The sequence below is a fragment of the Streptomyces sp. NPDC050743 genome (genome assembly GCF_044456925.1).
Taxonomy (GTDB): domain Bacteria; phylum Actinomycetota; class Actinomycetes; order Streptomycetales; family Streptomycetaceae; genus Streptomyces.
Genome location: NZ_JBITGJ010000071.1, coordinates 1 through 43,740, shown reverse-complemented (window position 1 = coordinate 43,740; position 43,740 = coordinate 1). Strand labels below are relative to the sequence as shown.

37 protein-coding genes and 4 pseudogenes are annotated in these 43,740 nt (G+C 68.1%); 19 read left to right on the top strand and 22 right to left on the bottom strand.

The genetic code is table 11. The annotated features are described in order from the left end of the window. Positions 1-387 precede the first annotated feature (387 nt). The 5 genes from ACIBJF_RS39455 to ACIBJF_RS39435 form a co-directional block, all read right to left on the bottom strand. Positions 388-1,497 carry an alpha-hydroxy-acid oxidizing protein gene (locus ACIBJF_RS39455; RefSeq protein WP_399181327.1) on the bottom strand — a complete coding sequence of 370 codons (1,110 nt, stop codon included), beginning with the start codon at positions 1,495-1,497 and terminating at the stop codon, positions 388-390. A gap of 121 nt (positions 1,498-1,618) precedes the next feature. Next, positions 1,619-2,446 carry a class II aldolase/adducin family protein gene (locus ACIBJF_RS39450; protein WP_399181322.1) on the bottom strand — a complete coding sequence of 276 codons (828 nt, stop codon included), beginning with the start codon at positions 2,444-2,446 and terminating at the stop codon, positions 1,619-1,621. Positions 2,447-2,516: 70 nt separating this feature from the next. Then, a complete protein-coding gene (locus tag ACIBJF_RS39445; RefSeq protein ID WP_399181320.1) occupies positions 2,517-3,395 on the bottom strand; it encodes an alpha/beta fold hydrolase in 879 nt (292 codons plus the stop codon). Beyond that, a complete protein-coding gene (locus ACIBJF_RS39440) occupies positions 3,392-3,994 on the bottom strand; it encodes a TetR/AcrR family transcriptional regulator (protein ID WP_399181318.1) in 603 nt (200 codons plus the stop codon). Before ACIBJF_RS39440 ends, ACIBJF_RS39445 begins: the two co-directional genes overlap by 4 nt. A gap of 537 nt (positions 3,995-4,531) precedes the next feature. Beyond that, positions 4,532-5,362, bottom strand: a complete 831-nt coding sequence (locus ACIBJF_RS39435; protein WP_399181317.1) for an enoyl-CoA hydratase/isomerase family protein — start codon at positions 5,360-5,362, stop codon at positions 4,532-4,534. A gap of 459 nt (positions 5,363-5,821) precedes the next feature. On the opposite strand from ACIBJF_RS39435, the gene ACIBJF_RS39430 reads away from it, so the two are divergent. The 5 genes from ACIBJF_RS39430 to ACIBJF_RS39410 all read left to right on the top strand — a co-directional run bounded on the left by ACIBJF_RS39430 (position 5,822) and on the right by ACIBJF_RS39410 (position 9,919). Then, a complete protein-coding gene (locus tag ACIBJF_RS39430) occupies positions 5,822-6,574 on the top strand; it encodes a maleylpyruvate isomerase family mycothiol-dependent enzyme (RefSeq protein WP_399181315.1) in 753 nt (250 codons plus the stop codon). Positions 6,575-6,874: 300 nt separating this feature from the next. Then, positions 6,875-7,951: an alpha/beta fold hydrolase gene (locus ACIBJF_RS39425; protein WP_399181313.1), complete on the top strand. Its 1,077-nt coding sequence runs from the start codon at positions 6,875-6,877 to the stop codon at positions 7,949-7,951. Between the two features lie 244 nt (positions 7,952-8,195). Next, a complete protein-coding gene (tatA, locus tag ACIBJF_RS39420) occupies positions 8,196-8,447 on the top strand; it encodes a Sec-independent protein translocase subunit TatA (RefSeq protein ID WP_158926876.1) in 252 nt (83 codons plus the stop codon). Between the two features lie 115 nt (positions 8,448-8,562). Further along, positions 8,563-9,492 (top strand): twin-arginine translocase subunit TatC, encoded by a 930-nt coding sequence (tatC, locus tag ACIBJF_RS39415; RefSeq protein ID WP_399181310.1) that lies wholly within the window; start codon positions 8,563-8,565, stop codon positions 9,490-9,492. Between the two features lie 4 nt (positions 9,493-9,496). Then, on the top strand, positions 9,497-9,919 hold the full coding sequence (locus ACIBJF_RS39410; RefSeq protein WP_399181326.1) for a sec-independent translocase: 423 nt from the start codon (positions 9,497-9,499) through the stop codon (positions 9,917-9,919). A gap of 77 nt (positions 9,920-9,996) precedes the next feature. Here the strand turns inward: ACIBJF_RS39410 and ACIBJF_RS39405 are convergent. Continuing rightward, a pseudogene (locus tag ACIBJF_RS39405) lies at positions 9,997-10,071 on the bottom strand (MarR family transcriptional regulator); the annotation flags it as partial. A gap of 11 nt (positions 10,072-10,082) precedes the next feature. Between ACIBJF_RS39405 and ACIBJF_RS39400 the strand changes: the two are divergent. Together ACIBJF_RS39400 and ACIBJF_RS39395 are read left to right on the top strand one after the other, a co-directional pair. Next, positions 10,083-10,757: pseudogene (locus tag ACIBJF_RS39400) on the top strand (enoyl-CoA hydratase/isomerase family protein); the annotation flags it as partial. A gap of 521 nt (positions 10,758-11,278) precedes the next feature. Continuing rightward, a complete protein-coding gene (locus ACIBJF_RS39395; RefSeq protein WP_399181309.1) occupies positions 11,279-12,343 on the top strand; it encodes an LLM class flavin-dependent oxidoreductase in 1,065 nt (354 codons plus the stop codon). A 384-nt stretch (positions 12,344-12,727) separates the two neighbouring features. Here ACIBJF_RS39395 and ACIBJF_RS39390 read toward each other — a convergent pair whose 3' ends face one another. Further along, a complete protein-coding gene (locus ACIBJF_RS39390; protein WP_399181307.1) occupies positions 12,728-13,036 on the bottom strand; it encodes a putative quinol monooxygenase in 309 nt (102 codons plus the stop codon). Positions 13,037-13,517: 481 nt separating this feature from the next. On the opposite strand from ACIBJF_RS39390, the gene ACIBJF_RS39385 reads away from it, so the two are divergent. After that, positions 13,518-14,474, top strand: coding sequence for a 2-hydroxyacid dehydrogenase (locus ACIBJF_RS39385; RefSeq protein ID WP_399181306.1), 957 nt, complete (start codon positions 13,518-13,520; stop codon positions 14,472-14,474). A 333-nt stretch (positions 14,475-14,807) separates the two neighbouring features. Here the strand turns inward: ACIBJF_RS39385 and ACIBJF_RS39380 are convergent, their stop codons facing one another. Then, entirely contained in the window at positions 14,808-15,899 is a 1,092-nt protein-coding gene (locus ACIBJF_RS39380) for an integrase core domain-containing protein (RefSeq protein WP_399181304.1), read from the bottom strand. 255 nt (positions 15,900-16,154) lie between these two features. Next, positions 16,155-17,096, bottom strand: a complete 942-nt coding sequence (locus ACIBJF_RS39375) for a cupin domain-containing protein (protein ID WP_399181302.1) — start codon at positions 17,094-17,096, stop codon at positions 16,155-16,157. 110 nt (positions 17,097-17,206) lie between these two features. Between ACIBJF_RS39375 and ACIBJF_RS39370 the strand changes: the two genes are divergently transcribed. The 3 genes and pseudogenes from ACIBJF_RS39370 to ACIBJF_RS39360 all read left to right on the top strand — a co-directional run. After that, entirely contained in the window at positions 17,207-18,049 is an 843-nt protein-coding gene (locus ACIBJF_RS39370) for an NmrA family NAD(P)-binding protein (RefSeq protein ID WP_399181301.1), read from the top strand. Positions 18,050-18,127: 78 nt separating this feature from the next. Then, positions 18,128-18,550, top strand: coding sequence for a VOC family protein (locus ACIBJF_RS39365; protein ID WP_351606378.1), 423 nt, complete (start codon positions 18,128-18,130; stop codon positions 18,548-18,550). Positions 18,551-18,917: 367 nt separating this feature from the next. Further along, positions 18,918-19,384: pseudogene (locus ACIBJF_RS39360) on the top strand (NAD(P)-dependent oxidoreductase); the annotation flags it as partial. A 137-nt stretch (positions 19,385-19,521) separates the two neighbouring features. Here the strand turns inward: ACIBJF_RS39360 and ACIBJF_RS39355 are convergent. The 4 genes from ACIBJF_RS39355 to ACIBJF_RS39340 form a co-directional block, all read right to left on the bottom strand. Then, the gene (locus tag ACIBJF_RS39355; protein ID WP_399181299.1) at positions 19,522-19,830 is read right to left on the bottom strand and encodes a putative quinol monooxygenase; all 309 of its coding nucleotides are present in this window, start codon (positions 19,828-19,830) and stop codon (positions 19,522-19,524) included. A 178-nt stretch (positions 19,831-20,008) separates the two neighbouring features. Next, entirely contained in the window at positions 20,009-20,704 is a 696-nt protein-coding gene (locus ACIBJF_RS39350; protein WP_399181297.1) for an SDR family oxidoreductase, read from the bottom strand. A gap of 151 nt (positions 20,705-20,855) precedes the next feature. Next, positions 20,856-22,124, bottom strand: a complete 1,269-nt coding sequence (locus ACIBJF_RS39345; protein ID WP_399181296.1) for an MFS transporter — start codon at positions 22,122-22,124, stop codon at positions 20,856-20,858. Positions 22,125-22,219: 95 nt separating this feature from the next. Then, positions 22,220-22,849: an isochorismatase family cysteine hydrolase gene (locus ACIBJF_RS39340; RefSeq protein WP_399181294.1), complete on the bottom strand. Its 630-nt coding sequence runs from the start codon at positions 22,847-22,849 to the stop codon at positions 22,220-22,222. 166 nt (positions 22,850-23,015) lie between these two features. Between ACIBJF_RS39340 and ACIBJF_RS39335 the strand changes: the two genes are divergently transcribed. Both ACIBJF_RS39335 and ACIBJF_RS39330 read left to right on the top strand, forming a co-directional pair. Further along, positions 23,016-23,606: a TetR/AcrR family transcriptional regulator gene (locus tag ACIBJF_RS39335; RefSeq protein ID WP_399181292.1), complete on the top strand. Its 591-nt coding sequence runs from the start codon at positions 23,016-23,018 to the stop codon at positions 23,604-23,606. Positions 23,607-23,970: 364 nt separating this feature from the next. After that, positions 23,971-24,429 (top strand): helix-turn-helix domain-containing protein, encoded by a 459-nt coding sequence (locus ACIBJF_RS39330; protein ID WP_351606392.1) that lies wholly within the window; start codon positions 23,971-23,973, stop codon positions 24,427-24,429. Between the two features lie 363 nt (positions 24,430-24,792). On the opposite strand, the gene ACIBJF_RS39325 is transcribed toward ACIBJF_RS39330, so the two are convergent. Genes ACIBJF_RS39325 through ACIBJF_RS39315 form a run of 3 tightly spaced genes read right to left on the bottom strand, consistent with a single transcriptional unit; the run spans position 24,793 to position 27,662 of the window. Then, positions 24,793-25,689: a bile acid:sodium symporter family protein gene (locus tag ACIBJF_RS39325; protein ID WP_399181291.1), complete on the bottom strand. Its 897-nt coding sequence runs from the start codon at positions 25,687-25,689 to the stop codon at positions 24,793-24,795. 15 nt (positions 25,690-25,704) lie between these two features. After that, a complete protein-coding gene (locus tag ACIBJF_RS39320) occupies positions 25,705-26,469 on the bottom strand; it encodes an enoyl-CoA hydratase/isomerase family protein (protein ID WP_351606400.1) in 765 nt (254 codons plus the stop codon). Next, a complete protein-coding gene (locus tag ACIBJF_RS39315; RefSeq protein WP_399181289.1) occupies positions 26,466-27,662 on the bottom strand; it encodes a CaiB/BaiF CoA transferase family protein in 1,197 nt (398 codons plus the stop codon). Before ACIBJF_RS39315 ends, ACIBJF_RS39320 begins: the two co-directional genes overlap by 4 nt. 100 nt (positions 27,663-27,762) lie before the next feature. Between ACIBJF_RS39315 and ACIBJF_RS39310 the strand changes: the two genes are divergently transcribed. Continuing rightward, positions 27,763-28,584, top strand: a complete 822-nt coding sequence (locus ACIBJF_RS39310; RefSeq protein WP_399181287.1) for an IclR family transcriptional regulator — start codon at positions 27,763-27,765, stop codon at positions 28,582-28,584. A gap of 346 nt (positions 28,585-28,930) precedes the next feature. Here the strand turns inward: ACIBJF_RS39310 and ACIBJF_RS39305 are convergent, their stop codons facing one another. Both ACIBJF_RS39305 and ACIBJF_RS39300 read right to left on the bottom strand, forming a co-directional pair. After that, the gene (locus tag ACIBJF_RS39305) at positions 28,931-31,024 is read right to left on the bottom strand and encodes a SpoIIE family protein phosphatase (protein ID WP_399181285.1); all 2,094 of its coding nucleotides are present in this window, start codon (positions 31,022-31,024) and stop codon (positions 28,931-28,933) included. 555 nt (positions 31,025-31,579) lie between these two features. Further along, positions 31,580-32,739: pseudogene (locus ACIBJF_RS39300) on the bottom strand (alpha-hydroxy-acid oxidizing protein). A gap of 111 nt (positions 32,740-32,850) precedes the next feature. Here ACIBJF_RS39300 and ACIBJF_RS39295 point away from each other — a divergent pair. Both ACIBJF_RS39295 and ACIBJF_RS39290 read left to right on the top strand, forming a co-directional pair. Further along, entirely contained in the window at positions 32,851-33,885 is a 1,035-nt protein-coding gene (locus ACIBJF_RS39295) for an Lrp/AsnC family transcriptional regulator (protein WP_399181324.1), read from the top strand. A 398-nt stretch (positions 33,886-34,283) separates the two neighbouring features. Then, positions 34,284-36,014: a YhgE/Pip domain-containing protein gene (locus ACIBJF_RS39290; protein ID WP_399181284.1), complete on the top strand. Its 1,731-nt coding sequence runs from the start codon at positions 34,284-34,286 to the stop codon at positions 36,012-36,014. Positions 36,015-36,075: 61 nt separating this feature from the next. Here ACIBJF_RS39290 and ACIBJF_RS39285 read toward each other — a convergent pair whose 3' ends face one another. From ACIBJF_RS39285 to ACIBJF_RS39270, 4 genes are all read right to left on the bottom strand, one after another. After that, on the bottom strand, positions 36,076-36,732 hold the full coding sequence (locus ACIBJF_RS39285) for a LuxR C-terminal-related transcriptional regulator (protein WP_399181282.1): 657 nt from the start codon (positions 36,730-36,732) through the stop codon (positions 36,076-36,078). A 32-nt stretch (positions 36,733-36,764) separates the two neighbouring features. Further along, positions 36,765-37,565 (bottom strand): alpha/beta fold hydrolase, encoded by an 801-nt coding sequence (locus tag ACIBJF_RS39280; protein WP_399181280.1) that lies wholly within the window; start codon positions 37,563-37,565, stop codon positions 36,765-36,767. A gap of 181 nt (positions 37,566-37,746) precedes the next feature. Further along, complete coding sequence (locus tag ACIBJF_RS39275) at positions 37,747-38,892, bottom strand: aromatic acid exporter family protein (protein WP_399181278.1); 1,146 nt, start codon at positions 38,890-38,892, stop codon at positions 37,747-37,749. Between the two features lie 129 nt (positions 38,893-39,021). Continuing rightward, the gene (locus tag ACIBJF_RS39270) at positions 39,022-40,710 is read right to left on the bottom strand and encodes an alpha-keto acid decarboxylase family protein (protein WP_399181276.1); all 1,689 of its coding nucleotides are present in this window, start codon (positions 40,708-40,710) and stop codon (positions 39,022-39,024) included. 297 nt (positions 40,711-41,007) lie between these two features. On the opposite strand from ACIBJF_RS39270, the gene ACIBJF_RS39265 reads away from it, so the two are divergent. The 3 genes from ACIBJF_RS39265 to ACIBJF_RS39255 all read left to right on the top strand — a co-directional run. Further along, positions 41,008-42,201: a PucR family transcriptional regulator gene (locus tag ACIBJF_RS39265; protein WP_399181274.1), complete on the top strand. Its 1,194-nt coding sequence runs from the start codon at positions 41,008-41,010 to the stop codon at positions 42,199-42,201. A gap of 552 nt (positions 42,202-42,753) precedes the next feature. Next, positions 42,754-43,041: a transposase family protein gene (locus ACIBJF_RS39260; protein ID WP_399181272.1), complete on the top strand. Its 288-nt coding sequence runs from the start codon at positions 42,754-42,756 to the stop codon at positions 43,039-43,041. 156 nt (positions 43,042-43,197) lie between these two features. Continuing rightward, positions 43,198-43,740, top strand: a 543-nt coding sequence (locus ACIBJF_RS39255; protein WP_399181270.1) for an ISAs1 family transposase, incomplete at its 3' end; no start/stop codon positions are given.

Genomic DNA, 43,740 nt, shown 5'->3' with positions numbered 1-43,740 from the left:
CCTGCGCTGACGGGCTCACGAGCGCTTTCGACGTGATGACATCGTGACTCTCAAGTCGCAGTTCAGCGTAGGTGACAGGATTGTCGGCACCCACAAGCACCGCAGGTGTTTTCCGTCCTCGAAGCGGTTCCCCCAGCCTGACGCACTGGACAGCACGGCCGCCCCGGCGAGCCGGCTGCCCAAGCCCGATCACTAGATTCGTTGTGCTTGGCGCCCCGCAGGCGCTGTTGGGATTCCACCGCGAGGCTTGTTGGTGGATCATGCGTCGGCGCAGTAAGGACCCAGTGCGGCCGTGCATCTGCCTCGTAACGCTCTTCAGTAACACGAATGGGTGGGCTCGAACGGGAAACCCGCGTGCATGTGCTCCGCACAGGCTGAACCGCCGGGTCACGGCCGTCGCCGCAAGGCCGAGGGGCTTAGATCTGCGATCTTGGGATAGCCGTCGACCGCCATGAGGAGGTCAGCCTCCGCAAGGAGGGAACGCAACACGTGAATGATGCCGTCCTCGCCTCCCAGAGCCAAACCGTAGACATAGGGCCGCCCCACCGCTACCGCTCGCGCGCCCAGCGCCAGGGCTTTCACCACATGGTCGCCGGAGCGCACACCCGAATCGAAGATCACCGGAGTTTCGCCTGCCGCATTGACGACATCCGGCAGCATGTCGAGTGAGGCGAGGCCACCGTTGGCCTGGCGTCCACCGTGGTTCGAGCAGTAGATCGCATCGACACCGCCGTCGACGGCCCGTTGGACGTCCTCGGGATGCATGATTCCCTTGAGGATCAGCGGCAGGTCGGTCATGGAACGGAACCAGGCGAGATCGTCCCACGTCAGGTGCGGGTCACCGAAGGTCGTCGCCCAGGCTCCCACTGCGGCCTGGAGGTCCTCTTCCGGGGGCTTGGCCAACCGGGACCTGAAGACCGGGTCGCTGAAGTAGTTCTCCAGGGCCAGCCCTCGCAGCTGGGGAAAGTTCGAGCGGCTGAGGTCGCGAGGCCGCCACCCCGGGATCCAGGTGTCCAGTGTGACGACGATCCCCTTGAAACCCGCCTGCTCAGCCCGGTGCACCAGGCTTTCGGCAAGCTCCCGGTCGTTCGGGGTGTAGAGCTGGAAGAAGCCCGGGGTGTCACCGAACCGCGCGGCGACCTCCTCCATCGGATCGACTGAGAGAGTGGAGGCGATCATCGGCACGCCGGTCCTCGCCGAGGCTCGTGCCACGGCCAGGTCGCCGTGGCCGTCCTGTGCGCACAGGCCGATCACACCCACGGGCGCCATCAACAGCGGGGACGGGAGGGACAGCCCACACAGCTCGACGGACAGGTCGCGCTGGGCCCCGTCGACGAGCATCCTCGGGATGAGCCCCCAGTCGTCGAACACCGAGACGTTGAGGTCCTGGGTGCGTTCGTCGCCGGCCCCGCCGGCGACGTAGGACAGGAGGCCGGGGTCCAACGCCTTGGATCCTCGCTTCTCCAACTCTGCGAAGGTCATCGGCAACTTCGGCATGATGCCGGAGAGTCCGTTGAGGTAGATATCGAACTGGTAGTCGCCAAAGTTCGACACGTGGTTTTCCACCTGCTCCCGGTCGGTTGTGGCCCGGCGGGCCGGTCTGGCTCGGTCGGCAGCCTCAGTCGAACAGGTCCGGCGAGGATGCGATGATCTGGTCCCACAGCGGACGGAACTGGAACCAGCCTGCGAGCGGCCCGCCGATCTGTGTGCGGACCTGCTCCGCGGTCTCCCGGTCGATCTCGTGCGGGGTGCCCGCGGCCATGGCCAGGAGCTGTGCCTGGCACGATCGTTCCATCGTGATGAACCACCATGCGGCGGCGGCAACCGACTGTCCGACGGTCAGCAGGCCGTGGTTCTTCAGGATGACGGCCTTCGCCGAGCCGAGCGCCTCGCCGATGCGGCGCCCCTCGTCGGAGTCGCTCACGACTCCGCGGTAGTCGGCGTAGAGGCCCTGGTCCTCGAAGAAGGCGCAGGCGTCCTGGGTGAGTGGTGCCAGCGGGATCCCGAGTGCTGAGAACGCCTTGCCGTGGAGGGAGTGCGCGTGTGCGGCCGCGACGGCGTCGGGGCGGGCCTTGTGGACCTCGGCGTGGATGCAGAAGGCGGCACGGTTCACCGGGCGCTTGCCGTGCAGCAGATTGCCTTCGTGGTCGACGCGGACCAGGTCTGAGACCTTGATCTGATGGAAACTCATCCCGAACGGGTTGACCCAGAACGTGTCGGGGAACTCGGGGTCACGGGCAGTGATGTGCCCGGCGACTCCCTCGGAGAAGCCCAGCTTCCCGAAGACCCGGAAGGCGGCGGCGAGTTCCTGCTTGCGTACGTCGCGCTCCTCCTCGACCGAAAGCCCCGTGGGCGGGAGCGGGAGATCGAAGTCGTCGGGGATCGGGCCGATGTTGGCTCGGATCAGGTCGAGCATCTCGGGGGCGTGGTGCTGCGTGATCGTCATGGTCTTCGTTCCTCTCGATGTGCGCAGACGTGGTCGAGCCGTGAGCGTGGTGACAGGGACCGTGCGGACTTCAGCCGCTTCCCCCCGTGGCGAGGATCAGTGAGGCGACACGTTGCGGCGCCTCCAGCAGGGGCCAGTGGCCGACGTCCGCAAGGGCGTGGAGTGTCGCGTTCGGCATGCGTTCGGCGATCCGATCGGCGATGTGGGCACCCGCGACGGGGTCCCGCAGGCCCCAGACGAACGCCTTGGGCAGATCGCTGGTCTCCATGGCTTCCACCCATCGGTCGCGGTGGGCAGCCCGGTCGGTGATGTAGCGGATCAACCGGTGGGAGTTCAGATGGCCGTCACCGTGGCTCATGCCCTTCCACATCGCGGCTGCGTCAGCGCTTGAGTCGTAGTGCTCGGCGAATGTCGGTGAGAGGGCGGCGGCCATGAGCTCGCCGGTCAGTGCTGCGCTGAGCCGGGGGCCGGTGTCCGGGTCGAGCAGCGCCGTCTGGGCCGCTTCCGGCCGGTGGAGTTCCGGGTAGATGCCGCCGTTCAGCAGCGTCAGGCTCGTGATCCGACTCCTCAATGACCCGTCGGCGCTGCGCGCGAGCAGCTCCTGCGCCACGGTGGCCCCATAGTCGTGTGCCACCAGATGCGTCGAGGTCACCGCCTCGTGCTGCCACAACGCGACCACCAAGTCGGCCTGCTCGTGGATCGAGTAGTCGTGATCGGCCGGCTTCTCGCTCGCGCCGAAGCCGAGGAAGTCCGGTATGAGGAGGGTGTGGCGAGCGGCGAGAACAGGAACCGCCCGGGCCCAGTCGTGCGACGAACTGGGGAACCCGTGGAGCAGGGTCATCACGGGGCCGCTGCCGATGCGGCGGACGAACACCTGGCGCGGGACTCCCGCGACGGTGAGCGGGAGCAGTTCGCCTTCGGACCACCATCGCTCGATACTGACCGTCATCGGAGCCCTCCGAACAGCGCGGGCAGGAACCGGCGTTCCAGCTCGCCGTGCGGGAGCGCTGCCGGTTCCACCAGGCTTTGGGCCAGTCCGCCTTCCCGAACGGCGACGACGAGGCGCAGCAGCATGTCGAGATCCGTCTCGGTCACCTTGCGCTGTGTGGTCGCGAGCAGTGGTGCGAGCAGCTCCGCGATTGCCGCCCGGATCGCCGCGTCGTGGCGGGCGAGGGCTTTGGCCGCCTCGGGGTTGCGGATGGCGTGGAGAGTGAACTCGGTGGAGATGAGGAACCAGGTTCGCGTCTGCTCGTCCACGACGCTCGCCAGCTCGATGAACGTGGCGACCGGTTGCTCGGAGACGAGGGCTTGGTCCACCGCCTCACCCAGCTGTTTCAGGACGATCTCGGAGCGTCGAGTGAACAGCGCGAGGAAGAGTTCGTCCTTGGAGTCGTAGTTCGAATAGAACGCGCCGGTCGTGTAGCCGGCCCGTGCGCACAGCTCCGCGATCGAGACACCCTGAAACCCGCACTCGGCGAACGCCTGCTCGGCCGCGTCGAGCAGGCGCTCGTTCGTCTCCCGTCGTCTCTTGGTCACGCGCTGTGTCATGCATCCCACCTGTTTCTGTCAAGGCGCTTGACGATGTCGGAGGCCGGATAGTGTTCCCTATCGGATAGAGGTTCCTATCTGATAGGGACCACTATCGAGTGAGAGTGGCGTTGACGCAAGGCCCGCGACGGCGGTATTCACGCCCGGGGACGCTCTTCGAACCGAGCAGGCTGCATCGAGCAAGGTGCGGTCGGGTGCCGACTCGCTGCTCAGGCCGTCGTGGGGCCGCCCGGCGGCGCCACGACGGGCACTTCATGACCATGGGCGTCGCAGATGAGGCCAATGTGCCCGGAGAGTCCGGACGAGCGTTGTCGGCGTAGGACGGTGGGTCCGGATGGACGTGGGCGGTGGTGGTCCCGTCGGCCGACCGAACCCCGGGTGGGAGGCTGCCCCGAGTCCGGCCGGGACCGGTTACGGCGATCTCGGAGAGGTGCCGTCCCGGCTGTGGTTTCCACGCCGCCCGGCGTGCTCACTCATGCCGGACTTCGCCGGCTTCGGTGAGGGCCAGGTCCCGCTCTGGGTCCTGTGTCGCAGGCGTCAGCTCCGGTTGCTCTCTGCGACCTGCTTGCCGAGGTCGAGTTCGATGCCGTCCGGCTTCTGCAGGCCTCCTTCGAAGAGGCGCCGGACGCGGTGTTCGTTCACGGGCCGTCCTACCGTTTGGAAGTAGGTGGACAGGGCGGATCCGAACTCTTCGTCCGAAATCGGGATGCTCTCGTCGATGAGGGCCTTGGTTCCGGCCACGGCGACCTTGTCGAACCCTGCGATACGGCGGGCGAAGGCGTCGACGAAGTCGTCCAGTTCGTCCTCGGGGAGGACGCGGTTGACATAGCCGTATTCTGCCGCCAGTTTCGCTGGGAAGTCGTCGGCCCCCAGCAAGATCTCCATCGCGCGGCCCCGGCCCACCAGCCTGCCCAGGTGTCCCGTCGCGTTGCCGCCGGGCACGGCCCCGACGCCGACCTCGAACTGCCCCAGGATCGCGCGGCGTCCCGCGAAACGGATGTCCGTGGCCAGCGCGAACTCACTTCCCGCTCCGCGGGTGCGGCCCTTGAGTGCGGAGATCGTGACGGCTGGGACCCTGCCGAGGCGGATGAAGTTGTCCGAGTAGGGGTGGAGCCCTGTGGGGCCGGGCTTCATGGCGGCTATGCGCGATTTATCCGCCAGGAAGTCGAAGTGCGCCATGAAGAAGTCGGGGTTGTCGCTCCGGAAGACGACCACGGTCAGGTCGGGAGCCTGCTCCATGCGGTCCACCAGGTCGGCGAGCTGCTCGATGGTGTCCACGTCCATGAGGTTGATCGGGCCGTTGGAGAAGGTCACGTTCCAGTAGGACGACGACACTTCGGACACGTGGAACTGCGGTGTGCTTGGCATGCGCCGCAAAGTAGCTGGCTATAACTTTGAAAGTCAATCCTTGTGGGTTACGTGCTCTTGAGGCCTCGATGCCGCCCGCCGCCGATCCGGCGCACCTGCGCGCGACATACCTGTCCGCCGCCGTTGACTGATCGGTCGAACTGTTCACCTGGCGACCGCGATACGGCATCTTGCGTGGCTGCTTCTGGTCCCACCAGTCGCATCGTGCGGACGTGGCTGGCCGGCGTCGGCATGGCAGAACGAAACCCCGGCTTGGCCGAATAGGGGAGGCGGGTTGCTTTCCCTGTATGCCGTGACGCTTGGTCGAGCAGTCTGACTTGCAAAGTGCAAGCCTGCTGTGCATGCTTCCTTCCAGCCCCAGAGGCGGCGTTCACCCGATCGCTTCCTGCATGCAGGCCTAGTCATCTGGCGGCCGAGGCAACCGCTGTCATCAGGTCCCCCGCCGTACCGGAGGTCACTTTGAATCAGTCCCCCGCTCCCTTGCCGCTCGCCACCGACGTGTATCTGGCCACCCTGCGTGAGAAGGCGGCGGCACTCGAGCAGCTGCTGCGCATCGCGGACCCGGCCACCCCGGTGGCCACCTGTGGCAGTTGGAGCATGCACGACCTGGGCATCCATCTGGGCCAGGCGTCCCGCTTCGCGGCAGCCCTGCTGCAGACCGGGCAGTTGCCCCGCGAGCAGTTCGCCCCGCCGGCCGGGCAGGGGATTGCCGACTGGTACGCCGGGGGCGCGGCCGCAATCCTGGCCACCCTGGAGGAGACCGATCCCACCGCACCGGCCTGGGCGTTCGGCTTCGAAGGCACAGTGGCGGCGCTCTGGTTCCGCCGCGTGGCCCAGGACACCGCGGTCCACCTGGTCGATGCCCAACTGGCCACCGGGGCCGACGTGCATGTCGATCCGCTGATCGCGGCCGACGGCGTAGACGAGGTGTTCGCCGTGATGGTCCCCAGGGCCTGGCAGAACGGCGAGCAGAAGCCGCTGCCGGCGCCCGTGGCGCTTCACACTACCGACACCGGACACAGCTGGCTGATCCAGCCGGGCGACATGCCGCAGGCCTTGCCGGTTGACTCGGAGGCCGCAGCGGCCATGGTGCAGGCCCCCGCCGCCGAGTTGCTGCTCGCCCTGTGGAAGCGGCAGCCCGCAAACCCGGAATGGATCAGCGGTGACATCGCCGCGGCCAACGCCCTGCTGACGGCCACCTTGACGCTCTGACCGGCCCCCTCTTCTATCGCCGGCACCCCCAGCTGTCCCGGGAAAACTGGAGCACCAAGCCGTGTGCGCGGATCCGGACGGCGGCCTGCCGGGCCGCGTCCGAGGGCGGAGCCGGTCTCGCGGTACTTGTGGATTCCGCAGATTCGAGCCCGCCTTTTCCAGGCTTTCGCCCGTGGTTCTTTCCATCCTTCCCAGTGCAAACCTCAACGGTCGGACGAACAGAGTGGGCAGGCGTAACTGCCCTTCGGTGTCCCGCCTTTACCTCAACCCGAACAGTCCAGGAGATCTACCGTGTCTGACATGATTCCGTCGCATTCTCGGCGGAAGTTCCTCGCCACGTCGGCCGCAGCGGCGGCTGCAGTGACCGCCGGATCCCTCGGTGTGCTCCACGCCCAGTCGGCCGTAGCAGCCGAAGGAGGAACCGGCCGCGGACCGCTGGCGGGCGCGAGTGCGGAAGGCTTCGGCGCCGTCTCCCAGGCGCCGCACCTGCCCGCAGGGTTCACCGAGACGTTCACCAGCCGGTTCGTCCACGCCAATGGACTGCGCCAGCACGTGGTCGTCGGCGGCAGCGGGCCGGCGCTGCTGCTCGTGCACGGCTGGCCCGAGACCTGGTACGCCTGGCGCCTGCTCATGCCCACGCTGGCCAAGGACTTCACCGTCATCGCCGTCGACCAGCGCGGCATCGGCCTGACCGACAAGCCCCAGGACGGCTACGACACCGCCACCATCGCGGCCGACCTGGCCGCCCTGATGGACGCGCTCGGCCACCAGAAGTTCGCCGTGGCCGGCCACGACACCGGCATGCCGATCGCCTACGCCCTGGCCGCGGACCACCCGGAGCGGGTCGAGCGCCTGGTCGTCGCCGAGGCCCCCCTCCCGGGCATCAGCGTCTCGCCGCCGGCCTTCGGCCCCGAGTGGCTCAACGACCGGATCTGGCACATCGGCTTCAACCGGCTCGCCACGATAAACGAACTGCTCGTCAGAGGACGGGAAGACATCTTCTTCGGCTTCGAGTTCGACATCAACGCCGTGAAGAAGCTGCCCGACTACGCCGTCGACTACTACATCAGCACCCTTGCCTCCGACCGCGACGCGCTGCGCGGCAGCTTCAGCTTCTACCGCGCGTTCGACACCACGCTCGCGCAGAACGTGCAACGCCAGAAGGCCGGCCTGCTGACCATGCCCGTCCTGGCGATCGGCGGAGCGGCAAGCGTCGGTGACGGGGCCGGGGTCACCATGAAGGCCGCCGCGCACGACGTGCAGACCGTGGTCATCCCCGACACCGGTCACTGGGTCGCCGAAGAGGCGCCCGAGCAGATGCTGGCGGCCCTGACCTCGTTCCTGGCCCCCTACCGCGCAGCGCACACCGCCGCCTAGCGGTAGCCGACCGGTTCGCACCCTTTACGCATGCGCCCGCCCGGTGGGGCCGGGCCGAGCGGGGTCCCCCAACTCGGCCCCACCGACCGCGGGCACGGCTCTGGCCCGGGCACCTCGGACATCCAAGTCGCCTCCGCAGGCGACGATGACCACGTGCCCGGGTCGGGGAACCCGGTCGGCGTCCCGCCCGGCGAGAGTCGATACCCCAACCCATCACAGATACAGCCGACTTGGAGAGTGAACCATGCTGGAAAACCGCACCCTGGAAATCATCATCATCGCCGCCGTCGTGCTGCTGCTCTTCGGAGCCAAGCGCCTCCCTGACGCCGCGCGAGGGCTGGGCAAGTCCCTGCGCATCTTCAAATCCGAAGTCAGCGCGATGAAGACCGACTCAGCGCAGGCGACAACCGCCGCCCCGAGGAGTGTTGCCGCTGGCCCCATCGAGGACGTCACCGGCCATCCCGTCACCGAGTCGGCATCGATCATCCAGTCCTGAGCACCACAGCTCCCCAACGGCCCACCGCGCAGAGACCAAAGCCCCTATGGCGAACGAAACTCAGCAGGCGGGATCACCCACGTCCGCACGGTCGCGGAAGGCTCCGAAGGGGGTCATGCCGCTCGCCGAGCACCTTCGTGAACTGCGGAACCGTCTCCTGGTCTCGATGCTCGCTCTGGCGATCGCCACCGCCGTCGGCTGGCTGTTCCACGGCTGGTTGCTCGACCAACTTACCGGCTCGGCCTGCCACATCACCCACGTCCACGGGGTTGGCCGGCCGACCAAGCAGTGCCCCGACGGCCTGCTGGTCAACACCGGTCTTCTTTCCCCGCGCTCCCTCAGCTTCAAAGTCTCGATCACAGCCGGGCTCATCCTGGCCAGCCCGGTGTGGAGCTACCAACTCTGGACCTTCATCGCCCCGGGGCCGTACAAGAAGGAGAAGCGGTACGGTCTCGGCTTCACCTTCGCCGCCGTGCCCCTCTTCTGTGGCGGCGGCTACCTCGCCTACGTGATCTTTCCCAAGGCAGTGCAGATCCTGGCGAGCTTCAACCCCGCGGATTTCTCCCTGTCCCTGCCCGGCGACGAGTTCCTCGGTTTTTTCCTGCGCATGGTGTTCGTCTTCGGCCTCTCCTTCGAACTGCCGCTGCTTCTGGCGCTGCTGAACTCCCTGGGTATCGTCAGCGCAGCCAGACTGCGCAGCTGGTGGCGTCCGACGGTCTTCGTGATTTTCGTCTTCTCGGCGGTCGTCATCCCAACCGGCGATCCACTCACCATGACCGCCCTGGCCGTCCCCCTCTGCCTGCTCTACTCCCTCGCCCTGGCCGTCGCCACCCTCCACGACCGTACGAAGAAACGACGCCGCGCCGAGGATCCCGACAGCCAACTCGAGGACGACGAGGCCTCCCCACCCGACCTCACCACCACCCCCTTGGACTTCCCCGAACCGGTAGACGTCTCTCATCCCGCACACGCGCAACCGACGGTCACCACCCAGCTGAATCTCCCACCGCACGTCCCGGATCACCGCCCACCCGAGGAGCAGTAGGGTGATATTCAATTTTGGCCCGCTCGAAATCGCCTCACTCGTCGTTCTCGGTCTGATCCTCTTCGGCCCCGACAAACTCCCGAAGATGATCAGTGAGGTCGGGGGATTCATCCGCAAGGTTCGTGAGTTCTCCGACAGCACCAAGCACGAGATCCGTAATGAACTGGGCCCCGAATTCCAGGACTTCGAGTTCCAAGATCTGAACCCCAAGGCCTTCGTCCGTAAGCAACTGTCCCGCCACGGCGACGAACTCGGCCTCTCTGAGATGCAGGAACTGCGCAACGACCTGACAAAGGACGCGCTCGCTGCCACACCGACGCTGCGAGCCGCCCACGTCGATCCACGCAGCGGTAGCACCGGAAGGCCGCTCGAGGTCACACCACCGGCCGCTGGAGAGCCGACGCCGTACGACCGTGATCTGACGTGAGCACCACGCCGCACACGCTCCGTTACCTTTCTCGTGGCCCCGCAACGGGGCGCCTGGCCCCCGGGTCCGGTATGGCTGTCACGGGTGTCGCCACGCCGCTCGACCAGCCCCCGTTCGGTCAGCTGCTTGAGCCGCTTGGTGACGGCGGCCCCGAGGAGAAGGTCTTCCCATCCTGCTGCACCGGCTGGCGGCCGACCCCGCAGTGCGGGTGCTGGTGCTGACCGGCGACGGCGACACGTTCTGCTCGGGTGCGGACATCGCCGGACTGGTCGCGAGCGACGCCCGCGAAGACCAGGACAGCGACACGAGCGTCAACGGGAATGGGGCGCTTGCGGCGGCCGTCGCCGCCTTCCCCAAGCCGGCCCTCGCCGCAGTCCGCGGCTACTGCGTGGGCGGCGGCTGCCAGTTGGCCGCCGCCTGCGACCTGCGATACGCGGCCCGGGACGCGCGCTTCGGGGCGACCCCGGCCCGGCTCGGCATCGTCTACCCGTCCTCGTCCACCCGCCGCCTGGTCGGGCTCGTCGGCCCCGCGACCGCCAGGTACCTGCTGTACTCCGCCGAGCTGATCGACGCCGAGCGGGCTCTGCGCGCCGGCCTGGTCGATGAGCTACTGGACGACGGCCCGGAGTTCGACGCGCGGGTCGCGGACTTCGCCCGGGCCCTCGCCGAGCGCTCCCAGCTCGCCCAGAGGGCGGCGAAGGAGTTCACCACGGCCGCACTCGATGGCACGGCACCCGAGCCGGCCCGGCTGGCCTACTGGGCGCAGCAGGCCCGGGAGAGCGCGGAACGCGCCGAGGGCGTGGCCGCCTTCCTCGAGCGGCGCGCGCCGCGGTTCACCTTGGTCGGTTCAGGCCTTCAACTCCTTGGCCATCTGCCTCGACAACGTTTCGATCATCCCGGACCGGCTCACCGACGCCCTGTACCGCGCGGTCACCGCAGACGGCGTCGTCGACCGCACCCTGTCACTGTCGACGACGCGGTGGTCCTCGAATTCCGCCGGGTCCTGGTCCTGGCGACGATTGGCACCGAGTTTGCAGCTCATCCCCGACCTCGACCGTGCACCCGGGGAGGCCGATTCACCGCTCGCGCAGCGTCCGTACGATCTTCGTCACGTGGGCATCTCGTTCCGGCTCAGCTCCGGCAGACGGCACGGCGGGCCACCTGTGTGCGACGGCAGGGTGGCGCCGGTCTTGCCGCCTCATTGGGCACAGGGGAGATCGGACGCTGTGCAGCGACGCTAGCGGTCACTTGCACGTTCACGGAACTGCCACGCCCCTCGCGTCGGCCCCTGAGACGCCGCCAGGTGCCCGAAGCGACTGCGTGGCGGCATCACCACATCGTTCAAGGACAGGAGCACTCATGGAAGACAGTCAGCACCGACCGGACGACGCACACTCGCTGCGCAAGACCGGGCAACCGCCGTCGGCAGCCGGACTTCTGCCGCCGTTGTCCGTCCTCGACTTGGCGTTGACTCAAGAGGGCGCCAGTGCCCGCGACGCCCTGGCAGCGGTGGTCTCGACCGCGCGGCGGGCCAGTGAGCTCGGATTTCGCCGGGTGTGGGTGGCCGAGCATCACAGGTATCGGTCCGTCGGCAGTGTTGCGCCCTCTGTACTGTCGTCCCATCTCGCGTCTTCCACCTCCGGGGTCAGGGTCGGCTCGGGTGGGGTCCTGCTGACGAACCACGCTCCGCTCGCCGTCGCCGAGCAGTTCACCACGCTGGCGGCGCTCCACCCCGGTCGCATCGACCTGGGCATCGGCCGCGGTCCCGGGACGAACGACATCGACACCATCCGCGCGCTGCGTCGCGGAGCCGATCGGGCCACTGACGACGAGTACCGTGCCGACCTCATCGAACTGCTGGGACACCTTGCCGACGCGGATGCCCGGCGAGTGCTGCCGGGGGCCGACGAGCTTCCCGAGCCGTGGCTGCTGTCATCGAGCGTTGCCGGTTCCGAGCTCGCCGCCGAGCTCGGGTTGCCGCTCGCCTTCGCTCATCACATTCGACCGGACAACACGCTGGAGGCGCTGGGCCGTTACCGGGAGCGGTTTCAGGCTTCACGGTGGTGCGAGCGACCGCGAGTGCTGGTGAGCGTGGAAACCCTCTGCGCCACGACCGACGCCGACCTCGCCCGTCTCGGCCGCCCAGCGATGCTTGCCATGGCTGCGGCCCTGGAGGGCCGTGGCGCAGAGGCGCCGCTCCTTTCTCCGGCGAAAGCCGCGACAGAGACCCTCAGCCCGGCGCTTGAGGAGTGGCTCGGACAGATGCGGGCCACTCAGGCCTATGGGCCCCCTGAAGAAGTGCATCGACGGCTGTCGGCCGTGGCGTCACAAACCGGGGCAGACGAACTGATGCTGTCGACTCCCGTCTACGATCCGGATGACCGGTTGCACTCGCTTTCCCTGGTTGCTGCCACAAACGCCTGAAAACCCCGCAACACCCACACCGCGAGGCGGTCGGCTCGCCCGACATGAGGGCGCGAGCGGTATGACGCACTGCACATGGGGGCGAACCCGCGTTGTCGAGGACATCTGATCTCTACACCGGGCCGCACGCCCTTGCGACACCGAACTCGACGTCACCGCCAGCATCGAGCCCGGTGTGACGTTTCGCCCAACCTCCGGTTTCTGCGGGATACCTGCAGTCTCGGCCTCTTCGAAGGCGGAGCTGGGCCGTCGATAGAGACGAGGGTCAACTACACCGACCAGCGCCAAGAGTAGTTCGCCGTCCAGCCGAGGGGCTGTCTCATGGCGTCCCCGCACGGCCAACCCATCGATGGGCCCTGCTGTGACGGCTCGGCGAGCTGGCCGCTACCGGATCACGCCCTTGCTCGGGTCGCCGAGGGGAACGCTCTCCACCGGCCAAATCTCCGTGGGTGCGGCCAGGAGGGGTCTGAGCGCGTCCCTGATCCGCTGGAGGTTCGAGCTGGCCAGGTGCGCTTGGAAATCATCGGGGGTGAGCCAGCGCTCGACGAGGATGACGTTCTCGCCGTCGCTGTGCAGCGCGAACAGCTCGCATCCCGGTTCCTGATGGACCAGCGGGGCGAGGTCTCGGTACACGTCAAGCACGTTCTGGGTCTGGCCCGGCGCGGGAATGAGATGGGCGATGACGACAGGCATGCGCGCGAATCCTTTCGGGGCGTTCTCACGAGCCGTAATCGTTGGCTGCGGGGTGGTGTCGCACTTCCGGGATGCGCCTCACTAGCCGATGCGGCAGCGGTCCGCCGGGATCAGGTCGGCGGTCTGCGTCGGGTGGTGAGTCCCCGCCTGTTCCGGGACGAGAATGGCACGCTTGGGGCCCCGCGCTGTTGGCTTCTCCACGCGAACCATGGGCAGGGCGGTCGCTGAGGTCACGTGAGCCGGTAGATCGAACGGTTAGGGGCCCGGACGGCTGGCGCCGGTCGGTGCGGTTGCTGTACTTCGCTGCTGTACTGCCACGGCCCGGAGACCGCCCCGGCTGCGCAGCGGGGTTCGCCCGCAGGCACCGACCTGGTAACGGGCTGACCTCGCGCGGCCGGCCGAGGACGGCGGGAACCGTGTCGAGGAGCCCAATGGTCCCCAGAGCAGGTTGATGCCCGGGACCGGCGTAGTCTCGTGTGCCATGGCCCACATAGCGAACCCCGCCTCCGCGGCTGCGGGCATCACTGTCTGGCTTCCGATTCCGCTCGCCGACATCCCCGGTCTGCCTGAAGGACCGACGTACGTCCACTGGGACGGCGAGGACATATTCCCCGCCGATCCAGTCGCCGCCGACTTCTACGTCCCGCCGTACTGGAAGGGTCCCGAGGTCGCCACGCGCCCGCTGCGACACGGCGCCCGGCCGCGTGTCGTGCAGACCCTCACCGCCGGAATCGACCACGTGCGCGGCCACGTACCGCCTGGCACCGTGTTGTGCAACGCGCGCGGCGTGCACAACGCGAGCGTTGCGGAGCTGGCGCTGACCCTCACCCTCGCCTCGCTGCGGGGCATCCCGCACTTCGTCCACGGCCAGGAAGTCGAGCAGTGGCGTGCCGGTGTCTACTCCGCGCTCGCCGATCGCACCGTGCTGATCGTCGGCTATGGGGCGATCGGCAGGGCGATCGAGGACCGGCTCACGCCGTTCGAGTGCGACGTGCTGAGGGTCGCCCGAACCGCCCGAAGTGCGCCCCTGGGCCCCGTTCACGCCCTTGCGGACCTACCCGACCTGCTCCCACGGGCCGACGTGGTGATCCTGGCCACGCCCCTCACCGACGCCACCGTCGGCCTTGTCGACGCCGCCTTCCTGGCGCGTATGCGCGACGGCACCCTGCTGGTGAACATCGCGCGCGGCCGCGTCGTGGACACCAAGGCGCTGCTCGCCGAGCTGGAGGCCAAACGACTACGCGCGGCGCTCGACGTCACCGACCCCGAGCCGCTGCCCGTGGGCCACCCGCTGTGGCACGCTCCGGGAGTGCTCATCAGCCCCCATGTGGGCAACAAGACCTCTGCCTTCCTGCCGCGAGTCAAGCGCCTGCTGCGCTCCCAGCTCGGCCGCTTCGTCGCCGGAGAGCCACTGGAGAACGTCGTAACGGACGATTGAAGCGCAGGCGGCTGGTACCGCTGAATTGCCGTGTACGAGGTGAGGGCGGTCTCGCGCGGATATTGCACCGACACGCTGCTGTGACGGCCCAGGCATCCGGTCGCTGCTGGATCACGCCCTTGCTTGGGTCGCCGAGGGGGACGCTCTCCACCGGCCAGATCTCGCTGGGCGTGGCCCAGAGGGGCCCTGTCGCCTCCCTGGTCCGCTGGTTCGAGCCGGCCAGGTGCACCTGGAAGTCCTCTGAGGTCAGCCAGCGCTCGACTATGAAGACGTCCTCGCCCTCGGTGTGCAGCGCGAACAGCTCTGCGGGTGCCGATAAATCATCCGGCCTGGTCACGCGGCATGGTGGTACTCGTGGAGGGTTCCGCCGAGTCGGTTTCGTCGGCGGATCTCCAGGTGTCTGGTGTTCCCCGGTTCGCTGATCGGGCGGGGGAGTGGGCGGAGGGGAGCGGCTTGGCCCAGGGCTTGGTGCGGGCGGTGTCCGTTGTAGAAGGTCTCGAACTCGCGGAGCGCGTGGAGGAGATGACTGAGGTTCCAGATCAGGGTGCCGTCCAGGAGTACGCGCTGGCAGGTCTGTATCCAGCGCTCCATGATGGAGTTCATCCGCGGTATCTGGATGCCGGTGGTGATGACCTTCAGCCCGGCATCGGCCATGAGGGCGTCGAAGGTGGCGGTGAACTTCGAGTCTCGGTCGCGGATCAAGAATCTGGCCCTGCTGCCGGCCTCCTCCAGGTCCATCAGGAGGTTGCGCCCGAGCTGCACGATCCAGTCCGCGGTCGGGTGCGCGGTGGCACCGAGGATCCGGATGCGCCTCGTGGAGTGCTCGACGGCCGCGAAAACGTACAGGCGTGCCCCGGTCAGGGTGCGGACCTCGAACAGATCGCAGGCGAGCAGTGCATCGGCTTGGTTGCGTAGGAAGTCGGCCCAGGTCGTGCTCTGTCGTGCGGGGGCGGGTGGGATGCCGTGCTCCTTGAGGATTTCCCACACGGTGGAGGCGGCGACCTTGATGCCCAGGGCTGCGAGTTCACCGTGGATCCGGCGATACCCCCACGAGCTGTTCTCGCGGGCGAGGCGCAGGACCAGGGCGCGGAGCGATAGAACGGTAGGCGGGCGTCCGTGTCGCTTCGGGACGCAGGTCGCGGCATGGCGGTGCTTGAGCAGGTTACGGTGCCAGCGCAGGACCGTGTCTGGGCGTACCAACAGAAGGAGCTGCCGCAGCTTCTCCACGGGGAGGTGGTGGAGCAGGCCGGCGAGGACAGCGCGGTCGGTGTCCTCGAACCTGGGCTTGCCGACCTGGCGCTGCAGGACCAGCAGTCGGTGCCTCAGCGCCAGTATCTCGATGTCCTTCTCCGTGCTGCTCATCGGCAGCAGGCGCAGGAACGCAATGGTGTTGGTCGCAACAAGATAGGCCAGGCGCAGCAGCACGACAGATCATGATGCCCCGGGTGCCCTGCGCAGATGAAGACGTCGGCGCGAGCGCTGAGCACAGTCGGAGATCAGCACTCAAGGCCGCGACCTGCACGGATGAGTTATCGGCACCCGCAACGTCGACCTCGCCTGGGCAGCGAGGCACCATCCCAAGTGGGTGGGCAGAGACTGACGGCGTCCACGAACTCGGGCCGAAGGGCCGGGAGGCGGTCGCAGGGCGCCGCCTGTCAGGACCGGAAATTCCGGCGACGCTCATGGGCCGGGGTGGGTGTTGGTGAGCAGTCGTGTCTCTGCGGTCGCTCGTTCCCTCTGCCGCCAGGTTCCGGGTGGTTCTCCGTGGTGGCGGCGGAAGGCGGCGGCGAAGGCGAAGGGTGAGCCGTAGCCGACGGCGTCGGCGATCTGGGGCAGCGTGAGATCGTCGGCGCGCAGGTGGTCGCGGGCGATGGTCATGCGCCATTCGGTCAGGTACTGCATGGGGGCCTGACCGAGTGCCTCCCGGAACACCCGCGCGAAGGCGGCGCGGGACAGGCCGCTGATCGCGGCCAGTTCGGGGACCGTCCACGGGTGGGCCGCATTCTCGTGCATGGCCTGTAGCGCGGCGGCAAGGCGCGGGTCCGCGGATGCCCGGTACCAGCGGGGCGCGGTCGTGCTGCGGCGGAATTCGCTGCGGATGGCCAGGACGAGAAGCAGGTCCAGGAGGCGATCCAGGACGATCTGCTGGGCGAGTTCGGTCCGGACCAGTTCGCGGGACAGCAAAGTGATCACGTCCCGCAGGGGATCGTCGTCGGCCGCCGATAGGGTCAGAACCTGGGGCAGTGCGTCCAGCAGCCCGCTGCCGACCTCGCCGGAGAACTGGTAGGCGCCGCACAGGAACACCGTGGCCTGCGGGTTGTCCTCGGGGCTCGTCCGGGCGTGGCGGGCCCGGAACTCCTCCGGCTCCAGGCATGTGGCGCCCGGCTCATTCCCGATGTAGTGGTGCGGCCCGCCGCGCACCAGCGTGACGCTTCCCGGTATGAGCTCCACGGCGCTGCCGGGGGTGTCCAGCCAGAGGTAGCCGCGGCCACGGACGACGGTGTGCACCGACAGCTGTGTCGAACCGCCAAGATGCAGTCCCCACGGTGGTTCGGCGACCGTCCGCGCGAACACCGCGCCGGTGGCGCGCGCCCGCACCAGGTGGTCAGACAGCAGGTCCATGGGATCAGCTTGGCCAGTAGGAGTATCAGGGTCAAGGCGCGAGAGCATCAAGTAAAGAATCGAGCGGAACGCGCATGGAGTGTCTTGCTCAGGACTTCTAGCGTGGAGTCATGAACAACGAAACACGCCCCACCGCACTCGTTCTGGGCGGCACCGGCCGGACTGGTTCGCTGCTGGCCGAGGGCCTCGCCCAGCGAGGGGTCGCTCCCCGTACCGCGGCACGCACCGGAGCGGACGTCCGGTTCGACTGGGACGACCCGGCCACCCACTCCGGCGCCCTGGCCGGCGTCGACCGCCTGTACCTGGTGACACCTACCATGCGAGTCAGCTACGCCGACCAGGTCGGCGCCTTCCTGGACCTCGCCGAGGCGGCCGGCGTGCGCCACGTCACCTATCTGAGCGTCCACAACGCCGACCATGCGCCGGCCGGGATCGACATCGCGGCCGTCGAGGCCGACCTGGCCTCCCGGCCCGGCATCACCCACACGGTCCTGCGCCCCGCATGGGTGATGCAGAACTTCGCCGACGACCACCTCCCGGTCATCGGCGGAGTGATCACGGCCCCGAGCGCCGGCGGCAGGGAGGCCTTCGTCGATGCGGCCGACATCGCGGCGGTCGCGGCCGAGACGCTGCTGGCACCCGAAACCCACGCCGGCGCCACCTACTCGCTCACCGGCCCGCAGGCCCTCACCTTCCGCGAGGTCGCGGGCACTATCGCTGCCGTGAGTGGCCACCCCGTCGCCTACCACGACATCGACCAGGAGGCATGGATCTCCGGTGCGCTCGCCGCGGGTGTCCCCGCCGACTTCGCGGTGATGATGCGCTGGCTCACCGGCGCCATCATCGCGGGCAGCGGAGCCACGCCCACCGGCGACATCGAGAAGGTCACGGGGCGGCCGGCCACCACGTTCCGCGAGTTCACCGAGCGCAACGCCCACGTCTGGACCTCGTAAGGGCCCGGCGCCGCCCCGGTGGCACGAGAGACGAAGCAAGCCCGCTGACTGCGGGACACATCCGAAGGAGACACCACAATGATTGATCACGTGTACATCTCGGTGAGCGATCTCAAGCGCTCAAGCGCCTTCTATCTCGCGGCGCTCAAGCCGCTTGGGTGGAAAGAGATCGGTTCCTACGAATCGGACACTCCGGGTGTCCCCAGCCTCTTCGGACTCTGCGATCAAGTCTATGGATCGGGTAAAGCTGTCGGTGCCAGCATCTGGCTGCGTGAGCGGCAGCCAGGTGAGACCGGCCTCTACCTCGGCCTCGTCGCCGACAGTCCGGCCGAAGTAGACGCTGCGTATTCTGCCGCCCTGGCCGCCGGCGGCCAGGATGACGGTGGAGCGGGTCCGCGTCCGCACTTCGGCCCCGGATACTACGCCGCGAATGTCACTGACCTCGACGGCAACCGACTTGAGATCGTCAACAAGACCATCAATCCAAAGCGCCCAGCCTGACAGGTAGTTGCCTCCTCACCTTGTGCGAGAAGTGCAGCCGGATGAAATACGCCGACTTGCTCGACCTCCGGCTGCACTTCCGAGTGCCCCAGCTGCGAAGGCCACGCGAGTACGGCGAGATGCACATCCAGTCGGCCGGCCGTGTTGGTGACCGTGCGTAAGCGTGGCGCTGGAGAAGTGGCCGGGTGCGGCGTGGTCAGGCCGCCTGGCCACAGTCGTTCGCGCCGGGACCGTCGCCGCGCAGCGGGCTGAAGTCGACATCTAGGGACGGGTCGTACGCCTCGGGTGGGATGCCGAGTACGTGGGTGGAGTACTCGCCGAAGCGGCGGATGCGGTCGGTCAGGTAGGGCGAGATGTGGTCCAGATACTCACGCCGTTCGAGTGCGACGTGCTGAGGGTCGCACGAACCGTTCGAAGTGCACCGCTGGGCCCCGTTCAGGCCCTTGCTGACCTACCCGACCTGCCCCCACGCGCCGACGCGGTGAACCTGGCCACGCCCCTTACGGACGCCACCATCCACCTTGTCGACGCCGCTTTCCTGGCACGCATGTGGAACGGCAGCCTGCTGGTGAACATCGCGCGCGGCCGCGTCGTCGACACCGAGGCGTTGCTCATCGAGCCGAAGCTGGACGGCTGCGTGCCGCGCTAGACGTCACCGACCCCGAACCGGTGCCCGCGGGCCACCCGCTATGTCATGCTCCGGGGGCGCTCATCAGCCCCCACATGGGCAACAAGACCTCCGCCTTCCTGCCGAGAGTCAAGCGGCTGCTGTGCTCCCAGATTGGCCGCTTCGCCGACGGAGAGCCACTGGAGAACGTTGTAACGCAGCACTGAGCCACAGCCGGCGGGTGCCTCTGAATCTGGTGGAAGACTTGTTCTGGCCGTGCACGAGGAGGTCCATGTGGGGCCGCATGGAGTCTCGCGCCGGTATTGCATCGACACGCTGTTGTGACGGCTCAGACAGTGCGTCGCTAGTGGATCACGCCCTTGTCGGGGTCGCCGAGGGGGACGCTTTGCACCGGCCAGATCTCGCTGGGTTCGGTCAGTAGGGGCTTTGTCGCGTCCCTGATCCGCTGAAGATTCGAGCTGGCCAGGTGCGCCTGGAAGTCCTCGGAGGTGAGCCAGTGCTCGACGATGAAGACGTCCTTGCCATCGGTGTGTAGTGCGAAGAGCTTGCATCCCGGTTCCTGATGGACCAGCGGGGCGAGCTCGCGGTACACGTCGAGCACCTCTTGGGTCTTGCCCGGCGCGGGGATCAGGCGGGCGATGACAACGTGCATACGTGCAAAACCTCTTGGGACGGTCTCCCGCGCCGTGAACGTGGGATTCGGGGTGAAGCCGCACTCCCATGATGCACCGCACCGGCCGCTACGCCACTGGTGGCGGCACGGTAGCGTGCCACAACCGTTGGCGCCGCCAACAGCCTTGATCATAGGTCGCTCGTGAGTCAGCCGTCCGTCACCGGGTCGAGTACAGCGCGGCGATGTCGTTGGGCAGCGCGGACTTGATCTGGCGGCTGAATTCGTCGACGAGCACTTCCTCCTGGCCGGTGAGGAGTCCCCTGATCGCGGCTCGTGCGACCTCCTCGGGACTGATCTTGGGCTGGTCGACATTGGCGGACAGGTCGGTGTCGACATACCCGACGTGCACACCGAGCACGCGGGTGCCCTGCGAGCGCAGGGCCAACCGCATCGCGTTGGACAGCGACCACTGCGCTGCCTTGCTCGCTGCATATCCGGGCGCCTGCTCCAGGGCCAGCCAGGATGCGGCGGACAGCATGTTGATGACGGCGCCGCCGCCGTTGTGGGACAGCGTCGGAGCGAAGGCCTGGGTCACAGCCCAGGTGCCGAGGTAGTTGACCTCCAACTCGCGCCTGGCGTCGTCCAGCGACGCGGTGAGCGGCGACGCCGCGAAGGCGGTGCCGGCGTTGTTGACCAGGATGGAGAGGTCGCCGATCCCCTCGACCGCGCTGGCGATGGTGGCAGGGTCCGTGACGTCCAGTTGGATCGGCACCACCCCGGGATCGGTGATCTGTTCGGGGCGGCGTGCGGCGGCGTAGACCGTGGCGCCGTGCTCGGCGAGCACTCGGGCGAACGCCTGGCCGATCCCCCGGTTGGCGCCCGTCACCAAGGCGGCCTTGCCTTGAATCTGCATGTCTATGTCCTATCCGTTCGGTGTTGCACGTGGGCCGAGGTCTGGCTTCGGCGGTAGCAATTCCACCTGACTTTTCTTCTTAAAGTCAAGGACGCTTCCCGCGGTCCGGCGAGATGGTTGTCCAGCAGGCCGGCGTCCTTCGCCACGGGCTTCAGCCGCCCTTGCCGACGGGGCGGCCGACGGCGACACACGGGCCTGTTTCTACGGAGTTCTGCACCCCGGATGTGCGGCGTTGCCTGACGGAATGGACCGTCAGGGACAGCGCTCCGACGGCGAGGAAGGCCATCCCCTCCCAGACCATCACTGTCCAGCCGTGTGCTTCGAGGAGCGCCAAGCCGATGCTGGAGCCGATCGCGCCGCTGGCGAACAAGGCGAAGATGTAGACGGTGTTGAGCCTGGCGCGTAGGGCGGCGGGCCCGGTGAAGATCCGGGTCTGGTTGGCTATCTGCGCACTGGTGGTGCCGTAGCCAAGCAGGTTGCAACCGATCACGAGGGCCACCACGGAGTCGCCGGCGAACAGGAAGACGACGAAGGCGATGCCAGCGGACGCCAAGCCGACGGTGTTGACGGTGTCGGGGCCGTAGCGGTCGGTGAGCCGACCGGAGTAGCGGGCGGCCAGTGCGCCGGGCACGCTGCCGAGACCGAAAAGGCCTGCCGCGGCCGGTCCGAGCTCGATGGGCTTCTGGGACAGATGGAAGGCCAGCGTCGCCCAGAACGCGGAAAAGGCAGCGAATCCCGTCGCGCCGAGGACTGCGGACAGGCGCAGGGAAGCATGCCCGACGATGAGCCGCGGCAGGGACGCCAGCAGCTTCAGGTAGCCGATCCTGTCCTGGCCGCCGTGCGGGCTCTGTTCCGGCATGTACCGGGGCAGGACGAGCAAGAGCAGGGCGGTGGCGGCCGCGGCGGCGAAGTAGCCGGCGCGCCACGTCCCGGTCGCTTCGGCGAGGGCCCCGGAGACGGTACGGGAGAGCAGCGCTCCCAGGGTCAGGCCGGTACCGACGGCTCCCAGGGCCCGGCCCGCCTGGCCGCGCGCGGCCATCGAGGAGACGGTCGGCATGATGAGCTGCGGGAGCACGGTGGTGACCGACAGGACGAAGGTCGCCGTACTCAGCACCGCTATCGAGGGGGCCAGTGCTCCTGCGAGCAGCGCCAGTGCGGTGATGGCGAGCAGAACGCTCGAGATCCTGCGCAGTCGTGCGCGGTCGGCGAGAGGGACGATCACGACGATGCCCAGCGCGTAGCCGACCTGCCCCGCCGTGGCGACGATGCCCGCCGCAGCGGAGGAGACGCCCAGCCCCTGTGCGATCCATTCGAGAAGCGGCTGGGTGAAGTAGATGTTGGAGACGGTGATGGCGGTGGCGGTGGCGAAGACGGTGATGGTGCCGCGCTTCACGCCCGAGGTCGTGGACAGTGCGGTCATTGCGCCTCCTGGCACAGCCAGGAGGGCAGGGGCGGGCGTATCGGGAAGGCGAGGGGGGTCGGCTTCACCGGGCCGTCGCCTGGTCGGCATCAGGCTCACGACTGTGCGTCCTGGAACGCGGTGACGAGTTCTGCGGTGGTGACGATGGCATGGGCGTAGGTGGGGCCGGTCAGCTCGGGTGCGGCATGCATTCGCTCGGGGGAGAGGGCCGCTGTGGCATCCCGGACCAGCGTCACGTGGTAGCCGAGTTCCATGGCGAAACGGGCCGTGGCCTCGACGCAGGTTTCCGCCAGCAGGCCGACGACCGCCACGTGGGTGATGCCGTGCTGCTTGAGCTGGAAGTCCAGGTCGGTGTTGGCGAACCCGCTTGAGCCCCAGTGCTCCCCGACGACGACATCTGCCGCCTGCGGCCGGAAGTCAGGGTGGAACTCCCCGCCCCAGGATCCCCTGGCGAAGTGGTGCCCCTTCTGGATCTTGCGCTGTGAGGGGTTGGGGTGGTCCCAGGTTTCGTAGTCGCCTGGCCGCCAGCGGCGGTGCGGGACGAACACCACGCGCATGCCGGCCTCGCGGGCGGAGCCGACCACGGAACGCAGGTTGTCCAGCAGACCGACCTCCTTCGCCACGGGCTCCACTCGCGGCCAGGTCTTGCCGCCCTCGGAAAGGAAGTCGTTGTAGGGGTCGACCAGCAGAACGGCTGTGCGGCTGGGGTCGTAGGTGTCGGTCACGGCTCCTCCTCGAATTTGGATGATGAATAACATCTAGATTCAGGATTACTAGCATCATCCTCGAAGTCAAGTATCAGCAGCTCATAGTCAGGATTCACTTCATGTGTATGATGGACGTCATCCATCCGGTGGGCGGCAAGCCGCTCCCTCGAAAGGAAGACCCGACATGGGGCACTCGCAGAAGGAGAAGGCGGCGTCCCGCGAGCGGGTCCTGCGTATCGCAGCCCGCAAGATCCGCGCGGAGGGCGTCACGCGCCCCGGCATCGCGGACCTGATGAAGGAGGCGGGGCTGACACACGGCGGCTTCTACAAACACTTCGCATCCCGGGACGACCTGATCTCCCAGGCTGCGGCCGTGGCCCTGGCCGAGGGCTCGGCGAAAATGGAGAGAGCCGCGCGGAAGAATGAACGAGAGCCGAGGGCCGGTCTCATCGACGCCTACCTCGGGAAGCAGCACCGCGACGCGCCGGCCACCGGCTGCGCCCTGGTCACGCTCGGCGCCGCCGCCGGACGCGGCGACCAGCACTTCAAAGAGGCCTACGAGAAGCAGGTCCGCACGTACCTGGATCTGCTCGCCGGCCTCAGCGAAGACTCGGAGGAGGCCCAGGCCGAGGCGATGCTCACCCTCAGTGCCCTGGTCGGCGCCACGCTCATGTCCAGGGCCGTGGCCGACAAGAACCTCTCCGACGAACTGCTCGCGACAGTAGCCGGCCTACTCAAGAACGGCGGGTCACGGACCTCGTCCCCTGCCGTCTGACGCGTGTGCCGGTGGGCTTGCCCCGACGCGCGGCGTCGATGCCGTGCGCGTTACGAGCGACGTTCCGTATGTGGTGAGGTGTCCCGCTCGGTGACGGCAGCGGGGCGCCCCCGGTCCCGCGGGGGAGGCGGCCACCGGCCGCGTGGGCCGCGATCATTGTGCGGGCGGAGCCGGACTCACCCTGCGCGTCGTCCCGCCGTCACGCCGGTCTCAGGCCAGTGGTTGTTCTGGACACTCAAGCGGCACACTGGATAGTGATCTGATACTCAGGTATACAATTCGGTCATGCCATGCGGTCGCGTGGCATGCGTGAGGATCCGGCAGAGATGTGGAAGGTGGGGTGGCAGTGCCATCGACGAGGAAGGTGTCCGGTCCCACGGACGATTCGCCGGCCTGCTCCATCGAGCGCAGCCTGCAAGTGCTTGGCGAGCGTTGGACTCTGCTGGTCCTACGCGACATCTTCGCGGGCAAGCACAGGTTCGCCGAAATCCAGTCGTCCCTCGGCATCGCGCCGAACCTGCTCAGTGACAGGCTCAAGCTTCTCAGCGAGGCCGGTGTGTTGCGCACGCGGACGTACCAGGAGCCGGGCAGTCGGCATCGGCTGAGCTACCACCTGACTCCGGCTGGGCAGGAGCTGCAACTCGTGCTGGCGGCTCTCCAGCAGTGGGGCGACCACCACCGCCCTCGCCCGTCTGGACCCTCCTCTCTGCGGCGAATGCGTTCCACCGGTCAGGCCGTGCGGGTCGGGTTCCTCGACGACGACGGCCACGAGTTGCCCGCCGAAGGCGTGACGTTCGTGATGAATACGGGGCCCGGGGCCTGATGGCGTAGGACTTGGTTGCCCAATTCTGCCCGGCTGCAAGGTGGTTAGGGAATGATCTCTGTCGCGGCCGAGGTGCGGAACCCCATTCTGCCGTTGTTCACGGTTGCGGCTTGGAAGCACTTGGGATCGGTGACTCCGCGCCGGCGGACCATGGCGCGGAGTTTCAACGTTCCAGCTGGCGCGCGCGGACCAGTGATGCGCGCCTTCCTCCGAACCGTCCCGTGTCGATCAGGTCCACAGACTGCCCGATGCGCCGGAAGCCCACGGGCCGTGATCACCCGGTTCGGAGGCGAGTGGCGGTCCCTGATGCAGGAGAACACCACCGTTACGCCGGACCACACCTCCACGGCCCTCACGCGGCGGTCAGGTGCTGCTCGCCGGTTCCATTACGGGCAGTGTGCGGGACCGCCGGGCGAGCAGGGAGGCTGCCACCGCCGCGGTGATGAAGGCGACAAGACTGTAGATCGCGGGTGTCACCGCGGCGCCCGGCATGTTCAGCAATGCGGGGCTGAGGGCGATGGTGACGGCGAGCGCACCGTTATGGATGCCGATCTCCATCGACGAGGCGACTGCCTGGGGCCGCTCGACGCGGGCCAGGCGGGGAACCCAGTAGCCGATGACCAGGTTCAGGACGCTGAACGCCGCCGTGAGCGGAAGGACGGAGCCGAGGGACCGGCCCAGCTGCTCGGCGTTCTGCAGGATCGCACCGACGACGACCACCACCAACACGATGAGCGAGACGATCCGTACCGCCTGGCCGAGAGTCCGCGCAAGGCCCGGGCGCAGGCGCCGCAGCGCCATTCCCAGAGCCACCGGCAGCACGACGGTGGCGATCAGCGTGACGACGCCCTGCGGTTGCAGTCCGATGTTGTGGGCGTGGCCGACGTAGTGGCGGGTCACGCCCCACATGACGAGCGGCAGTGTGACGACGGAGATCAGCGAGTTGACCGCGGTGAGGGTGATGTTCAGCGCGATGTCACCGCGGGCGAGGTGGCTGTAGACGGCTGCGAGCGTTCCGCCGGGTGATGCGGCCAGGAGCAGCATCCCGACCGCGGTGTCGGGGTCGGCTCCGGTCAGGGCAAGCAGCGCCAGACAGAGCGCGGGCATCAACACCAGCTGGCAGGCCAGTGCCGTGCCCACTGCGCGCGGCGCACCGATCACGCGGGCGAAGTCGGCGAAGGCGAGAGAAAGACCCAGGCCGAGCATGATGACCGCCAGGGCGATCGGCAACAGCACGGTGGTCAGGACAGAGCTGTGCAACGTCACTCCTCAGGATCAGTGCCGGTGGTATTCGCCGACCGACCGGCCGAAGAAGGCACGCAGTGCCTCCTTGTGGTCGTCCTTCATGAACAACTCGGCCAGCTCGTCGACCTGTCGCCGGTGCGCCTCGTCCCGGCTCATCTCCAGGGCGTCGTTCACGCACCGCTTGGTGGCCTCGACCGACAGGGGGGCGCGGGTCGCGATCCGCTCCGCCTTCGCCAGCGCTACGTGCATGAGCGCCTCGGGTGCGCATACCTCGGTGACCAGTCCCCAGGCCGCGGCCCGCTCGGCTCCGTAGCGCTCGCCGGTGAGGAGGATCTCCTTGGCCGGTCCGAGTCCCACTATCCTGGCGAGGCGCCAGAAGTTGGCCATCAGGCCCACGTTGACACCGGCCGCGACGAAGGACGCCTCGCTCGACGCGACACGAATGTCGCAGGCCAAAGCCAGCTCGAACCCGCCGCCGACGGCCGGGCCGTTGACCGCGGCGATCACTGGAGCGCGGAACCTCTCCAGGCCGTCGACGATCCGCTCGAAGTCCGCCACGAGAGCGGGCAGTTCGGTCCGGGTCATCCGCTGGTCCTGGGCCAGGTCCGCGCCTGCGGTGAACACACCTCCGGCCCCGGTGAGGACGACCGCACGAATCTCCGGCTCTTCCTCCAGCCGGTCGATGGCCGTCTTCAGGTGCGCCCGACTCTCCCAAGAGAGCGTGTTGACGGGCGGATTGCTGAGCGTGATCACCACGATGTGCGGGGTGTGGTGCCTCAGCTGGACTGCGCTCACTTCTCCTCCTTGGCCACGCCCGCGGCGAGCAGGGTCTCGATCTCGGATGGGCCGAAGCCGGCTTCGGTCAGCACGTCGGTGGTGTGCTCGCCCAGCAGCGGGGCCGGACGATCGATGACGGCCGGAGTGCGGGAGAACTTGACGGGCACGCCGATGTGCTTCACCAACCCCGCCGTGGGGTGTCCCACCTCGACGAGCATCCGCCTGGCCCGGACCTGGGGGTCGGAATAGACCTGAGCGATGTCGTACACAGGTCCGGCGGGGATGCCGTGCGGGAGGAGGATGTCCATCCACTGCTCGGTGGTGTGCTGCAGGAACCTCTTCTGTAGTTCCTCGGTCAGCGACGGGCGGTTGGTCATGCGGGACATCGGATCGGTAAACCGCGGATCCGTCCCCAGCCCCGGCCATGCCAAGGCCTCCACGAGATGTTCCCACATCCGCTGATTGGGTGTGCCGACGGTCAGCCAGCCGTCGGCAGTCCGGAACGCCTCGTAGGGGGCCGCGAGCCGCATCTGCGAGCCGAGCGGGCCGGCTACCTGCCCGGTGGCGAACAGGACGGCGCTCTCCCAGACCATCAGGGAGATACCGGCCTCCAGCAGAGATGTGTCCACGTACTGTCCCTCGCCGGTACGCAGACGGTGGACATAGGCGGCGAGCACACCGTTGGCGGCCAGGAGCCCCGCGGTGAGGTCACAGATCGGCACGCCCGCCTTGACCAGCGCGCCACCGGGCTCCCCGGTGACGCTCATGATCCCGGACATGCCCTGGGCGACGAGGTCGTACCCGCCCCGGCCGGCCAGCGGGCCGTCCTGGCCGAATCCCGAGATCGAGCAGTAGACCAGCGCCGGGTTCCGTGTGGCGAGTCTGGGATAGTCGCAGCCGAGCCGCTCCATGGCGCCCGGCCTGAAGTTCTCGACGAGGACGTCGACTCCCGCGCTGAGTCTGCGCAGCGCGGCGGCTCCCCGCTCGTCCCGCAAGTCCAGGGCGATCCCGCGCTTGTTCCGATTCACCGCCATGTATGCCGGCGACTGGCCGCCGGGGAAGTCGGCTCCCCAGCCACGTAGCTCGTCGCCGACCGGACGTTCGACTTTGATCACATCGGCGCCCAGGTCGGCGAGGAGCGCCGCGCAATAGGCACCAGCCATCACTTGGCTGACATCCAGAACCCGCACGCCGTCGAGGGGACCCGCCATCGCATCTCCTGAGGACTCGCCGTGAATTTGTGCCGCATTACGGCACGCCTGTGCTACTATGCGACACAAAAGTAGGTGGGCAGTCAGGAGGCGTCAACGGATGCGCAGCGTTTTCACGACTTTCTCCGTGCTCGAAGCGCTCGCCGAGGCTCAGCCGGTCGGTGTGGGCGCACTGGCACGGGAGCTGGATCTGCCCAAGAGCACCGTGCAGCGGAGTCTGACCACGCTGGCCGAGGTGGGGTGGATCCGCCCGTTGGACAGCAGCGGCCACACACGGTGGATACTGACGGCCAGGCCCCTGAAGTTGGCCGGGCACGTACTGCGCCACGAGCGCCTACTCCGTGAGGCCGCAGCGCCCGCGATGGCGGACCTCGCCCGGCAGACCCGCGAAACGATCCACCTGACGATCGTGGACGGTGACAGCGTGATCCTGCTGGACAAGATCGACAGCACGCACACCGTCCGCAACGTCTCCTGGGTCGGCGGTCGCGCTCCCCTCCACGCGTCGGCCTCCGGGCTGGCGATCCTCGCCCACCTGCCGGCGGACGCGATCACCCGCCACCCGCTGACCAAGTACACCGGGCAGACCGTGACGGATGCCGAGGCACTGGGTGCCACTCTCGCCACGGTCCGCAAGCGCGGTTACGCCATCAACACCGGGATGTGGCGCGACGATGTGAGCGCCGTCGCTGCGGCGATCCTAGATCCGACCGGGGTGCCGGCCGCATCCCTCAGCATCTCTGTGCCGACCTACCGGCTCTCCGACGCACTCCGCGATCAGTACGGCATCCTGGTCCGCGACGCCGCCGCGCGCGTAACGTCCCTGTGGTATGGGCAGGACCCCGAAAACAATCCCATGGCGGAACAGCATCGCCCACCAGTTCCCGCGGGGGATCCCACAAGCGGCGGACCTCGTCGCTGACGCCTTCCTGCGCGGCCTGACCCTGCCCCTGTGCTTCGCCGGCGCAACGCGCCGGCCCGGGCCAGTCGGCAGGCCCAAGGCGTCGAGGAGTTCGGTGACGACTTTGGCAAGCTCTGCGCGCAGGCCGTAGATGAATCTGGGACTGTGCGGGGACCGAACGGACCGTTGCTCGTGTCGTTCCTCAGCCACATGCCGTTCGCCAGGCCCCGCAGCTCGTAATAGGCCCGGCCCCAGGCTGGAGTAGCCGTTGGCAGGTGGGCTGGCGGGTGCGGGTAGCCCGGCATCTCAATGGCGCGGTCCGGCGGGAACTCCGGGCGGGCGCGGAGTGATGCGTGTCGTGACAAACCTATGCCCGCTGTTGGGGGCGGGCTGTGGTTGCGGGCGGGAGGGTCTGCTCGGCCCAGACGGTCTTGCCGTCGAGTGTGTAGCGGACGCCCCAGTTCTGTGCGAGTTGGGCGATGATGAACAAGCCGCGCCCGCCTTCGTCGATGGTTTTCGCGTGGCGTAGCCGTGGCGCGAGGGAATTGCCGTCGTGGACCTCGCAGGTGAGGGTGCGGTCCTTGATGAGCTGCAACCGGACAGGCGGGGTGCCGTAGCGGACGGCGTTGGTGACCAGTTCGCTGACGATCATTTCGGTGGTGTAGGCGGTCTCCTCATCGACTCCCCAAAGGATGAGCTGGTGGCGGGCGTGGGTGCGGGCCGTGGCGACGGCTTTGGGGTGGTGGTCGAGATGCCACGTGGCGACCTGGTCGGCGGGGAACGGGTGGGTGCGGGCGAGGAGGAGGATGACGTCGCCGTGGGGGAAGTCGTTCCGCAGCCGGTAGAGCACGTCATCGCACAGATCCTGCAGGGGCCGCTCAGGGTGGGCCAGCACCCGTTGGAGGGTGCCCGGAGACGGTGAGGTGTGCAGCAGTGACGCGGTGTAGAAGGCGAGGACGCTGCCGTCGGCGACGGAGATTGTGGTGGCGGCGAAGGGGGGTCCCTCGGCGGTGCCCAGAGGAGGTCCGGCGGGCAGGTCGGGAATCTCGGTGGTCCCGTCGGGATGGGCGATGACGGGTGGAGGATGGCCGGCCAGGGCGATGGTGCAGGTCTGGGCGAGCGGGTCGTAGACCGCGTACGCCCAGCTTCCCGTGAGCGGCATGGGGTCGCCGGGCGGCAGGGCTGCGCGTTCCTGGGCCAGGCTGATGGCGGTGTCGTTGAGGCGGGCGAGTAGTTCGTCGGGCTCCAGGTCGAGTGCGGCCAGGGAGTGGGTGGCGGTCCGTATCTGTCCCATGGTGGTGGCCGCGTGGATGCCTTGGCCGGCGACTTCGCCGACCACCAGTGCGGTGCGGGCGCCGGACAGGGCGAAAGTGTCGAACCCGCCGCCTCCTCCCACCTCGGCGGGCACTTGCACGTGCGCTGTATCAACGGTGGTCCGGGGCGCAGAGTGTGGAGGCAGCAGGTGGCGCTGGATGGTCGAGGCGATGGCGTGTTCGCGGGTGTAGCGGCGGGCGTTGTCGATGCACAGCGCGGTGTGAGTGGCCACTGCGCGGGCGAGGGTGACATCGTCCTCGTCGTAGACGTCGGCCTGGTCGGTGCGGTACAGGCTCAGCAGCCCGAGCACGGTTCCCCGCAGCGTCAAGGGTGCTGTGATGAGAAGGCGGGCACCGGATGCACGAATCGCCTCGGCGCGTGGCGGGTCCGCTGCCAGCCAGGGCGTGTCGGGTGACAGGGCAACGAGGCGGGGCTTGAGGTCGGTCAGCGTCTGGGCGTAAGGCGTCGGAAGCGGCAGAGCGCGCACGTCGCCCACGGGATGCGCCTGAATCTGCTCCCCGCCGCCCCTATGGCCGTAGGCGGCACGGCGCAGGGGTACCTCCGGTCCCAGGGGGCTAAGCGGAGGTTCCTCGCCACGTACCACTGCGTCCACGACTTCCACCACGGCGATGTCAGCGAGGTCCGGCACCACTGCCTGCACCAGTTCCTCACAAGTGGCCACCACGTCAAGGGTCTGTCCCACGTGCTCGCGCACGGAGCCGAGGACACGCAGGCGGGCGTCCACCTTTTCGCGTTCGGTGACGTCGAGCATCTCCGTCAGCAGCCCCAAGATCCTCCCCTGTGAGTCCTCCAGGCGAGATGCCGAGACGGAGAACAGGTACTCCGGCCCCGGCGCGCCGCCCTTCGGACGCACCCCCACGAGTCGCCCCCGCGCGGGTGCGCCGCCCTCCAGCACGCTGTGCAGCATCGCCTCCACCTCACCGGGCGCGGAAAGGTCATACACCTCGGTGACGTGTCGGCCCATGATCTGTTCAGGGGGCGCGGCGTGCAGAACCGGCCTGGTGATGTTGATCCGTAGGATTCGCAGCTCCGTGTCCAGGATCAGCAGCCCTGTAGGGGACTGGTGGAACAGTGCTTCCAGTACCGGGGCACCCTCGACGGGCGAGATGGCTTCGTCTTGCGCCATGGCAACCCACCTCCACCATCCAGCCTGCTCCTGGCGTCTGTGTGGCGCTCCCTCACATTGCGAGAGTTGTCGGACGTGCTGCCGCCGTGCGGCCTCGGCCCGCTGTTGTCGAGCGCTCTGGCTCACCAGAGTGAAGGGAGGCGGGGCGTTGCCGGTCGGGCGCGACATCACCCAGCCGCAGAAGGCCCACGATCAGATGACGGCGGATGGTCTCGACACGGACTGCCGAGTTGGGGTCGCACACCGGACGCACAGCCAGCGAGGGACGGCCCGCCTCCCACCCTCCGTGGTGCTTATGGCGAGGCAGTTCCCTGCGCGCCTACGGGGTGGCGACGCTGCACCAGGCGGGTGCACAGCCACAGCAGACGTTCTGGCGCGGGGCACAGGTCGGGTGCGGTTCGTGGTGGCGCTCGGTGCGAAGCAGGTACGCGACCTGGCCCACCAGCTTTGTGCCCTGGCCCGGGCGTGATGTCGTCATGGTGTCGTGACGGCTGACGGCGTCATCCGCCGCGGGCGGCCCTGCACGACCGTGGCGGGCAGTGCCCGGAAATCCTGTCAGCGGATGCGGCGGAGTGTGTCGGGCGTGAGGTCGGCGAGGGTGGGGTAGCCGTCGACGGCCATGACGAGATCGGCTTCGGCAAGCAGGGAACGCAGCACGTGGACGATGCCGTCGGCGCCATCCAGGGCCAGGCCGTACGCGTAGGGCCGGCCGACGCCTACGGCTGTGGCGCCCAGGGCGATGGCCTTGACGACGTCGGCTCCCGTGCGGATGCCCGAGTCGAACAGAACGGGCATGTCGTCGGCGGCCGCGACCACCTCCGGCAGGGCGTCGAGGGCCGGCAGGCCGCCGTTGGCCTGGCGTCCGCCGTGGTTGGAGCAGTAGATGCCGTCCACACCCGCGTCCCTGGCGCTGCGGGCGTCATCGGGGTGGCAGATGCCCTTGAGGATCAGCGGCAGGTCGGTGATCGAGCGCAGCCAGGGCAGGTCGTCCCAGGTGAGGGGGTTGCCGAAGATCCGCACCCACTCGGCGACCGCGGCCTGCGGGTCGTCCTCCGGGCTGCGGGCGAGCCAGGAGCGGAAGACCGGGTCACTGGTGTAATTGGCCAGGCAATTTCCGCGCAGCTGAGGGAAATTGCTGACGGCCAGGTCGCGGGGGCGCCAGCCGGTGATCCAGGTGTCCAGAGTGACCACGATGCCCTTGAACCCGGCCTTCTCGGCACGGTGGACCAGGCTTTCCGCCAGATCCCAGTCGGTGGGGGTGTAGAGCTGGAAGAAGCCGGGCGTGCCGCCGAACTCCGCGGTCACCTGTTCCATCGGGTCTACGATCAGGGTGGAAGCGATCATCGCACGCCGGTGCGGGCAGCGGCGCGGGCGGTGGCGAGATCGCCGTGGCCGTCCTGGGCGCACAGCCCGATCACGCCGATCGGGGCCATGAAGAGCGGCGAGGGCAGGCGCATGCCGAACAGGTCGACCGACAAGTCCCGTTCCTTCGCTCCGACCAGCATGCGCGGGACCAGACCCCATTGCTCGAAGGCGGTGACATTGGCCCGCTGGGTGTGCTCGTCCCCTGCGCCGCCGGCGACGTAGGACCGCACCGACGGGGTCATCGCGGCTTGGGCCGGCGGTTCAAGGTCGGCGTAGGTCATCGGCAGGCGTGGTACCACCCCGTGCAGACCGGCGAAGTAGATCTCGTTCTGATAGTCGGCGAACGCCATGATCCGGTCCTCCCGCTCCCGCCCGCCAGATGCGAGCTCATCGACCCACAGTGCGAGACTGGTCAGCAGGAAGAAGGAGAACGCAGGATTCTCGCCATGAGGCCAGTGCTGATGCAGGAAGATGGCAAGCTGCTGAGCGAGGACGACCTCGCGCTGATCCACGCGCTGCAACTCCGGCCGAGAGCCTCGTGGTCCGAGCTCGGCCGGGTCCTCGGGGTGGATCCGGTCACCGTCGCCCGTCGCTTCAACCGCCTCGCTGAGCACGGCATGGCCTGGGTCGGCTTGTCACCCGGCCCGCGCATGTTCGACCAGATGTGCCTCTCCTTCGCCCAGATCGACTGTGCCCCCGGCGCGACCGCCTCCGTCGCCCAGGCCCTCAGCGGTCATCCGCACATGCTCACCATCGAACGCTCCGCCGGTGGCCACGACATCCTCGCCACCGTCGCCACCAGCGACCTTCCCGCACTGTCCCGCTACACCCTCGACCTGCTCCCGCACGTTCCCGGCATCACCGCCGTCGACGTCCGGATCGTCACCCACATGTTCACCGAGGGCGGCCGATGGCGCATCGCGGCCCTCGCTCCCGACCAACGCGCGCAGCTCACCGCACCGGCCGCGCCCCAGCCGGCCCGGCACGGCGGCGGAGACATCACTGCCTTCGACCGCGCTCTTCTCGCCCGCCTGGCACACGATGGCCGCGCCTCCTACCAGGCCCTGTCCACTGACCTGGGCGTCAGCCTGTCCACCGCCAAGCGCCGCGTCGAGCAACTGACCCGGCTCGACGTCCTGCGTTTCCGTTGTGACTTCGCCCGCCCCCTCGGGGGCTGGCCCGTCGCCATCACCTTCTGGGCCAAGGTGCCGCCCGCCGACCTGCCCCCCGTCGGACACGCCCTGATCCGCCTGCCCGAAACACGCAACTGCGCCGCCGTCACCGGCCCCCACAACCTCATCGTGCAGGCCAGCCTGCACTCCGTGGACGACGCCCTGCGCCTGGAGACCCAGCTCGCCACCACCCACCCCGGCCTCGACATCGTCGACCGTGTGATCACCCTGCGCCACGACAAGCTCCTCGGCCGCCTGCTCGACCCCTACGGCCGCTCCACGGGCGTCGTCACGCCCGACATCTGGGCCGAACCACAGAACTGACGCCACGTCGTCGCAGAGGTCCACCACACCGGACTCCACGCTCCCGTTCCGCGCCCTCTCCGACCGGACGCGGCGCCTGCCGTGCCCCCGAGGAGCAGCTGCCGGGGAACGCGGCGGCAGACCGCTCCACGCCCTCGACTACGAATTCCTGTAGGCCGTGCCGGCGAATCGGGCGCCGTCCCACGTCATCATCGAAATCCGGGCCCCATCCGTATCGAGTCGCTGCGCGGCATTGGCGCAGACGGTCCGCATCGGAAGGCGTGCACACCGCGCGCGCCACATCCGCACAGGATCGGCTCGCACGGACGTCGCTCAGGCCGCGCCGTAAACCCAGCCGCAGACCGTCAACCAGGGCCTGTCCGCAGCTCCACCCGGAACCTGAAAGGCATCCGACACCCATGACGATGAATGTTCCCGGTGCGCCGAAGGCCACCGCCCGGTACCTGCTACGCCAGCCGAACCTCTGGTTCTTCCCGACGCTCGTCATGATCGCGGTCAGCGTGGTGGTGTCGCTGTCCTACATCGGAGGCATCATCAACCCCACGGGCAACCTCCACCACCTCCCGATCGCGATCGTCGACGAGGACCAGGCGGTGCACGTCGACGGCCGGAAGGTGCACCTCGGTCCGCAGATCGTCCGGGGCATCACGACCGCGTCGGATTCCCGTCAACGCGTGGAATGGCGGACGCTGAGTCTGCGCGGGGCAGAAGCCGAGATGGACAAAGACGCAGTCTACGGCGCCTTGATCATTCCGGCTGATTTCAGCAGCGGCGTCCTGTCCTTGACCGGCCCCGTCGCGCCCCATGGGACGGCTCCGCGGCAGCCGAGTGTCCACCTGCTCGCCAACCCCCGTTCCGGCAGTGTGGCCACCTCCTCGGTTCAAGCCGTCGGAGAGCGAACGAGCCACACCGTATCGAGTCGTATCGCCGCGACGCTGGCTGCGCACATGGAGCCCGCGCACCACACGAGCCGCCGGGCGATCCCGACCGCCGAGAAGATATTGCTGGCCGACCCCGTCACGTTGCACACGAGCGAGCATCGCCCTCTCGGCAACCATTCCGGATTCGGCCTCAGCGCTTTTTACGTCAGCCTCGTCCTCACTCTTGGTGCCTATCTGGGTGCGGGCGTCGTCAGCAGCTCGGTCGATTTCGCTCTGGGATATCAGTCAGCCGAGCGCGGACGTCGCTGGTCCAGCAAGCTGCCGGTCCCGATCACCCGCACCCAAACACTGGTGGCCAAGACCGCCATGTCGGCCGTCCTGTCACCGGTCACCGCGACAGCAATTTTGCTCACGTGTAAATTCGCCCTTCACATGGATACACCCCACTTCGGTCAGCTATGGATCTACTCCGTATGCGCCTCGATCGCCGTCGGGGTGACCGCTCAAACCATCATTTCGCTGGTCGGAGGACTTGGGTCGCTGGTGGGCATGCTCTTCTTCGTCGCCTTGGCGGTGCCCTCGTCCGGGGGGAGCTTCCCCCTCCAGACCGTTCCCAGCCCCTACCGGTGGCTCGCCGGGTTCGAACCCATGCGGCAGATCGACGACGGCGTTCGCGCAATCCTCTACTTCGACGCCCGGGGCGATGCCGGCCTGACGCGTGGCTGGATCATGATCGCCTTGGGGTGTTTCGTCGGCCTGGCCCTGGGCCTGATCGTCGCGTGGATCCGTGATCACGGCGGTCACCAGCGGCTCACGAGCCATCAGATCACCGCCGCACATGCACACTTCCGCTCCACGGTCTCCCTCGCGGCCACAGCCGGCGGTACGCAGCACGAATCCGGTGGAAGGCCCGCTCCCAGAGCCGCTGCGCCCGACCGGCGCAACGCCACCGAGTCGACCGCTCCCTCGCAGGCAGCACCCCGCGTCTTCGGCCGGGTACGGAACTCTTACGGAGACGTTGTGTCCCTGGCCGCCATCACCCTTCTCTCGCTGAATGGGAGCCAACTGGGCCAGATCGGCACGCAATCCGATGGCTCTTACGAAATTGATGCGCCGGCATCCGGAGCCTGCCTCCTTCTTGCTACGGCGGACGACCACCAGCCCCACGCCGCCATCGTTCAGATCGGCGACAGGTCTCGATGCCACGACGTCGTACTGAGCGGACTGAGCGGGACGGTTCCGGCATGACGAGCGGTGGTCCGCGCCTCCGCCGTTTCGCCCGGTCAGAGTGGGCGGGGCTCGCCCGACGTCACTTGCCTTCTTCGGAGCCGGGGGGCCAGGACGTCGGGCTCAGAATTCCGAGGACATACGCCTGGGCGACCAGTGCGGTCCTGTTCGGCACTTTCAGCAGGCGGCACATCCGGGAGAGATGGTAGTTGACGCCGTCCGCCGTGAGGCCGACCGCCCGGGCGATCAACGCGGAGGTGGCTCCGGACGCGACCAACGCCAGGATGCGTTCTTCTTTCGGTGACAACTCCTGCACCAGATTTGGTTCTGCCCCGTGTGCCATCGGGTCGACGTGCAGGAACACCATGAGCAGCGTCGGAGTGATGACTTCGTCGCTGACCGGTTCCACGGTGAGTCGGCCGGTTCTCGTCATGCCCACGGCGTCCCACTCGACTCGAATCGGGTAGCGGAAACGACGCCCGAATCGAAGCCCCTCCGAGATCTTGAGCAGTGACTCCTCGTCCGGGGAGACCAGCAGATCGAGCAGGTTGAGATCACGCATATGTCCCGGCGTCAGGCCCCACAGGGCAGAAAATGCGGGATTGGTGATCATCAGCAATCCATCGGGCTGGCTGATCGCAGTGGGTGCCGGCGACCGGTCGAGCAGCCGCAGGAACCGGTTCCGCCAGACCGCCATCTCCTGTCGGAGGTCGGTCCATTCCTCCGGTTCATTGATCATGGACCAGTCGCCTCCTACAACGCGATACGCGATCAATAGCGCTTGTCTTCATGTGCCGAGATCACTCGCTCCGGCGCCTCCAGCGACGGCCAATGGCCCACGTCCGGCAGCTCGAGCAGCCGTGCCCCGGGCACGCTGTCGCGGATCCGCTCGGCGATGTGCGCGCCGGAGACCGGGTCCTGAAGACCCCACACGAACTGAAGCGGAAGGTCTGTCCCCTCGAGCGCCTCGACCCAGCGATCGCGGTACGTCTCCCGATCGCGGACATAGCGCAGCAGCAGATGGGAGTTCATGTGTCCGTCGTCACGGCTGTACGTCCGCCACATATCCACGCTGTCGGTCAGCGCGTCGTAGGCGGGTGCGAACGTGACGGCGAGGTCGGTGATGAATCCGTCCTGGTCGACCTGCGCGCTCAGCACGGGGCCGAACTGGGGGTCCAGGAGCCGGCTTTGCGCGTCGGTACGCCGGTGCAGTTCGGGGTAGATGCCGCCGTTCATCAGAGTCATGTCGACCAGGGCCACAGACAGCGAGCCCTCCGAACGTCGTGCGAGCAGCTCCTGCCCGACCGAGCTGCCGTAGTCATGAGCGACGACCCGGGTGGCACTCAAGCCGTCGTGCGCCCACAGTGCCTCCACCAGATCGGCCTGCTCCATCAGGGAGTAATCGTGCTCGTGCGGCTTGGCGGACGCGCCGAAGCCGAGGAAGTCCGGCATCACCAGGGTATGGTTGCGGGCCAGCTCGGGCGCGATCTTGGCCCACTGGTGGGACGAAGCCGGGTATCCGTGCAGGAGTGTCAGCGGGGGCCCGCTGCCCATCCGGCGTACGAAGATCATGTGCTCGACGCCGCGCAGGCGGAGAGAGACGTACTCGCCTCCTGACCACCAGGCTTCGACGCCATCGGTTGACCCAGCGGCTGACATTGCGCGCCTCGCTCTCGGCTCACGTGACATGTCTACTCTCCGTGTGTCACGACAGATGTTCACGACAGACGTTCGAGACATATGCTCGATCGGATCATCGACTCAGTACGCCACGAACGCTGACAACTTCAGCCGCACCTGCTACTTCGGGTGGCTCGATGCCGTCCAGGTCAGTGAGGAGTCGCTCCACGTCGGCGACGAGCGAACCGTAGACCTGCCATGCGTTCAGATCGGTCAGTGCGCCGCGCTCGAGCAGATCGGTCACCGTCGTATGCCAGGTCAGCATGCGATCGATCACTGTGCGCAACTGCCTCCGGGCATCGCCCTGACGTGCGTCGGCCGCCACACCGAGAGCGGCATATGTGATGAAGACCTGCCCTGCCAACTCGAGTGCCTCCCCGTATCGCACTGCGAATCCCTGCTTCAGGCCGTGGTCGGTGCCGTCCTGGTCGAGGTTGTCGGCCAGAGTCCTGGCGATGCCTCGCACCTGGAACGACGCCCTGTGGAGAACTTCGAAGGCGTATTCGTAGACTGCGGACATGTGCTGTCGGTGCGCGGCTGCGCGGGCGTTCCAGCGCAGGCTCTCAGCAGCCTTCTGCACCTCGTCGCGAGCGTCCGAGACCTGCCGCTCCAGCTCTCGTGCCCTCTCCAGCCAGAGGTGCGCGTGACTCGCAGACCGTCCTTCCCTCACGTCACGGCCCATGTCCCGCAGCAACGTGCCCGTGCAGCGGGCCAGGCCGCGCACGGCGGCGTCGGACTGGCTGAGATACGTCGGTGGGAAGACCAAGGCATTGACCGCGACTCCCACCGTGGCGCCTGCAAGGGTGGAGACCGCGGGGACGACCACATGCCCGACCGGAGCCGCTGCGGCGGCCGTCAGGCTGATCACCGCAGTCGAAGCGACTTGAAGCCGGTCCTCACCGTTACGACGTCCACCGGTGAGCAGCACCACGATCAGGACGGCCACGATGGCTCCGGCGGTGGCCCCCAGCAACCAGGCGGCGGCGACAGCCAGGGAGACACCTGACACCTGGATCGCCACCCGGCGCGCGGCATGGACCACCGAGCTGTACACCGTGGACGCATTGGCCATGACCAACGCCGTGCCGACGCCGAGGAACTGTTGCTGCCCCGGTAGCCACAAGGCGATGAGCTGCCACGCGAACACCGCTGCGACCAGGCTCTTCACGCCATGGCGCAGGACGTACTCACTCTCTCTCGCACGGACCGTACTGATCATTCGCAGCGCGGCCGTCCAGGCCCGCGGCATTACCGCCGTGCTTCCATGCCGCGTGCCGGGGAGAAAAGGATCCATAGTGCTGTTCCGCCGATGGGGTGTCTCGATGGTCGGTCCGGGTGTCATTGGTGTTCAGCGGGCCGCGTCGGCATCCTGGGCAGCGGCGAGCGACTGCTCCGTGGCCCGCACGAGCACCTCCGGAACGTCCGACGGGGGCAGTACGGCCTCCAGCAGCACCAGGTCGGCCGGATCGGCGGCGCTGGCCAGTGCCGCGCTCAGCTCGGCCGGTGTACTCGCCCGCATGGTGGCCGCCGACTCGCCTCCCATGGCCGCCGGGAGCAGGCTCCAGTTCCATCGGGGAATGTCGTTGTAGCGACGCTCCCCACCGTGGAGTACGTTCTCGATGGTGTAGCGGCCGTTGTTGATCAGCAGCACGATCGGCGTGCAGCCTTCCCGCAGATGGGTGCCGAGCTCCTGAGCGGTCACCTGTGCGGAGCCGTCCCCGATGAGCAGGATCGTGCGCCGCCCGGGCGCCGCGAGCTGTGCGCCGAGGGTCGCCGGGAGGGTGTACCCGATGGAGGCCCACAACGGTTGGCCGATGAAAGTCGCCCCGGCCGGCAGCCGCATCGCCTGCGCTCCGAAGAGCGAGGTGCCCAGCTCGGCGACCACTATGTCGCCCGGCCTCAGGAAGCTCTGGATCGTCGGCCAGAACGTCGCGTGACGCAAGGCTTCCGCGCTGTCGGAGGGCGTCTCGTCGGCCAGGTCATCGGCTGAGGCCGGCGGAAGATCCGGGCGCGCCCACGACCGGCCCGACTCGGCCAGCACCCCGGTCAGCGCACGCACGGCGTCGCGCATCGGCAGGGGAGCGAACACCCGGTCGCCGACGTGGGTGGCGCAGGGCTGTATGTCGATGGTCCGCTCCGCGTCGATACGGTGGCTGAATGCAGTGGTGCTGTCGCTGAACCGCACACCGACCGACAGCAGTACGTCGGCCTGCTCGATGGCGGCGAGCACCCGCTTGTCGCTGGCGGCGCCGCAGTAGGTGCCGGTGAAAAAGGGGGCGCTCTCGTCGAGCACGCTTTTGCCCATGGACAGCGTCGCGTTCGGGATCCGGCCGGCAGCGACCAGCTCGGCCACCTCGGCCCGGACACCGAACCGGTCGGCCAGGAAGTCGGCGAGAAGACCCAGTGTGTCGGCCTCGGCCAGCATGGTGCGTGCGGCGTCGGTGAACTCCTCCAGCACCCGGGCCGAAGCCTCCGGCGCGGGTACGAGAAGCGGCTGCGTCGGCGGCTCGGCCGGGCTCGCGGCCACGTCGGTGGGCAGTACGAGGTAGCCGGGACGCCGTTCCCGTTGGCTGGTGGCCAGCACCCGGTCGATCTCGGCGGTCGCGTTGCCCGCGCTCAGGTAGGCCTGGGCCACGGTGACCTCGGCGTGTGCCCGGGCGAAGTGCCGGTAGTCGCCGTCACCGAGGGTGTGGTGGAGCAGCGCGCCGGCCTGTTGCGCCGCCGTGGGCGGTGCGCCCACGATGTGGATGACCGGGACGTATTCGGCGTAGGCGCCGGCGATCCCGTTGATCGCGCTGAGTTCGCCCACACCGTAGGTGGTCAGCAGGGCACCGGCCCCGTTGACGCGGGCGTAGCCGTCGGCTGCGTAGGCGGCGTTGAGCTCGTTGACGTTGCCGACCCAGCTGATGCGGTCGTGCTCGACGATGCGATCGAGGAAGGCCATGTTGTAGTCGCCCGGCACGCCGAACACGTGCTGGACACCGATCTCGTCGAGCCTGGCAAGAAGGTGGTCGCCAACGGTGTAGTCGCCTGTCATGTCTGGACCTCGGTTTCCGGCAGATGTGCCTGTTCCATTGGTTTTTCGCTAACGGTTCGAGCATTTCACTGCGTAACGGACAAAACTACGGCGAAAACCTGGAGATGCTGAGCCAGGATTTGTGGAATCCACGAGCCCGGGGCGCTGTCGGGCCAACCGTTCGCCGCTCACCCTTCGATCTCACGGTTGCCCGCGTCCGCACCCCCCGCCGGCCGATCTTCCGTCCGAGATTTGAGATTTTCACCACCCAGTGCTCTGGATCTACGGTGAAAAGCCAGAAATGCTAGGGTCGAGTTCGTGGAATCCGAGAACCCGGCACTGTCGACGCCCCTCTCGGGCGCGGCCCGGAACGCCGTTGCTCAGATCTGCGCGCACATCACCGACGACCTGCCGGTGATCAGTCTCGAGGTCGTCCGGCGAATCCGGGCCGAGATCCCCGACTACGCCGTCGTGCCTACGGAGGAACACCGGGACTTCGTGCTGTACCAGGGCCGCATGCTGTTCGCCGGAATCGCCGAGCAGCGGCCGCCGGGGGAGGAGCAGATTGCCCACGCCCGGGAGCTGGGGCGGCGGCGCGCCGAGCAGGGCCTGCCCATCGAACTCATGCTCGGGGCCTATCACGTCACCTTTCGCGAGGCGTGGAATTTGATCCTGCAGCGGGTCACGGCCGACCACCCCGAGCACGTCGGCGACCTGACGCATCTGGTCACGCTCATCTGGACCTGGATCCGGGTCCTCACCGGCAACGCATCCGAGGCCTACGGCGAGGAAGTCCGGCGCGCTCAGGTCACCCGGGTCACCCTCGCCCACCGGCTGTTCGCCGCGCTCACCGCCGACCCCGTCCAGGTGGAGGCGGCGGCCCCCCTGGCCCAAGCGCTCGGCTACCGAGTCGACGGCGAGTTCCAGGCGCTGTGCCTGCCCGCCGAGGACTGGCAGGACGACCGCACCGAACAGCTGCGCCTTCGGCTGACCGCCCTGACCGGCGAACTCCACTGCGCCACCGCCGGCGCCCGGCTCCTGGTCCTGGGTCAGCGGCACGACCCGGGCGCCGTGGCCGCAGCCGCCGCGGCCATCCCGCCGCGGCGGGACGCCACCGCGATCGGCGTCGGCCTGTCCCGCCCCGGCCTGGCCGGGGCGGCGGACAGCATCACCGACGCGACCCAGGCGCTGTCCCGGACGGGCGAACAGTGCCGTGTCGTGTACTTCGCCGACGCCTGGCTCGCCGCCGGCCTCGGCGGGCAGGCCACCCGCTTGGCTCCGCTGTTCACCAAGGCCGTGGCCACGGCGCGCACGGACCCCCACCTGGCCCAGGCCGTGGTCGCATTCGCAGACCACGGCCTGTCGGTGGCCGCCGCGGCCCGCGGGTTGCACCTGCACCCGAACTCGCTGGCTTACCGGCTCGGCCGGTGGCACGAACTCACCGGATTCGATCCGCGCAGCGGCGACGGACTCGTCGCGTCCCTGGTCGCGCTCCGTCTCTATCAGACGTGACGGAGGATTCCTTCACCCTTGTCTGCCGTGGGGTGTGCGCCGCATGTGGACCGAGGCATGCGGGCGGACCGAGCGCATAGGTGCCGACCTGATAGCAGGTACGTAATGCCCGCAGGGAACGCTCACGACAATCACGGCGAGGGTCAACGGCGGGTCGGCACGAATGTTCCATCGAGCCGAACAGCCTCGCCCGCGCCCGGTCGCGGTAGCACTCTGACCGGAATGCGACTCCATGCCGATTGGCGTAAGCCCTACGAGAATTTGTAGTCGAGCTTCGGTGCGTCGCGGTCACGCAAGCCTAGATTGGCAAATGCAGGCAATCGCCCCGCAGTCCGGCGAGGGCGGCCAACCATTGGAAATGGTGTGGACCTCGACGACGCGGAGACGGTATGGCGGGTCTTCGAAGTTGAGCGGTGCAGGGTCGGTGGCCGCTGACTGTCCGTCACGGTCTGCGATGAGTGGGGTGGTTGTCGGCCCTGGATGTAGGACGCCCGTGGTCCCGGGTGATCATTTCTGTTCTCTACGCAGAAGGATCACTGGGGAGCCACGGGCTTGGTCAACGATACGACGTTGCTGTTGGACCTCGACGGGGTGTCCGTCATGCGGGTCGAGCGGTGCGAGGACGGTGGGCGCCGGGTCCATCTGGTCACGGCGGATGCCTCGGCCCGGGCCTGTCCGGCCTGCGGGGTCTTCTCGTCCCGGGTGAAAGGCTCCGCCACCACCCGACCCCGTGATCTCCCTTATGGCGAGCGCGGGCTGGAGTTCTTGTGGCACAAGCGGCGCTGGTGGTGCCGCGAGCCAGGGCTTGCGCAAGTTCCCGGGATCGCCCAACTGGCGTGAGGATGCCGCGGGTTGGGGTGGATGACAGAGCGGACACGGGATCCGTGATCATTCAGGTGTCTAAGCCAAGTGATCAAGAGGGTTCCCGTGTCCGCTGTCTCATCTTCCCCGATCCCTGCCGTGTTGGCCAAGTTGGGTCCGTTCAATCCGGACGACATGTCTGACCTGCGGTTCTTCCTGGAGGCGGTGCCCGATCCTCGCTCCCGGCGGGGCCGCTGGTACTCGCTGACCTCGATCCTGCTGGTCTGCGCGGCCGCCGCGGTCTCGGGAGCCCGGACCATCGACGAACTCGCCGAGTGGGGCGCCCGCGCCGACGCAGGGCTGCTCGCCGCGCTCGGCGTGCGCCGTCACCTGCTGCGCTGGCGGCATGCGCCGTCCAGGTCGGCGATCGGGAGGGTCCTCGAGCGTCTCGACACCGACGCGCTCGATGCGGCCGTGGGCGCCTGGTTGGCTCACCGCCATACCGCCGCAGCCCCGGGCAGGCGACGGGTGATCGCCGTGGACGGCAAGGCACTGCGGGGCTCCGCCCGCCTGGACCAGCCCCGCCGGCACCTGCTGTCCGCCGTCACCCACGGCTGCCCGGTCACCCTCGCCCAGGCTGAGGTTGGGTCCAAGACCAACGAGACACGGCACTTCCAGCCCCTGCTTGCACCGCTCGACCTGGACGGAGACGTGGTCACCTTCGACGCGCTGCACTCC

Coding starts and splice junctions, on each gene's coding strand:
- ACIBJF_RS39455 (WP_399181327.1), bottom strand. CDS start 1,497: ATGCCGAAGTTGCCGATGACCTTCGCAGAGTTGGAGAAGCGAGGATCC.
- ACIBJF_RS39450 (WP_399181322.1), bottom strand. CDS start 2,446: ATGACGATCACGCAGCACCACGCCCCCGAGATGCTCGACCTGATCCGA.
- ACIBJF_RS39445 (WP_399181320.1), bottom strand. CDS start 3,395: ATGACGGTCAGTATCGAGCGATGGTGGTCCGAAGGCGAACTGCTCCCG.
- ACIBJF_RS39440 (WP_399181318.1), bottom strand. CDS start 3,994: ATGACACAGCGCGTGACCAAGAGACGACGGGAGACGAACGAGCGCCTG.
- ACIBJF_RS39435 (WP_399181317.1), bottom strand. CDS start 5,362: ATGCCAAGCACACCGCAGTTCCACGTGTCCGAAGTGTCGTCGTCCTAC.
- ACIBJF_RS39425 (WP_399181313.1), top strand. CDS start 6,875: ATGATTCCGTCGCATTCTCGGCGGAAGTTCCTCGCCACGTCGGCCGCA.
- tatA (WP_158926876.1), top strand. CDS start 8,196: ATGCTGGAAAACCGCACCCTGGAAATCATCATCATCGCCGCCGTCGTG.
- tatC (WP_399181310.1), top strand. CDS start 8,563: ATGCCGCTCGCCGAGCACCTTCGTGAACTGCGGAACCGTCTCCTGGTC.
- ACIBJF_RS39395 (WP_399181309.1), top strand. CDS start 11,279: ATGGAAGACAGTCAGCACCGACCGGACGACGCACACTCGCTGCGCAAG.
- ACIBJF_RS39390 (WP_399181307.1), bottom strand. CDS start 13,036: ATGCCTGTCGTCATCGCCCATCTCATTCCCGCGCCGGGCCAGACCCAG.
- ACIBJF_RS39385 (WP_399181306.1), top strand. CDS start 13,518: ATGGCCCACATAGCGAACCCCGCCTCCGCGGCTGCGGGCATCACTGTC.
- ACIBJF_RS39375 (WP_399181302.1), bottom strand. CDS start 17,096: ATGGACCTGCTGTCTGACCACCTGGTGCGGGCGCGCGCCACCGGCGCG.
- ACIBJF_RS39370 (WP_399181301.1), top strand. CDS start 17,207: ATGAACAACGAAACACGCCCCACCGCACTCGTTCTGGGCGGCACCGGC.
- ACIBJF_RS39365 (WP_351606378.1), top strand. CDS start 18,128: ATGATTGATCACGTGTACATCTCGGTGAGCGATCTCAAGCGCTCAAGC.
- ACIBJF_RS39355 (WP_399181299.1), bottom strand. CDS start 19,830: ATGCACGTTGTCATCGCCCGCCTGATCCCCGCGCCGGGCAAGACCCAA.
- ACIBJF_RS39350 (WP_399181297.1), bottom strand. CDS start 20,704: ATGCAGATTCAAGGCAAGGCCGCCTTGGTGACGGGCGCCAACCGGGGG.
- ACIBJF_RS39345 (WP_399181296.1), bottom strand. CDS start 22,124: ATGACCGCACTGTCCACGACCTCGGGCGTGAAGCGCGGCACCATCACC.
- ACIBJF_RS39335 (WP_399181292.1), top strand. CDS start 23,016: ATGGGGCACTCGCAGAAGGAGAAGGCGGCGTCCCGCGAGCGGGTCCTG.
- ACIBJF_RS39315 (WP_399181289.1), bottom strand. CDS start 27,662: ATGGCGGGTCCCCTCGACGGCGTGCGGGTTCTGGATGTCAGCCAAGTG.
- ACIBJF_RS39310 (WP_399181287.1), top strand. CDS start 27,763: ATGCGCAGCGTTTTCACGACTTTCTCCGTGCTCGAAGCGCTCGCCGAG.
- ACIBJF_RS39305 (WP_399181285.1), bottom strand. CDS start 31,024: ATGGCGCAAGACGAAGCCATCTCGCCCGTCGAGGGTGCCCCGGTACTG.
- ACIBJF_RS39295 (WP_399181324.1), top strand. CDS start 32,851: ATGCAGGAAGATGGCAAGCTGCTGAGCGAGGACGACCTCGCGCTGATC.
- ACIBJF_RS39290 (WP_399181284.1), top strand. CDS start 34,284: ATGACGATGAATGTTCCCGGTGCGCCGAAGGCCACCGCCCGGTACCTG.
- ACIBJF_RS39285 (WP_399181282.1), bottom strand. CDS start 36,732: ATGATCAATGAACCGGAGGAATGGACCGACCTCCGACAGGAGATGGCG.
- ACIBJF_RS39280 (WP_399181280.1), bottom strand. CDS start 37,565: ATGATCTTCGTACGCCGGATGGGCAGCGGGCCCCCGCTGACACTCCTG.
- ACIBJF_RS39275 (WP_399181278.1), bottom strand. CDS start 38,892: ATGATCAGTACGGTCCGTGCGAGAGAGAGTGAGTACGTCCTGCGCCAT.
- ACIBJF_RS39270 (WP_399181276.1), bottom strand. CDS start 40,710: ATGACAGGCGACTACACCGTTGGCGACCACCTTCTTGCCAGGCTCGAC.